The organism is Novosphingobium profundi (assembly GCF_018491765.1).
GTDB classification, from domain to species: Bacteria; Pseudomonadota; Alphaproteobacteria; order Sphingomonadales; family Sphingomonadaceae; genus Novosphingobium; species Novosphingobium profundi.
In genome coordinates, this window is record NZ_JABWCU010000013.1 from 1 (window position 1) to 55289 (window position 55289).

The window sequence follows — 55289 nt, forward strand, 5'->3', positions numbered from 1 at the left end:
CACAGACTCGCGCCTAACATCCTTGCTGCCAAGTGCAAAATGATGGCGGCCGGGGCCCTGTGGGCTCCGGCCGCGCGCATATCACCATCCCTTGCGTTCCTGACGGCGCAGAGAACTGGCGATCATTTCGATTGCATGGGCCAGATGGGTCTCGGCCTGCGCGTTCGAGATACCAAGTTCGGCCGCGATCCGGGGCACGTTCAAGCCTTCGATGCGGGCCAGACGAAAGGCCGCGTGCTCGGCATCGGGAAGCGAGGCCATCGCGCGCATATAGCGCCGGTGCCGGGGATCGGAGACTTCCGTAAAGGCGCCCTTGAGGAACGCCTCCCGGATGCGCTGGACGAGGAAAGCAAGAGGCCGGATCATGCTCCATCCTCCCCGAAGGCAAGGAGGTAATCGGCGGCCTTGCTGGCGGCACTGGCCGCACGAAAGATCGCCTTTTCGTCCTCGCGCAATACGGTGAGCCACGCCCCGATATAGTCGGAATGCCGCACGCTTGGCGCGATCCCCAAGGAGGCGCAAACAAAGGCGCTGGTCATCTCGGCAACCAGTTCCTCCCGGCCATACTTCGCGGAACGATAACGCCCCGACTGGTCCCGGTTGAGGCGGGTGGGATGCCCGGTCCAATGCCCCAGTTCGTGCAGCGCCGTGCGGTACCAGTTGATCGGATCGGGGAAAGCAACCTGTGGCGGCACCATCACGAAGTCTTCGCCCGGGGCATAGTAGGCCTCGCGCCCACCAATCCGAACGTCCGCGCCCGACAGTGCGATGATCCGGTCGGCCTCGATCCGCGTCATGACCGGATCAGGTACGCTCGCGGCCACCCCGGCCTCGATGGGAAGACCTTCGCACTGGTCGAGATTGAAGACCGTGAACCTCTTAAGGAACGCCACGGTGCGCGCGTCACGCTCCTCGCTCCGGGCCTTCTGCGCCTCGTCCTTGGGCGTGAAACGATCCGCGTAACAAATGACCGTTCCCTTCTCCCCGCGCTTGACGTTGCCGCCTGCCTTCTCGGCCTGCTTGTAGGTAAGCCAGCGCTGCGAGGAATAGCCGCCCCCGATCCCGGCTGCCCACAAGATCAGCACGTTTATGCCACTGTAGATGCGCCCGGTTACCCCGTTGTGCGGCATCGTCACCGGGCACCGCGCGGCGTCCCACGGCTGCACCCACGGCACGCGGCCTTCTTCCAGATCGGCAATGATCCGGTTCGTGACTTCTCCATAGAGGCTCTGACGGTTCTCCTTGGCCATGCTCCTTCACTCCTTCCTTCAACCGCCATTGACCGGCGCCAGGGTGGCGGGGGGCGGCAGGAGCGAACCAGCAGCCCCGCCGGCAAAAGGCGGGGCGCACCTGGCAAGGCCGTAACAACGTGAAGGACCCGGGAGCGAAGCGGACGGGTTGCGTCCCGTCGAGGCGGGGCTATCGGGCAGCGACGCCCCCCGTCACCTTGGAGCCGACAAAGGCCAACGCCGCCGCGCGGGTCTGCGCGGCGACCGTTGAAGGGATGCAAGCCGCATCCCGACCCGCCGAAGGCGGCCCGGAACGCATCAAGCGATCGTTTTGGCCGTGTCACCGAGATGCTAAAGAGCGGCTCGACCGGCGCGCGAGTGGAGGAAGCGCCCGACGAGGCTAAAAGCCTGGCACGCCCTTAGCGGCTTATCCGTGATGAGGTGCAAAAAGACGCCCAATCGTTCATCATGATCCGACGCTTCTCCAGCAAGTTGCCGCGCCGATAGGCCGCCTCGGTCTTGTCCTTGACGGCATGGGCGAGGGCCGCCTCGGCAACGTCGCCGGAGTGATTGGTCGTCTCGCTCACCCAATCGCGAAAGGCCGAGCGAAAGCCGTGAGCGGTGTAGGGCTCTTTCATTTCCTTGAGGAGCTTGGTCAGAGTCATATCGGACAAAGGCGCATTGCGGCGTGCCCCCGGAAAAATCAGCGGGCAATTGGCTATACGAAGTTCAAGGCAACGTTCGAGGATACAAAGGGCAGGGCGCGTGAGTGGCACGACATGCTCGCGCTGGGCCTTCATTCGCTCTTTCGGAAGTGTCCAAAGTCCAACTTTCAAGTCGATCTCGTCCCAGGTCGCGTGCCGCACTTCGCCAGAACGTGCCGCTGTCAGGATCGCAAATTGAAGGGCCAGACGACTGAACGATTCGCGCTCTCGCAGACGAAAAACGAACGCGGGCACCTTGTCATAGGGCATGGCCGCGAAATGGCCGTCCTTCTTGGGTTGGCGCGGCAGACCGCGCGTAACCGCACGCATGGGCGCCTCTGACTCGCGGTAGCCCGACGCGTAGGCCCAGTCGAGTATCGTTCCGATCCGTTGGCGGACCCGCCGCGCGGTCTCGGGCTTGGAAAGCCAGATCTCGGCGAGCAAACCACGAATCATGGGTCCCGTGATGTCATTGACTTGAAGATGCCCGATATGGGGGAAGGCATATGCCTCAAGCGTACTCGACCATTGGGCTTCGTGCTTCTCGTTGCGCCAGGTCTTGCGATGCGCGGCCAGAACCTTGGCTGCGGCTTCGCGAAAAGTCGGGATCCCCTGCGCCTTTCGCCGCTCGAAGATCGGATCGAGCCCAAGTTCAACCCAACTTCGGATCTCCCGGGCTCGTTCGCGCGCATCGGCAAGCGATACCTTCGCGGCGCTGCCGAGCCCGAAGTCGCGGCGCATTCCATGCTTCTGTACCCGGCACACCCAGCTTTTCGAACCAGTAGGCTGGACGACGAGGTAGAGGCCGTCACCATCGCCCAACCGGCCCGGACGCCGGGCTGCCTTCACAGCCGTTGCGGAGAGCTTTCCCATGGCCAAAATTCTCCCACATTCTTTCCCACATTTCCAATCGGTCACCGGTGGATGGGGCTGGATGCAGAAGGACGCGAATCACCAACCAAGCCAAGGAAACCCTTGGACTTTTCAGTGTTCGGCTGGATGTAGAAAGAGTGGCTAATGGCGGAGAGGGTGGGATTCGAACCCACGGTACGGTTGCCCGTACACCGCATTTCGAGTGCGGCGCATTCGACCTCTCTGCCACCTCTCCGCTAGAAGTGCCGCTGCAGGATGAACCTGCGAGGTCAGGAAGAAGCGCGCCGATAATCCACTTGGGCGAGCTTGCCAAGCCCAAAAATCATAAAAAGGCGCATCAATTTTCAGCCTTGCTTGCTCTGACCTCGTGCGAGGCCTATATTGAAGGGATGAACAGAGCGTCCTTTTTCTCGCCACAGGCCGGACGCGTGATCGATGCACCGCGCCAGATGCGTGCGCGCTTCGCCATCGGGGACATCGTCCGACACCGCGAGCATGATTTTCGCGGGGTTGTCTTCGACATCGATCCGGTCTTCGCGAACAGTGAAGAGTGGTACGAATCGATCCCGGCCGAGATTCGGCCCGGACGCGAGCAACCCTATTACCACCTCCTCGCCGAAACCGACGATTCGAGCTACGTGGCCTACGTCAGCCAGCAGAACCTTGTGGCCGACAGTGAAGGCGGCCCGGTCGAGCACCCCTCGCTGTCGCAGATCTTCGAAGATTACCGCAACGGGCACTACCAGCTGCGACGCGGCCTCGCGCACTAGGCGGGACCCGAGGCGACGATACCTCGGGCGATGCCCCAAGCTCCCCTGGCGCTGCCGGCCCCGGCCTCAGATCGCCCAGTCGCCGTTCTCGGCGCGTGCCAGGGCGCGGGTCGCGGTCACCGCGCCGGTTGCGACGAGGTATTCGAGGTCGCCGGCCGGGATCGGGCGCGAGAAGGCGAAGCCCTGCAGTTCGTGGCATCCCAGTTCGCGCAGGAAGCGCATCTGGCCTTCGGTCTCGACACCCTCCGCCGTCACCTGCAACCCGTTCACCTTGGCAAGGTTGACGATCGCCTCGACGATCGCCGCACCGCGCGGCGTCTCGATCGCCTGCACGAACGAGCGATCGACCTTGATGCGATCGACCGCCATGTCGCGGATGTGACTGAGCGAGGAATAGCCGGTTCCGAAATCGTCCAGCGCACAGGCCACCCCCATCTGGCGCAAGCTGGCGATAGTCCGGGCCACGTCGCTCGACGAACCCATCAGCACGGTTTCAGTCAGCTCGAGCTCGAGGCGATGGCCCGAAACGCCCGCTTCCTCGAGCAGCACGCGCACTGTCTCGGCGAAACTCGGCTCCTGCATCTGCGAGGGTGACACGTTGACGCTGATGCGCAAGTCCGGCCAGGTTCGCGCGTCGCGCAGGGCCTGGCGCAGGACGAGCTCGCCCAGCGGCTCGATCAGCCCCGATTCCTCGGCCTGGTCGATGAACTCGCCCGGCCCCACCAACCCGCGCTCGGGATGCTCCCAGCGCACCAGCGCCTCGACCGCGGTCATCATCCCGCTCGCGCTGGAGTAGATCGGCTGGTAATGTACGCGAAACTGCTCGGGCGCCTCGTGAAGCGCGACCCGCAGCGCCTGGACGACGCCCTCGCGCTCGCGAATATCCTCGTCCATCTCGCTAGAGAAGAACACGTAACGGCCACGACCGCCCGCCTTGGCCGCGTAGAGAGAAATGTCCACCCGGCGGCTGAGCTCGGTGCGCAGCACACAATCCTGGGGCGACAACACCACGCCCAGGCTGGCGCCGATGAAGGCCTTGGCCCCCGCCAGCGCGAAAGGTCGTGCCAGGTCCTCGACGATGCGCGTGGAGATCGCCTCGACCGCCGCGCGATCCTGCGGATCGTTGATGACGACGGCGAACTCGTCGCCGCCCATCCGCGCCACGATGTCGGTCTCGCGCACTTGCGCGCGCAAGCGCTGGGCGACCTGCCGAATGAGTTCATCGCCCGCGGGGTGGCCGAGCGTGTCGTTGATCTGCTTGAAACGGTCGAGATCGATGCACAGCAGGGCAAGCGAGGCCTTGCCGTCACGGCACCGATCGAGCGCCTGGTCGAGCTGCGCTTCGAACAGGATCCGATTGGCAAGCCCGGTCAGGGGATCGTGGAGCGCCTGGTATTGCGCCTCGGTGCGGCTCTCCTCGAGATCGCGCGTGCGCCGCACCAATCGGCTGGCGAGGACGTAGACGATCGAGGCGGCCAGGAGGACGACCACCAGCGCCACCGGAGCGAGCGCGGAAAGAACCCGTGTCCCCGGATCGAAGGCATTCCAGGCGAGATAGCCGATCGTCGTGCCCGAACGCGCGCGCAGCGGCACCGAGGTCTCGGGCGAAGTCCGCGAGGGAATCGACTGGAAATGCATTCCCGAAAGGCTGAAATTGCGCGCCAGGGCATCGAAGAGCGCGCCATCGAGGAAGGTCACCCCCACGACGAACGCGCCCCCGGCGTCCGCACGCCCCTCGCCGCCGTTTGCGCCCGGCACCGGCTGCACCACCAGAAGCGCCGGGCGGCCACGCAGGATGCGGATATCGGCAAGCGGCGGCCGGCGGGCCGGCATCTTCGCCGCGCTCGCGGGTTCCGCGGCAAGCCGCGAGCGAGCCAGAGCGACCAGCGCATCGGCGTGGTCCTCGACCGCGATATAGGTGGGCGCGACCGCCCGGCGTCCTTCACGCAGGGCATAGACGCAGTCGCCACGTCCGTTCAGCAGGTAGGTCTCGTCAAGCCCCGCGTAGCCGGAGAACCAGCGCCGGGTATAGGCGTCGAGCCAGTCGGTGTCGGGACGCCCCGCATTGATCGCCACACGCAAGCGGCGCGAGGTTGCGCCAACCGCGATACTGCGGTCGACTTGCGCCGTGCTTTGCGCCAGCACCGAAAGGGCCGTGACCCGGTCGCGCTCGCGTGCCATGCCATCGACTTGCCGCGCGGACCATTGCAACAAGACGACAAGCAGCGAGCCCAGAACCAGGATGGCCAGGGACAGGATCAGCGCGAAGGCCGAGAATCGCGATTCCCGTTTCGCCCGCGGAAGGGCACGTCTCTCTCTCACTCGCGCGACAGTGCCTACATAACTGCGTAAAATTCGTTAAGGACTTTTGGCAGGACGACACTAACTGCCGCATCTCTTGCACGCTGCGCCGGATCCGGCCCCGCCGGACCGGAACCCGGGCTCAGCCCTTGAGCTTCCAGCCCGAGCGCAGGACCAGGTACACGAGGACCGCGAGTGCGAGGTCGACGAGCGTCATCCCCAGCGCGCTGTGCAGCACGGCGAGGTTCGTGTCGCCGATGTCGCTTTCGCCCAGGAACCCGAAGCGGAAGCCCGAAATCACGTAGAAGAACGGATTGACCCGGCTGACCGCCTGGAACGCCGGCGCGAGGTTGTCGATCACGTAGAACGTGCCCGAAAGCAGCGAAAGTGGCGCGATGACGAAATTCGTGACGGCCGCGTTGTGGTCGAACTTCTCGGCCCAGATCGACGAGAGCAGCCCCAGCAGCGCCAGGAAGACCGAGCCGATCAGGCCGAACCACACGACGGCCCAGGGATGCGCCATCGAGAGGTCGACGCCCGGCCACAGCAGCATTGCCGCCGTGAGCGCGAGGCCGACGAGGAGCGCGCGGGTCACGGCCGCGCCAACCATGGCGGCCATCAGTTCGGCCTCGCTGAGCGGAGGCATCAGGTAGTCGATGATGGTGCCCTGCACCTTGCCCGCCAGGAACGAGAAGCTCGAATTGGCGAAAGCGTTCTGCATCATGCCCATGACGATGAGCCCGGGCGCGACGAACGTCGCGAAGTTGACACCCAGCACCATGCGGTCCCCGCGCCCCATCGCCAGCGTGAAGATCACGAGGAAGAGCAGCGTGGTGATCGCCGGTGCCCAGATCGTCTGCGTCTGGACCTTGAAGAAGCGGCGCACCTCCTTCATATAAAGGGTAGCGAGCCCGACCCAGTTCACCGTGTGGATGATGGGCTCGCCCTTTGCCGGAAAACGACGGGGCTCGATGGTCCTGTCCGTGGGCAGGAGTGCGGTCGAATTCGTTTGATCGTCCATGCCCCGGCGACTATCGGCTGATGTTTGGCATGGCAAGCGCCAGCTTTTGAATTTCGGATGGTCCCTTCGGGGCTGTCCTGTGAGGAACGGAACAGGAATGAGCTGGACGGACGAGCGCATCGAGAAGCTGACCAAGATGTGGGAAGGCGGGGCAACCGCCAGCCAGATCGCGGAAGAACTCGGAGGCGTCAGCCGCAATGCGGTCATCGGCAAGGCCCATCGCCTTGGCCTCAAGGCACGCCCTTCACCGGTGAAGGCCAACGAGAAGCCGGCGCGTCCGGCAACGCCCAAGAAGGCCAAGCCGGCCCCCGAAGCCCCCGCCGCGGCCCCGGTCGCGAGCGAATCGAAGCCCGTCGCGCCGGCCTCGCCAGCGCGCGCGCCGCTGACCGCCCGCCCGCAGGCCCCGGCTCCCGCCGCGCCCGCCGAAGCCTCGGGCGAAGCCTCGGAAAAGCCCGCTGCGGACCAGCCGCGAATCGTCTCGGTCGGCCCCGGCGGCTTCCTGCGCCAGGGCCCCGGCGACCAGCAGCCGCCGATTCCGCCCGCACCGCCGCGCCGCCTCGTGCCGGCCAAGCCGAGCGCCGAGGTCGCCGACAAGACCAGCCTGCTCGACCTCAACGACCGCATCTGCCGCTGGCCGATGGGTCACCCGGGCGAGCCGGACTTCCATTTCTGCGGCGAGAAGGTCAATCCGGGCTTCCCGTATTGCGTCGACCACTGCGGCCGCGCGTACCAGGCCCAGCTTCCGCGCGGTTCGCGCCGTCCGCCCCCGCCGCTGCCCTTCGGCGGCCCACGCGTGCGCTGACCTGACGGCGGGAATGGGCCTATTCGCCCTTCCCGCCTCCCTGCCCTCGGGCACCCTGCCAGATCGGGAGACCGGCCCCGTGATTCGCTTGCTTCGCCTCCGCTCCGGAACCGTGCATCTGGCGGCCGCCGCGCTGAGCCTGGCGGCACTGGCGGCCGCACCGGCCACCTTGCGGGCGCAGGAAGCCCCCGCCGGCACGCCACCGGCAGCGCAGGCCCAAGCGCCCGCGCCCGAACCGATCGCCTATGCCTACGTCGCGCTCAAGACCGCGCAGGGCACGATAACCCTCGCGCTCGACACCACGCACGCGCCCAAGACCTCCGCCAATTTCCTGAAGTACGTCGACGCGAAAAATCTCGACGGCGCGCAGTTCTACCGCGCAATGCATCTCGCCTATGCGCAGGACGACGATCAGGGCCTGCTCCAGGGCGGCGTGCGCAATGCGGCCAAGCTGCTCCCTCCGGTTGCTCACGAAAGCACCAACCAGACCGGTATCCTGCACAAGGCCGGGACGATCTCGATGGCCCGCTTCGCACCGGGCACGGCCACCGCCGACTTCATGATCCTGCTCTCCGACATGCCCGCGCTCGACGCCGAGAAGGGCAACACCGGCCAGGATCCCGGCGCGGGCTTCGCGGCCTTCGGCCACGTCGTAGCGGGCATGGACGTCGTCAGGGCGATCTGGTCGCAGCCGCGCTCGGCAACCAAGGGCGAAGGCGTCATGAAGGGCGACATCCTCGAGAACGAGGTCACCATCCTCAGCGCGCGCCGCGTGGCGTCGCCACCGGCAACCCCGGCCACCACCCCTCGCGAGACCCCGCCTACCCTGTAATTCCTCGGAGGGGCAGGAAAACCAAGCACCAACCCTGTCCGTCCTAGACTGAAGCCTCTCTCCAACAGCACCCTGGCCCCGCGCCATTCGGTGGAGTGCACGCTTTGGCAGGTGGCAACACGCATGGTGACGATCGCGCCTGGAATGCACGGTGCGGGGGCGCATCCCTCCCGCAATTCAACGACTCCGACCGGTCGGGAAGGTTGCGATGAACGCGTCTGATCAAGGCACGGCGCGCGGCGGCCTGGCGCGCTGGTTCGGTCTGGGCGGTACGCGCGCCGCCGCCGAAGCGCCCCACGCGAACGGCGATCCCGCGCACGAGGAGACCCCCGCCGAACGCCGCCGTCGCCACGTCCTCGACGACATCTGCCGGTTCCTCCACAGCCACCACCTTCCGGTCAGCGGCCAGACGCTGACCCTCGCGCACGACATCGTGACCGGCGCCAATCCCGCGCTGATGCGTCAGGTGAGCGACCACATCGCCTCGGGCGCCCCGCTCACGATCGAGTGGCTCGAGGAGGCGGTCCAGCTCGATCGCGAGGAAGGCGGCGCGCAGCAAATCCACACGCTCGTACGCAAGCTCGAAGTGGCGATTGCCGAATTCGCCTCAACCGCCACCGAAGCCCGCACCGCAACCAGTGGCTACAACGAGGCCCTGGCCGAGCAGGTCGACGCGCTCGACGACGAGTGCCGGGGCTGTACGACCCACGGCGCGATCCGTGCGCTGACCGCCGCCGCGCGCGAGATGCTGCGCCGAACGCGCGACATCGAACGGGTGATGACCCGCTCCGAACGCGAGACGCTGGCGCTCCAGCAAAGCCTCGAGGACGCCCGCCGCGAAGCCGAGATCGACCACCTTACCGGGTTGCCCAACCGGCGCGCCTTCGAGGCGGTCTACCAGGAGGAGTTCGACGCCGCCCACCACGCGGGCGAGACGCTGTGCGTCGCCTTCTGCGACATCGACCGCTTCAAGCGCATCAACGACACCCATGGCCACGAGGCCGGCGACCGGGTGTTGCGCACGGTCGCCCGCGCGCTCGCCGAGCTCTCCGACGACAAATGCCACGTGGCCCGCCACGGCGGTGAGGAATTCGTCGTGCTGCTGCGCGGGACCGAATTGCGCGAGGCTTGCGCCGTACTCGACACCGCGCGCGAATCGATCGCCGCGCGCCGCCTCGTCAACCGGGCCACCGACACCCCCTTCGGCCGGATCAGCTTTTCGGCAGGCGTTGCCGATACGAGCGTTTACACCAATCGCCGCGAGGCGCTGCGCGCCGCCGACGAAGCGCTGTTCCGGGCCAAGTTGGCCGGACGCAACCGCGTGATCGCGGCCGGACTCGACGACTGGACCGGCTTTCGCGTGATCCCTCCCCCGCCCTTCGGCCAGGAATCCTGAACCTGTAACGAGAAAAGGCCGCGATCGCTCGCGGCCTTTTCCTTGTCTTTTCGGTTGAAGACCGATGATCAGCCCCGCCGATCAGTCTTCCTTGAGGAAAGCGGGCATGTGACCGGGATCACCGCCCTCGGCGCCGCCACGCGGACCACGCTCGCGGCCGCCGCCGCCGCTACGACGCGGACCACGACGGTCACCGCCGCGATCGCCGCCACGGCCACCTTCACGGTCGCCGCGCGGTTCGCGGGGCGCCTTGGGCGGACGGGTGTCTTCGAGCTCCTCGCCGGTTTCCTGGTCGACGACGCGCATCGAGAGGCGGACCTTGCCACGGTTGTCGATCTCGAGGACCTTGACCTTGACCTCCTGGCCTTCCTTGACGACGTCGGTCGGCTTTTCGACGCGCTCGTTCTTCATTTCCGACACGTGGACGAGACCGTCCTTGCCGCCCATGAAGTTCACGAAGGCGCCGAAGTCGACGATGTTGACGACCTTGCCGTTGTAGATCTTGCCGACTTCAGCTTCCTCGACGATGCCCAGGATCCAGGCCTTGGCGGCTTCGATCTGGTTGATGTCCGAGGACGAGATCTTGATCACGCCTTCGTCGTCGATGTCGACCTTGGCGCCGGTCTCGGCGACGATCTCGCGGATGACCTTGCCGCCGGTGCCGATGACGTCGCGGATCTTCGACTTGTCGATCTGGATCGTCTCGATGCGCGGCGCGTGGGCCGAGAGCTCGGTGCGGGCCGAACCCAGCGCCTTGTTCATCTCACCCAGGATGTGCGCGCGGCCGGCCTTGGCCTGCTCGAGCGCCTTGCCCATGATTTCCTTGGTGATGCCGGCGATCTTGATGTCCATCTGCATCGTGGTGATGCCGTTCTCGGTGCCTGCCACCTTGAAGTCCATGTCGCCGAGGTGATCCTCGTCGCCCAGGATGTCCGAGAGAACCGCGAAGTCGTCGCCTTCGAGGATCAGACCCATGGCGATGCCCGAAACCGGACGCGCAAGCGGAACGCCCGCGTCCATCATCGAGAGGCAGCCACCGCAGATCGTCGCCATCGAGGACGAACCGTTCGACTCGGTGATGTCCGAGAGGATGCGGATGGTGTAGGGGAAGTCTTCCTTGGCGGGCAGCACGGGGTGCAGCGCGCGCCAGGCGAGCTTGCCGTGGCCGATCTCGCGGCGACCGGGCGCACCGAAGCGGCCCACTTCACCGACCGAGTAGGGCGGGAAGTTGTAGTGCAGCATGAACGACGAGTACGACAGGCCTTCGAGGCCGTCGATCATCTGCTCGGCGTCCTTGGTGCCCAGCGTGGTGGTGCAGATCGCCTGCGTTTCACCGCGGGTGAACAGCGCCGAACCGTGCGTGCGCGGCAGGAAGCCGACCATCGATTCGATCGGGCGGACCTGGTCGAGCTTGCGGCCGTCGATACGGGTGCCGTCCTTGAGGATGGCGCCGCGAACGATCTCGGCTTCCAGCTTCTTCATGGTCTTGATCGCGACCATCTGGGTCTGCGGGGTCTCGTCCGAGAAGGCTTCCTTGGCCTTGGCGCGCGCCGCGTTGAGCGCGTTCGAGCGGGCCGACTTGTCGGTCAGCTTGTAGGCGGCGGTGACGTCCTTGCCGACGGCCTTCTTGAGCTTGGCCTTGATGTCCGCGGTGTTGTCCGAGAGATCGATCTCCCAGGGTTCCTTGGCGGCCTGCTCGGCGAGGTCGATGATGAGGTTCACGACCTTGCGGCATTCGTCATGCGCGAACATGACGGCGCCCAGCATCTCGTCCTCGGTCAGCTCCTTGGCTTCCGATTCGACCATCATCACGGCCTGGCCGGTGGCGGCGACGACGAGGTCGAGGCGGCCATTTTCGAGGGCTGCGGTCTGCTTGGGGTTGAGCGTGTATTCGCCATCCTCGAAGCCGACGCGGCAGGCGCCGATCGGGCCCATGAAGGGCACGCCCGAGATGGTGAGCGCGGCCGAAGCGGCAATCATCGCGACGATGTCGGCCTCGGTCTCGCCGTCATAGCTCAGGACCTGGGCGATGACGTTGATCTCGTTGTAGAAACCTTCGGGGAACAGCGGACGGACCGGACGGTCGATCAGGCGGCTGGTGAGCGTTTCCTTTTCGGTCGCACCGCGCTCGCGCTTGAAGAAGCCGCCGGGGATGCGGCCCGCCGACGAGAACTTTTCCTGATAGTGCACGGTCAGCGGGAAGAAGTCCTGGCCTTCCTTCACCGACTTGGCGGCGGTCACCGCGCAAAGCACAACGGTTTCGCCATAGGTGGCGAGGACGGCACCGTCCGCCTGGCGGGCGATGCGGCCGGTTTCGAGAGTGAGGGTCTTGCCGCCCCACTCCATCGATACGGTCTTGACGTCGAACATGTCTATTTCCTCAGCCCGTCGGCCCTATTGCCGGACGGGATCTACTGCCGGGGATGCCGTCCCGGTCCGGATCGGGGCCTTGCGTGCCCCGAGGCCCCTCGCCGAATTGCGAGGATACCTGTCTGTTTCGATCCGCCCCGTGGAGCCGGAACACTCCGGCCCTCGCGGCGTCGCCACCCTTAGCACAGCACGCGGCCGACAGGGATGGCGGAATATGAAACGGCCCGCCAGAGGCGGGCCGAAACATCTTGGTTACTTACGCAGACCCAGCTTCTGGATCAGATCGTTGTAACGCTTCACGTCCTTCTTCTTGAGGTAGGCCAGCAGCGAACGACGCTTGTTGACCATGGCGAGAAGACCGCGACGCGAGTGGTTGTCCTTGTGGTGAGCCTTGAAGTGCTCGGTCAGGTTGCGGATACGCTCGGTGAGGATCGCGACCTGAACTTCCGGAGATCCGGTATCGCCCGACTGGCGCGCGTTGTCCGTGATGATTTCCGTCTTCTTTTCGGCAGTAACCGTCATTTCATTCACTCCGCGACATCGATGAGATTGAACCCCCGGACCACGCGGACTTCTCCGTGTGAAAGCTCCACCAGCGCAACCGGAACCGATTCCAGCCGTGCCCAGTGCAGCCCGTCGTCCTGGGGCATTCCGGTCAGAACGCGGCCCTGTCGGACCGCCCTTGCCTGCTCCGGGGTGAGGTCGATGGCCGGGATGTCGTCCAGCCCCGCCTCCAGCGGCAAGAGTATCTGTTCAAGAGGCGCGCCCTTACCGATTTCGTTCAATTTGTCCAGCGAAATCGCCTGCGCGAGCGCGAACGGACCGGCCTTGATGCGGCGAAGCATGGTCACCGTACCGCGCGAACCGAGGGCATGCGCGATGTCGCGCGCCAGGCTTCGGATATAGGTCCCCTTGGTCACGCTGGCCAGCAGCGTGACCCCGTCCGAGGCATCGAAGCCATGGATCTCAAGCGCATGGATCGTCACATCGCGCGACTTGAGCGTGACCTCTTCGCCCGCGCGGGCGAGATCATAGGCGCGCTTTCCGTCAACCTTGAGCGCCGAATAAGCGGGCGGCACCTGGGTGATCGGCCCGGTGAAGCGGGGCAGGATCGCGGCGACGTCCTCGCGGGCGGGAATCACCTCGCTCGTCGCGATGACCTTGCCCTCGGCGTCGAGTGTGTCGGTCTCCTCGCCGAAGCGCAGCGTGAAGAGGTACGTCTTGTCCGCATCGAGCATCCGACCGGTCAACTTGGTCGCCTCACCCAGCGCGATCGGCAGGACGCCCGAGGCGAGCGGGTCGAGCGTGCCCCCATGGCCCACCTTCACACCGCCCTTCAACTTCATGTTGAAGCCCGCCTCGCGCAAGTTGCGCTTGACCGCCGCGACGGCCTGGGTCGAGCCCAGCTCCAAAGGCTTGTCGAGGATGATCCAGCCATGCGGCATCAGCGGGCACCCCGCGCGAGGAAGGCAGCGTCGAACGTCATGCCCGCCCCAAGACGCACCGGCGCCCGCTTGTCAACTCGCAGCCGCCGCCGCGCCGCCTTCACCGCGTCTTGTGCGCCTTCTTCGCGGGCGGCCCGTCGACGGCCTGGAACGCGCTGAACATGTAGCGCTGCCCCTTGACCAGGACCCCGCCGAAGCGGTCGAGCGCGCCGCCCGGACCGCTGATGATGCCGATGTTCTCGACAAAGGGCAGGTCGGTCGCGGTCCCGATCAGGTCCGCGCGGTACCATTGCCGATGGTTGTCCTTGAAATAGACTGCACGCGTGCCATCGGCGCGCCAGTCCTGCACGCCGCCGTGGTTGGCAAAGGGGATCGAGGCCGCGCGACCCTTTTGCCCGCCGCTCTGCGCGGCTGGCTGGGCCGAGGCCGATGCCGCCATCGCGGGAGCGCAAAGCGTCGGGGCGAGGGCCATCAGGCCGGCGGACAAAAACAGCGTTCTCAAGCGCATGGTGAACTCCTTGCTTGCGTGGTTCGCACCATTTGCCCCTCACCTTCGAGATGGGCGCGGTCGTCCCTGCGCGCAAGGCCTCGATACACAGTCTTACACGCGCGCCGTTCAGCCCCCTGCCACCAACTGGGCGAGGTCGAGGAACCGGTCGAAGACCCACTGGAAGGGGGGCACGACGAACCGATCGACGATGCCCCATTGCGGAAACAGCGTGGGCAGGATCACCAGCAGCAGGACCATGAACACCAGACCGAGCCGGCGCGTGCGCGCGTAGTGGCGCGCCGCGCCGCGCGGCAGCAGGCCCTCGACGATGTGCGAGCCGTCGAACGGGGGCACCGGGAGGAGATTGAACAGCGCCAGGAAAAGGTTGAACTGGATGAACGCGGAAAGCGAGAAGGTGACGAACTCCCAGACCTGTCCCGGACTGTCCGGCGCGAAACGGTAGGCGAGCCCGAACAGGACCGCACCCAGTCCGGCAAGGATCACGTTGCTCGCCGGTCCCGCCACGGCCACGAACATCATGTCGCGGCGCGGATTGCGCAGGCGATTGCGGTTGACCGGCACGGGCTTGGCCCAGCCGAAGACCGGCGCGTGCGCCAGCGCGAGCGCGCCGGGCACGAGCACCGTCCCCACCGGGTCGACATGGCGCAAGGGGTTGAGCGACAGGCGTCGCGCATCGTGTGCGGTGGTGTCGCCCAGCAGGCGGGCCACCAGGCCATGCGCGACTTCGTGGCAGACGATCGCAAGGATCAGCGGCAGGGGGATCGCCGCCATCTGCAGCGTGGTGAGTTCCATGCCGCCCATCTAGGCTTTCGCCACGAAACCCGCAATGAACAGGCCTTGCCGCACGCCGTCAGCGCCCGAGTGCCTCGCTGAAATGGCGGCGGCACAGCGCGACGTAGCGCTCGTTCCCCCCGATCTCGGTCTGCGCGCCCTCGCTTACCGCCGCACCGGTGCCATCGACGCGCACGTTCATCGAGGCCTTGCGGCCGCAGTGGCATACGCCCTTGAGCTCGACCAGACTGTCGGCAATTCCCAGCAGCACGGCCGACCCTGGGAACAGCTGCCCCTGGAAATCGGTGCGCAAGCCGTAGCAGAGCACCGGGATATTGGCCTTGTCGGCGAGATGCGCGCACTGCCAGACCTGTTCGGGCGCCAGGAACTGCGCCTCGTCGATCAGGATGCACGACAAGGGGCCGGCCGCGTGCGCGGCGGTGACCCGTTCGTAGAGATCGGTATCGGCGGTGAAGCGGTGCGCCCCGGCGTGAAGGCCGATGCGGCTCTCGATGGCGTGGGCATCGACCTGTCGCGCGTCGCGCTCTCCATCGTGCCCCCCGTCTCTCCCGGAGCCCCGGTCGTCGAGCGCGGCGGTCCACAGCATGGTGCGCATGCCACGTTCGTTGTAGTTGAAGTTCGCCTGCAGCAGGGTCGCCGACTTTCCGGCGTTCATGCTGGCATAGTAAAAATAGAGTTTTGCCATCGCCACTGGGGATAACAAGCCTTGCGCGGCTGTCCACGCACTTGCCCTGCGTTCTCCCCGGCGGGAATGATCCGCGCGGACGTGCGTCGCAACGCAATTGGGCCCCCGCCCCCGACGCGCGCGGCTTTTAGTACGCAACGCCTGTGGAGCACGCCATGAAACGAATGATCGCCGCCTTCGCATTGATGGCCCTGGCGATAGCCATTGCGATCTACATCGCGATGGCGCCAATGGCCTCCCCCACCGCCACGGGCGCGCTCAATTCGCTGCTCACCACCTTCGATGGCGGTGTCGACCGGATCGAGGCGAGCCTGGGCCGCAGCACCGGCGCGCTCGTCGCCATCGGCATCGGCCTGCTGCTCTCGCTGCTGGTGGGGCTGGCTCCGTCGCGCCGGCGCCCCCGCACCGACGAGGATTCGATCTTCGTACCCCACGACGGGCTCGACGACGCGCTCGAACTCGAGCCCTTCCAGGAAGCGACCGAGGACGACCCGAGCCTCGTCGCACCCGGCGCGCACGACGCCGCCGAGGTGCCCGAGCATGCCGCTCCCCGCTACGTCGAGCCTCGCTACACCCCCGAGCCCGTCGCCGCGCCCGAGACGGCGCGCGTCCACGAGGCCGAGCCCGCCCCGCTCTTCACGCAGGCCCCGCTGCCGCTCGCACCCGAACCCGCCCCGGAACCTGAAGCCGCCCCCGCACTGGCGACCGCCCCGGTCCACCTCGTGCGCAAGGCGCGCGCGGCGAACCGCGACTGGTTCGGCGATGCGAGCTGGTTCGGCGGACTGCCGCGTCTGGGCGCCGCATCCTGGCCGCGCGACACCAACGGACAGGCCCTGCCCTTCCTCGCGCAAGTCGACCTTGGCGAAGTCGCCGCCGTCCTTCCCGGCGCCACACTTCCCACGGCCGGTTCACTCGCCTTCTTCCTTGGCGATGGCGGCGTCGTGCCGGTTCCGGCCGCCGCACCGGGCGAGACCCTCGACTTCTCCGAACCCCCGCAGGACCTCCACCCGGCCTTCGACGAGGGCGGTGACCTCTTCCCGCAGCGCACCGCGCGCATGACGCGCTGGCTGTTTCCGTTCTGGCCGATCACTCCCGCCCGCGAACAGGACGACGATGGCGCAAGCCCGCGCGACCACCCCTTCTACGCCTATGGGGTGGGCGAAAGGGTCGATGCGCTCTCGTGGCATTCGGCGCTGCACTTCGCCGATCGCCTGCGCGATGCGCTCGAGCAGGCCGACACTCCCATCGGCGCGCACCGCGAACGGCTGCGCGAAATGCGTGAGATGCTCACCCGCATCGAGAACGACCCCGACGCCGATCCGTACGAACGCGACGACGCGCGCGACGACATCGAGGGGCTCGAGGCCGAACTCGCGCAGATCGAGGAACAGCGTCGGTCGCTTCCCGAGATGCTGGCGGCAATGGAGAGCTTCCTCCAGGGCCGAGAACCCTGGACACCGATGACCGCGGAGGAATGCGAAATCCTGCGCGATCTCCTGCCCGAGACCCACGAGCGCTATGGCGAACTGATCGGCGGATCGATACCCGCCTCGCTCGGCGAGATCGCGACGATCTCGTTGCGCACCGCGATCTCGGGTCCGGCCGAGGCCGTCGCGTCGATCCCGCCCGCCACGCTCGCGCGGATCAACGGCGAATACCGCCTGCCCCCCGAAGGGCGCCACATGCTGTTCACGCACGCGCACGACAGCGACGAAATGGTGCTCGTCGATCTGGCCTGGGACGACATGCTCGAATGGCGCTGGCCCGGTGAAAGCCGTTTCCAGCTGCGGATCGATCCGCGGGACGCGGCGGAAGGCCACTGGCACCTCGCGCGCGCGTTGTTCGTACAGGACTGAACCGGATCCACGCCGAGGCCAGCGCGGCCCCGGCGAACACCGGCGCAGACACCAACGGGGCCAGAAGCCTCGTCGCGGGTCAATCCTCCTGCGCGTCTCCGTCTTCGCCCTCGGAGGCGATGTCGCGCTGGACGCGCGGGTCGCTCAGCAGCGCATCGATGCGGCTTGCCTCGTCGAAGGTCTCATCCGCGCGGAAGCGGATCTTGGCCGCGAAACGCAGCTTGAGGCGCTGCGCGACTTCCTTCTGGAAATAGGCGGTGTTGGTGCGCAGGGCCTTGAGCACGGCCTCTTCGTCCTCGCCCAGAAGCGGTTTCACGAAAACCGTCGCAAGGCGCAGATCGGGGCTCATGCGGACCTCGGTGACCGAGACCGAATGGCCGCTCAGCGTGGCGTCGTGGACCTGCTGGCGGGTGAGGATCTCGGAGATGACGTGGCGCACCTGCTCACCCACCTTGAGAAGGCGGACGGAGTGCTGCTCGGGAGTCGTTTGCTGTCGAACCATGGTTGCATCCCATGTGGGCCAGCGGCGACAATTTGCAACAATTGATTACGCCACCTTTGGAGCGCTTGGCCGTTATGAGGGTATCAGGTTCACACTAAGGAGCATTTAAATGAACAAGTTCACCGCCACGCTGATGGCTGCCTCGCTCGCCCTTCCCGCCTTCGCCGCGCCCGCGATGGCCGCGCCCCAGCAGCACGGCCAACCCAACCACGGCCAGCAGGTGAGCCAGGCCGCCCACAAGGACAACGGCTACAAGTCCTTCAAGAAGGGCGACAAGTTCGACCGCAACCACGCGCGCAACTACCAGGTCGTCGACTACAAGCACTTCAAGAAGCTGCCCGCTCCCAAGCGCGGCTACCGCTACGTGCGCTCGGGCAGCGACGTCCTGCTGATCGGCACGTCGAGCCTCAAGGTCTACGCCGTCTACGGTGGTCTCTTCCGCTAAGCCTAAAGGGCTGAAAGCGACATCATCGTCACCGAGTAAGTGGAGGCGGCGTGCTTGGCGGGGCACGTCGCCTCTTTTCACATCTTGGCGAGAATGCGCCCCAGCGAGCGGGCGTTGCGCGCGGTCGTGCGACGTCCGAGGCGTCGTTCGATGAAGGCGTTGGTGAGCCGGCTCTGCCCAACCCCGTGGACGTAGTCGACGAAAAGGCAGCGCTGGCCCAGCGCCAGTTTCTCCTCGCCCCGCCCGGTATAGGCGGCGACGAGCGCCTCGAAATTGGCCGGTTCGGCCTCACCGTCGAGGAACAGGGTGTGGACCTGCGCGTCCTCGCCGAAACCGACGAAGGGATTGTCCTCGAGCGCGGCGCGCACTTCGTCCTTGCTGCGGATCGCCACGAAGCTGTCGATGTCGAAGCGCTCGGCCATGATGTAGGCGAAAAGCTCCTCGAGCCCTTGCGTGGGCCGCTCGTCGTAGTCGAACAGCACGTTGCCCGAAGCGATCACGGTCTCGACGTTGTCGATCTCCTCGCGCCGCAGCGCATGGCGCAAGTCCTCCATCGTCAGGCGGTTTCCACCTACGTTGAGCGAGGAGAAAAAGGCGCAGTAACGGGGCATTCGTGACAACTCCGGTCGACAGGACAGCTTGGCGGGGACCTTTCCCGCACCTCTAGCAAAGAGGCTCCCGTTCCGACAGCCACCCACGCGAAAAGGGGCGGACACTCCCGTGAGTGCCCGCCCCTTTTTCCTGTCCGCGGCCGGAGCGATCCGAGGGCGCCCGCAGCGCCCCGGAATTGCCCCGCCGTCAGGCTCAGCCCAGCGTACGTTCGCGGTGGCTGACCTCGAAGACTTCGAGCTGGTCGCCCGCGCGGATGTCGTTCGTGTCGGCCAGCACCACACCGCACTCGAGACCGGTGCGCACTTCGTCGACGTCGTCCTTGAAGCGACGCAGCGAGGCGATGGTGGTTGCCGAAACGATGACGTCGTTGCGGGTAAGACGTGCGTGAAGGCCCTTGCGGATGACGCCTTCCTCGACGAGCAGACCGGCGGCCTTGTCCTTCTTGCCGGCCGGGAAGACCTGCTTGACCTGCGCACGACCGACGACGGTTTCGATACGTTCCGGCCCCCAGATACCCGCCATCTGCTTGGCGACTTCCTCGGTCAGCTCGTAGATCACGTCATAGTACATCATCGAGGTCTTCGACTTCTCGATCTGCTCGCGCGCCTTGGCGTTCGGACGGACGTTGAAGCCGATGATCGGCGCGCCCGAGGCCGAAGCCAGCGACACGTCGGTCTCGGTGATGGCGCCGACACCCGAGTGCAGCACGCGCACCTTGATCTCGTCGTTCGAGAGGTTGTGGAGGGCAGCCGCGATGGCTTCCACCGAACCCTGCACGTCGGCCTTGATGACGACCGGGTACTCGATGACGTCCTGCTTGGCCTTGAGCGCCGAGAACATCGTGTCGAGCGAAGTCGGAGCGGTGGCGGTGCGCTTGGCGGTCGCCTGCTCCTGGCGCCACGAGGAGACCTCGCGGGCACGCTGTTCGCTGTCGACGACGGTCAGGGTGTCGCCCGCCATCGGCACGCCGCCAAGGCCCAGGACCTCGATCGGCATCGAGGGACCAGCGTCCTTGAGCTGCTTGCCCTTGTCGTCGTGCATCGCACGCACGCGGCCGCTTTCGGTGCCGACGACGAAGATGTCACCGCGCTTGAGCGTACCGCGACGGACCAGCACGGTCGCCACGGGGCCCTTGCCCTTGTCGAGCTTGGCTTCGATCACGGTTGCCTCGGCCTCGCGGTCGGGGTTGGCCTTGAGCTCCATGAACTCGGCCTGGAGCAGGATCTTCTCGATCAGTTCGTCGAGACCCGCGCCGGTCTTGGCCGAGACTTCCACGTCCTGCACGTCACCCGACATCGCCTCGACGACGATCTCGTGCTCGAGCAGGCGCTCGCGCACCTTCTGCGGGTTGGCCTCGTGCTTGTCGCACTTGTTGATCGCGACGATCATCGGAACGCCCGCGGCCTTAGTGTGGTTGATGGCCTCGATCGTCTGCGGCATGATGCCGTCGTCGGCGGCCACCACCAGGATGACAATGTCGGTGACGTTGGCACCGCGCATGCGCATCTGGGTGAAGGCGGCGTGACCGGGCGTATCGAGGAAGGTGATCTTGTCGCCGCCCTTGGTCTTGATCTGGTAGGCGCCCATGTGCTGGGTGATGCCACCGGCCTCGCCGCGCACCACGTCGGTACCGCGCAGCGCATCGAGCAGCGAGGTCTTGCCGTGGTCGACGTGACCCATGATGGTCACCACCGGTGCACGCGGCTTCAGCGTCTCGGGCGCATCGACGTCCTGATCGTTGTTGATGTCCACGTCGCTCGCCGAGACGCGCTCGATGTTGTGGCCGAATTCCTCGACCAGCAGCTCGGCGGTGTCCTGGTCGATCGTCTGGTTGACGGTGACCATCATGCCCATGTTGAACAGCGCCTTCACCAGGTCGGCGCCCTTCTCGGCCATGCGGTTGGCGAGTTCCTGGACCGTGATCGCCTCGGGCACGACAACGTCGCGAACCTGCTTCTCGCGCGGCTGCGAACGGCCCGAGAACTGCGCACGGCGTTCCTTTTCACGCGCACGCTTGAGCGCGGCGAGCGAACGGGCGCGCGCGCCCTCGTCGTCGTTGAGCGCACGGTTGACCGTGAGCTTGCCCGACTGGCGACGGTCGTTCTTGCGCTCGGCGCCGCGCACCGGTGCCGCGCCCTTCTTGACCGCATCGGGCTTCTTGCCACCGGCAGCACCGGCCGCTTCGGGCTTGCGCACCGCAGGTTCGGGGCGCTTGACCGGGGTGAAGCGACGCGGGGCCGGCGCTGCGGCCGTGCCGCCCGCTTCGGCCGCAGGTGCGGCTTCTTCAGCGGCCGGAGCCGCGGCGACGGGAGCCGCATCCTGTTCCTGCTTGGCACGGGCCTGCGCCTCGGCGGCGACCTTGGCGTCCGCCGCAGCCTTGACGGCGGCTTCTTCCTCGGCGCGACGATTGTCCTCGGCGCGGCGCTTTTCGTCCTCGATCGCCTGAAGCTTTTCCTCCTCCTCGCGGCGGCGGTTTTCTTCGGCCATGCGCAGGCGATCTTCCTCGGCCTCGCGCTGGAGGCGCGCGACGCGCTCCTGCGGGGTTTCGCCCGGAGGACCCTTGCGCGGGGGCATCGGCTTCTTCTTGGCGACCGGAGCGGGCGCAGGGGCCGGACGCGGCGCAGGAGCCGCCGGACGCGCGACCGGAGCCGGCGCGGGGGCAGGCTCGGGAGTCGGTGCGGGCGTCGCCACCGGCGCGGGGGCCGGGGTCGGTTCGGGTGCGGCCGGAGCCTTGGCCTCGGGAGCCGCAGCCGGAGCCGGAACCGGCGCCGGGGTCGGTGCAGGCTGCGGCGCAGGCGCGCTCTGCGGCGCAGGCGCCTCGGCCTTGGCCTCGCTCGCGGTGTCCGCGCCGGGCTTGCCGATCACCTTGCGACGCTTCACTTCCACCACGACCTTGTTGGTGCGGCCGTGGCTGAAGGTCTGCTTGACCTCACCGGCTTCCACGGAACGCTTCAGCCCAAGCGGCTTGCGGCCCAGGGTCGGTTTGTTATCGGTCTCGCTCATAAGTCTCGTCTTGCCCTTCAAATCTCTATTGCTTGTGCCCGACCCAGATCGGGTTTCGTCACGGGCACAGCATCGCGGGCCGGCCCTTCGCCATCTTGTCTATCGGCATCCCCCGTGTCCGGTGGATCCTGCCCCTGGAACTGCAGGAGGCGCTTCAGCAGCACGTCGACCCTCTGGGCCGCGCCGCGATCGTTGAGCGCCAGGTGCACCACGTTGTCGCGGCCCAATGCCACAGACAGCGCGTCGCGGTCCAGTGGCAAGCGCGTTCCCTGCAGACCCGACCCCTCTTCCTCGCGCCCCACGCGCCAGGCCTGGTCGAGCTTGCGCGAACCGTCCGCGCTGGCGTCGGCCGCATGGGCGAGCCAGGCGACCTTGCCCTCGCGGGCGTTCTGCGCGATTCGGTCCGAGCCCATCAGCAGGCGCCCGGATTTCAGTTCGAGGCCGAAGCGGTCGGTCAGCGCCCGGGAAAGAGCCTGTTCGATGCGTTCGGCCAGGTCCTCGGGGATCGACAGCGGCGCGCCCTTGTAGGCGCGCGCCAGCGCTCCCTTTAATTTGCCCTTCGCGACCGCATTTTCAAGAGCGCTGCGCGAAACGCCGATCCACGCCCCGCGCCCGGGGGCACGTGCGTGGATATCGGGAAGGACCAGGCCATCGGGCGAGATCGCCAGACGGATGAAGTCCTCGCGCGCACCTTTCCGGCCGGAGAGGATGCATGTCCTCTCCGCCCCGGTGCTATCGATGTCGGAGCTTACGCGCTCATTGCGAGGATTCCGCATCGGCGGCCTCCTCGGTTACGGGCTCGGCAGCCGGCTCAGCCGCGTCGTCCTCGTCGAACCAGTGCGCGCGGGCCGCCATGATGATCTCGTTGCCCTGCTCTTCGCTGAGGCCGTATTCACCCAGCACGCCGCCCTTGTCCTCGTCGCGGGCGCGACGGTTGACCGAACCGTCGCGGCGACGCTGCTCGGTGCGCTTCTTGGCGATGAGCTCGTCGGTGGCGAGATCGGCGAGGTCGTCGAGCGTCTTGATGCCCGCCTTGCCGAGCACGACCAGCATGCCCTCATTGAGGTGCGGCAGCTCGGCCAGCGCGTCCTCGACACCCAGCGCGCGGCGTTCCTCGCGGAACGCGTCCTCGCGGCGCTCGAGCGCTTCGTGCGCGCGGTTCTGGAGTTCCTCTGCAAGTTCCTCGTCGAGGCCCTCGATCGAGGCGAGCTCGCTCATGTCGATGTAGGCGACTTCCTCCAACTCGGTGAAGCCTTCGGCCACCAGCAGCTGCGAGAGGGTCTCGTCGAGATCGAGTTCGGTCTCGAACATCGAGGAACGCTCGGTGAATTCCTTCTGGCGCTTCTCCGAAGCCTCGGCCTCGGTCATGATGTCGATCTGCGAGCCGGTGAGCTGCGAGGCAAGACGCACGTTCTGGCCACGACGGCCGATGGCGAGCGAAAGCTGGTCATCGGGCACGACGACCTCGATGCGGCTCTCTTCCTCGTCGATGACGACGCGGCTGACGGTCGCGGGCTGGAGCGCGTTGACGACGAAAGTCGCGGTGTCCTCGCTCCAGGGAATGATGTCGATCTTCTCGCCCTGCATTTCCTGGACGACCGCCTGGACGCGGCTGCCCTTCATGCCGACGCAGGCGCCGACCGGGTCGATCGAGTGGTCGTGGCTGATCACGCCGATCTTGGCGCGCGAACCCGGGTCGCGGGCGGCGGCCTTGATCTCGATGATGCCGTCGTAGATTTCGGGCACTTCCTGCGCGAACAGCTTCTTCATGAAGTCGGGGTGCGCGCGGCTGAGGAAGATCTGCGGACCACGGTTCTGGCGCTCGACGCGCAGCACGATGGCGCGGATGCGCTCGCCGACGCGGGCCGCCTCGCGCGGGATCTGCTGGTCGCGGCGGATGACGCCCTCGGCGCGGCCGAGGTTGACGATCACGTGGCCGAACTCGACCGACTTGATCACGCCGGTGATGATCTCGCCGGCGCGGTCCTTGAATTCCTCGTACTGGCGATCACGTTCGGCGTCGCGGACCTTCTGGAAGATCACCTGCTTGGCCGACTGCGCGTCGATGCGGCCGAGGTCGACCGGGGGCAGCGGATCGACGATGAAGTCGCCCAGGTTCGCGTTCTTGTCGAGCTTCTGGGCCTGCTTGAGGTCGACCTGCTTGAAGTAGTCGTCGACTTCCTCGACCACCTCGACGACGCGCCACAAGCGCAAGTCGCCGGTGCGCGGATCAAGCTTGGCGCGGATGTCGTTCTCGGCGCCGTAGCGGTTGCGGGCCGACTTCTGGATGGCTTCTTCCATCGCCTCGATGACGATCGCCTTGTCGATCATCTTCTCCGAGGCGACCGCGTTGGCGATCGCGAGCAGCTCGGCGCGGTTGGCGGAAATCGCACTGGCCATGGCTTAGTCTTCCTGTTCCTCAAGAATGTCGTCCGCACCGCTGGTATCCAGCGGACGGGTGGCTGCGATCAGGCGGTCGGTAAGGACGAGCCTGGCGGAATGAATGTCGCCGAGCGGGAACGAGACCCGGCCCGACTTCTTGTCCTCGAGCGTGACGGTCTCGGCGCCCGCGTCCCCCTCGATGCCCACGAGATCGCCGTGAAGCGCCTTGCGGTTGCCCTCGACAGCCACGTTCAGGTTGACGCGCGCCTCGTGCCCGGCCCACTTGGCGTAGTCCTTCGGGCGGGTCAGCGGACGATCGATGCCCGGCGAGCTGACCTCGAGACGGTAGGCTTCCTCGATCAGCACGTCGCCGGCTTCCTCGAGCGCGTCCATGCGATCGGAGATACGGTGCGAGAGCGCCACGCAGTCGTCGAGCACGAGTTGCCCGGTCGCGGGGTTCTCGGCCATGATCTGCAGCGCGATCTCGTCGTCACCGACCTCGCTCTTGCCGAACAGGCGCACGCGCACGAGATCGAATCCGAGGGCCTTGACCTCGGGTTCGATGACTTCGGTGATGCGCGCGATATCGGCCAAACGGAACTCCGGTAAAAAAATCGGGCGAATCACCGACCGGCGATTCGCGGTAAAGACGCATCGGGAAACGCGGTTTCGCGCCGGCCCCTGTCCGGCGCCAGCCCGATCCATGTTTCACCAATGTCGGGATGAGGTGCAAATAAGCGCAATTGGCGAAAGATGCAAGGGCAACCTCCCGAAGAGCTCGCGGATGCCCCGCAAGCCGGGCCTCGGCATAGCCCTGGGGCACGATGGCAGCACCGCCCGGGCTCGCCGCCGGAGAAAAAGGGCGACGGGGTGCACGAAGCTCCCCGTCGCCACGAAGCGTGACCTGCCGCCCACCGGCCGAAGCCGCGGAACGGCAGGTCATCACTCCCCCATGAGCTCCACCAGGCCCGTGCGTCTGAAGTCCGGGCCTGGCGAAGGTCGCAATTCGTTCAGGCGGCCCTGCGCCGCCGCTCCACTCCCCCGGGAAGCCTGTCAACCACGCGGCGCCATGCAGGCACCTCGACGAGGCCGGCCGCGCGCAGGCTCGTCACTTCCCCACCGCCGACCACGAGATGGTCGACAAGTTCGGTGTCGAGTGCGCGCGCCAGCGCCGCGAGGGCGCGTGTCGCGCGGATGTCGGCGCGACTCGCACGCGGATCCCCCGAGGGGTGGTTGTGCGCCAGCAGGAAGCCATGCGCGCCCAGCCGCAAGGCCGGCTCGAGAACCGTGCGGTAGCGCCCGCCGATCCAGTCGCCCCCGCCGCTGTCCAGCACAATATCCCCCAAGGCATGGCCGCCCTCGTCGACATAGACAGCGACGAGCACCTCGTGGCGCAAGCGCCCCAGGCACCGCGCGAGCGCGGGCGGAAAGGCCCGGCTCAGCGGTCGGATGCCGGCGAGCTCGTCCCCCAGGTCTGCCAGGCGGAGTCCTCGCCCTTGCGACGCATCCGCACGATGTGCCCGACCGTCCCTGCCAGCAACGCAACCATCGCAAAGAACGTGGGCCCATCCCGCATCAGGGCATAGACGATGCTCGGGATGGCGAGATCTGCCCAACGTGCAAAATGCGCACTCAGACTGAGCAATTGCAGTGCGGCTGCCCATAATGGCCAGACCCTCCTTGCATTAACGGCGATGATACTAAAGCCGATCGTTCCGACGAGGTCGCACAGGAACGCGACCGGATCGACCACCGTGTACCGGCTGGGCAGCATGAAAGCCCCAACCGACTGCACCGCCCACATCCCCAGGATGATAAGGCCACCCCAGCGCTCCGGCTCCCCGCCCTTGAAGGCCGCAAGCCCCGGGCTGACGACCAGAAGCACGAAGAAGAGTGGAAGAAAGATGTGCGCGAAGGTCAGAATGCCCCCCGCGCCGCATCACGCACTCGCATCACGCAAGGCATGTCAGGGCTTCGTCCCGGTCCGCGCCGGCGTCGAGACTGGCCGATTCGGGGCAACCCTCGACCGGGATCCCCATCGATTCGGCGAGATTCGACAGGTCGGCGTGGGCACGCAGAAGCTCCGAGCGCGCCGAGATGAGGTTGCGCTGCATCGCCGCCACGCGCATCATCGGGCGATGCCCCGCGTGCGCCGCCTCGCCGGTCTCGACGCGGGCGCGGGCCATTTCGGCAAGGAGGTCGCCCGAACGGGCAAGCAATTCGTCCATCGCGTCCTCGACCGACTTCACGGAACGACCGATACGCAGGCTGGCAACTTCAGGGGTCATGGTCATGTCGTCGTCTCCGGTCACCGCCCCATCGAGGTGGCGGCGCTCTCCGACCGGCCCGCAGCCTGCCGGAATGTCACCACGAAGGCCCAGGAGCCGGCCCGCGCCGGATCGAGCGACATCAGATCAGGCGTCCCAGCGCACTGGCGATCGCCAGCGAAGTCGCCAGCGTCATCGCCATCATCAGCGCCAGGACGAAGATCGCGCCGATACGGCCGATCCGTCCGAACCTGCGGTCGAAAGCCTCCAGGCCCACCGGAAACGAAGCCCCGCGATCATCCTCGATCCACTCCGGAATGCCTGCCAGGGGGCGCGCGTCGGAGAGAACGAAGTCGGGCGTATCCGGCAAGTCCTGGAAGAGACTTTCGTCCTCGACGGCCCGATCGTCGACACCCGGAAAATCACATGTGGTTTTTCCACATAGGTCACGCAACCGCGCGTAATGGCGCGCGGTTTCCTTGCGGTTGGCCGTCCCCCACTTCTCGCGCACCCCGGCGAGGCGCTGGTCGACGGTGTTGGGGGCGATCGCCAGCTCGCGCGCGATCTCCTTCGTCGTGCGGTGCAGGACGAGGCGGTCGAGCACTTCCACCTGCTTGTCGGTCAGTGCCTCCAGCAGTGCGCGCGCGTGGATTGGATCCAGTTCAACGGCCATGGCTCATGCAGCATTCGATCATCGGGACGGGGACACCTGTAGCAAAATCGCAACGACACCGGAATTACCCTTAGCTCGATTGCAGAATAGCGACATCCTGAACAGGTGGTTTCGACCCGCGATCGGCCAAGGATCATCCCGCACCGACGGACGTCATGCCAGCGCCCCGCCGCCACGCGTCAGTCCGGCATCCGGCCCGCTTCAAGCGCCAGCCCATGGCGCTTCATGCAATGGCGCAACTGGTCGTAGCTCAGTCCGACCGCCCCGGCCGTGCGTCGCTGGTTCCAGCGGTTGGCCTCGAGCGCGGCGCGCAACAGATCGCGCTCGTAAGCCTCTACCGCGGCGCGCAAGTCGCCTGCGTGCCCGGGACCCAGCCGCGGGGCCGGATCCTGCGCGGTCGTGCAGGCCAGACCACCTTCGGACGAAGGCTCGCGCACGAGCCCGCCCGCCGCGCCGGGTGCCTGGTCCCGTCCCTCCCCCCAGGGGCTGAGGAAAGGGTCGAAGACCACCACCGCGATCGGCTCTGCGGGCAATTCCCAACGGTAAACCGCGCGTTCGACCACGTTGCGCAGTTCGCGCACATTGCCGGGCCAGCCATAAGCCTCGAGTTCGCCGAGCGCCTCGGACGTGAATCCGGGCCAACCCTCCCAGGCCAGTTCGGCCGCCATGCGCCGCCCATAGTAATCCGCCAGCTCGAAGACATCGCCTTCGCGCGCGCGCAACGGTGGCAGCGTGATCACCTCGAAGCTCAACCGGTCGAGCAGGTCCGAGCGGAACGTTCCGGCCTGCGCCATACGCGGCAGGTCGGCGTTGGTCGCCGCGACGATGCGCACGTCGACCAGGACCGGACGCGAGGAGCCGATCCGCGTGACTTCGCCATATTCGATCGCGCGCAGGAGTCGCTCCTGCGCCGCCATCGACAGATTGCCCAATTCGTCGAGGAACAGCGTGCCACCGTCAGCCTCCTCGAAGCGACCTGCCCGCGCGCGCGTCGCGCCGGTAAAGGCACCGGCCTCGTGGCCGAACAGCTCGGCCTCGATCAGGGTCTCGGGCAGCGCGGCGCAATTGAGCGTGACCAGCGGTTCGCCCCAGCGCGACGAGAGGTGGTGCAGGCGCTGGGCGATCAGCTCCTTGCCCGTGCCGCGCTCGCCAATGACCAGCACCGGCCGACCGATCCCGGCGGCACGGCTGGCGCGCTCGACCGCGTCGAGAAAAGCCACCGACTGGCCGATGAACTGCACATCACGATCCATTGCCAACTCTTAGCAAATTTCACCATTCATTGGCAATTCAGCAATTAGCCTGGCGACGCACGTCAATTAGCAAAGCTTGCAATTGAGCCATTCGTGCGAATTGGCACGCCTCCTGCAATGCACTCGCCATAGTGGAAACACGCCAATCAACGGGGAACAAAGTCATGCCGCTGCGCCACGCCAGCCCTGAACGGACCGGAGCCGACTATGCCGCCCCCAAGCGGCCTTCGACCCTCGCCCGCACCAAGCTCGACTGGGCGATCATCGCCAGCCTGCTCGCCATGGGCGCGCTCAACCTGGTCGCGATGGCCGATCACATCGGCCCCGCCAAGGCCTATGCCGCGCCGGTCTGCGGAGCGCCGCTGGCATGAGCCGTCTCGACGCCGAAATCGAAATTCTTCACACGCGCCAAAGTGCGTGCGAAGATGGCGTCAAGCCCCGCAGGCGCACGTCCTGGCACGCCGCCAACGACAGCCACGCCGCCTTTACGCACGACGCCGCCCCGCACACCTTCCGCCACCCGAGCCAGACACAACAAGGAATCGCCAGCATGGGTATCTTCTCGCGCACCCGCGACATCATCGCCGCCAACTTCAACGACATGCTCGACAAGGCGGAAGACCCGGCCAAGATGATCCGGCTCATCATCCTCGAGATGGAGGAAACGCTCGTCGAGGTGCGCACCAGCTCGGCGCGCACGATCGCCGATCAGAAGGAACTGCGCCGCCACGTCGACAAGCTCGACCGGCTCCAGGCCGACTGGGCCGAGAAGGCCCAGCTCGCGCTCAGCAAGGATCGCGAAGACCTCGCCCGTGCAGCGCTGCTCGAGAAGAAGAAGGCGGCCGACATGGCCGACCAGCTGCGCGGCGAGATCGCCATTCTCGACGATTCGCTGCGCGCCTACGAGCAGGACATCGAGAAGCTGCAGAACCGCCTGCGCGAGGCCCGCAGCCGCCAGAGCGCGATCGCCGCGCGGCTCAAGAGCGCCGAGAACCGCGTGCGCCTGCGCACGCTGCTGTCCAACGAGCGCGTCGACGAGGCACTGGCGCGCTTCGACCAGCTCGAACGCCGCGTCGACTATGCCGAAGGGCGCGCCGAAGCGATGTCGCTCGGCGACGATCGCCGTCAGCCGACGCTCGCCGATGAAATCGCGGCGCTGGCCGATGGGGACTCGATCGAGGCCGAGCTCGCCCAGATGAAGAAGTCGATGGGTTCGGGCAGCTCGGAAGGCTCGGGCACGCTCGAATCCTAAGTCTCGTCGAACAGGGCCCGCCCGCGCACACCCGGATACGCGCGCGAGGCCCGTCATGAAATCCCCGCCTCGGCACGACTCGGCATGAGGAGGGGAAAGGTCCGGGGGCAGCAGGAACTCGCATCCTGCCTGGACGATCCTAGGGAAGGGACAACAACAGTGTCACGCGGTCATTTCTATCTCGACAAGTCACACGCCAAGCTCGCCGGCGTGTGCGCCGGTATCGCCAACTACACCGACATCGATGCGCTGTGGATCCGGCTTGGCGCCGTGCTCCTGCTGCTCTTCGGCTTTCCGGTGGTGATCGCGATCTACATCGCGGTCGCGCTGATCGCCGACAAGCGGCCGATGGGCGACTACAGCGCGCACGAGGAAGAGCGCCTGTTGCGCCGCATGGAACGCCGCCGCGCGCGCAAGGCGGGCCTTGGCCGCACCGACCGCCTGCGCGGGGAACTGAGCGACATCGACCGCCGCATCGCCGAGATGGAGCAGCACTACGCGGGCAGCAACGCTCGCCTTGCCGCCGAAATCGACAGCCTGCGCTGAAGCCGGCCCTCTTTTCAGGACAACCCGACCATGGCCATTGCCGAACTCATTCCCATCGTCGCACTCTCGATCCCGATCGTCGTGATCTGGACCCGCCACCAGCGCAAGATGGCCGAGATCCAGGTCGATACCACCGCCGAGAAGGCCGCGCTCTACGCCAACAACAACGCCCAGCTCGAAGAGCGGGTGCGGGTGCTCGAACGGATCATCACCGACGGCGGCTACGACACCGCGCTGCAGATCGAGGCCCTGCGCGACCAGCGCCACGTCGAGCAGCAGCGCGCCCCCGACACCGACCCCACGGTCAACTGAAAGGAGCGGCCATGAGCCTCGACCCGGGCCTCCTTATGGACCTGACCCCCATCATCGCGATCTGCACGGCGATCGGCACGGGTGGCTGGATCTTCAACAACTGGCTGCGCATGCGCCATGGATATCCGCTCGAGAATTCCTGGGGCAAGAGCATCTACCCCAGGGATAACGGCGAAGCGCAGGCGCGCGTCCAGCTGCTCACCCAGGAGAACGCCGAATTGCGCGCCGAGATGAGCGCCGCAAAGGACCGCCTCGCCGCGCTCGAACGCATCGTCACCGACCAGGGCTACGACGTCGCCCGCCAGATCGAATCTCTGCGCGAGGCCCGCACCCTCGCGACACTCGAGAAGGAAACCCGCCAGTGAGCTTCGGGGACTTCATGGGCCTTGCCGCCGTGATGACAATGATCATCGCGGTCTTCGCCATCCTGGCCAGCGCCTACAAGCAGCGGCTGCGCTTCCTCGAACGCAAGCTGGAGCTTGCCGCCGGCACCCTGCCGATGCGCCAGAGCGAGAGCGAGCTTGAAAAGCGCGTGCGTGTGCTCGAAAGAATAGCCACGCAGGGCGAGAGCGCCGACACGATCGCGCGGCAGATCGAGGCGCTGCGGACCGGCGAGCTTACGGAGGTGACGACCCAATGAGTTTCTGGACTGCCGTTGTCATCATGTTCGTGATCGGCTGCGTGACGTGGCTGCGCGCGCGCAAGATGCAACTGCCCTCGTATGGCAATGAGCGCGGCGAAGAGCGCGGCCGGGGCCGAGCCCTGGGCCGCCGCGATCCCCACGAGCAGGAACTCGAGGACGAGATCGCAAGGCTGCGCGAGCGCATCAACGTGCTCGAACGCATCGCCACTGACGAGCGACGCGGCAAGGACCTCGCGCAGGAAATCGAGAAGCTGCGCGACTAAGGCAAAGAAATTCAAGGGATTTACCATCCCATGACCCTGTATCCTGTGCCGCAGTGCGTACCCGACATCTCGGGCACACACTGCGGCAGACGATTCCGGAAGCCCGAGGGCAATGGCCCTCGGATCGCTCTTACCTTCAATCCTGCGGCACGTTGGCCTCGAGTTCGGCCAGCCACACGTCCGCCCGGGCGTCGGACGGCGCGCGCCAGTCCCCCCGCGGGCTGAGCGCACCGCCCGAGGAAACCTTGGGGCCGTTCGGGATCGCCGAGCGCTTGAACTGGCTGAAGGCGAAGAAGCGGCGCAGGAACTTCTCCAGCCATGCGCGGATGACCGCAAGGTCGTACGCGACGCGCCGGTCGGCGGGGTACCCGTCGGGCCACTGGCCAGCCCCGGCATCGTGCCAGGCGTGCCAGGCGAGGAAAGCGACCTTCGAGGGCTTCTGCCCGAAGCGCATCACATGGTGCAGGAAGAAGTCGTTGAGCGCGTAAGGACCGATCTTCTCCTCGGTGCTCTGGATCGCGCCGTCGGCGCCCGCCGGCACCAGTTCGGGCGAAATTTCCGTATCGAGGATCGCGTGGAGCACCTCGCCCGCCTCGGCGCTGAAATCGGCGCCGTCGGCGCACCAGCGGATAAGGTACTGGATCAAGGTCTTGGGCACGCCCGCGTTGACCGCGTAGTGGCTCATCTGGTCGCCCACGCCATAGGTGCACCAACCCAGCGCCAGTTCGGACAGATCGCCCGTCCCGACCACGAAGCCGTCGTGCTGGCTGGCGAGGCGGAACAGGTAATCGGTGCGAAGCCCGGCCTGGACGTTCTCGAACGTCACGTCGTAGACCGGCTCTCCCTCGGCAAAGGCGTGGCCAATGTCCTCGAGCATGCGCGTCGCGGCGGGGCGGATGTCGATTTCCGCCGCCGCGATGCCGAGCGCGGTCATCAGCTTCCACGCGTTCGACTTCGTCCCCTCGCTGGTGGCGAAGCCGGGCATCGTGTAGCCGCGGATGAAGCTACGCGGCAGGCCAAGCCGGTCGCAGGCGCGCGCGGCGACGATCAGAGCATGGGTCGAATCGAGGCCGCCCGAGATTCCGATCACCATCGACTTCGCGCCCGTCGATTCGATCCGGCGCATCAGGCCATCGACCTGGATGTTGAAGGCCTCGTAGCAGTCCGCGTCGAGCTTCTCGGGCCGGTTGGGCACGAAGGGGAAGCGCCGCAGGGGCCGCACCAGGCCGATGTCGCCGCGCGCCGGGGCATGGCGGAAGGACACGGTACGGAAAGACTCCGAAGGGTTGCCCGCCAGCTCGGCGGCGTCGGCGAAAGTCGGCAGGCGCAGGCGGTCGCCCACGATCCGCGCGCAATCGACGTCGGCCACGCACAGTTCGGGTTCGAGCGAGAAACGGGTCGATTGCGCAAGGCATTCGCCCAGTTCGTAGACGATGCCCTGTCCGTCCCAGGCGAGGTCGGTCGTGCTCTCGCCGTGCCCCGCCGCGCAGTAGACATAGGCCGCAGAAGTCCGCGCGGACTGCGATCGGCACAACGCGTGGCGCTCGTCCGACTTGCCGATGACGATGTTCGAGGCGGAGAGATTGCACAGGATCGTCGCCCCCGCGAGCGCGCCGAGCGTGCTGGGCGGCGTAGGCGCCCAGACGTCCTCGCAAATCTCGACGAAGAAACGGAAATCCTTGAGCACTTCCGAGGCGAAAACGAGGTCGACGCCGAACGGCACCTCCTGCCCTGCGACCACGATCGAGGCCCCGCGCACCGCCTTGCCGCTCGCGAACCAACGCTTCTCGTAGAATTCGCGGTAGTTGGGCAGGAACGACTTGGGCACGACGCCGAGCAGCCGCCCGTGCGCGATCACCACCGCGCAATTGTAGAGCGAAGAGCCGTGCACCAGCGCCGCGCCGACCAGCAAGACCGGCGAGAGCGCGGCGCTGGCCGCGACGATCTCCGCCAGCGCGGCCTCGACCGCCGCGATCAGCGCGCCCTGCAAATGCAGGTCGTCGATCGCGTAGGCGGACAGGCACAGCTCGGGAAAGACCAGGAGATCGACGTGGGCCTCGTGCGCCCGGCGCGCCTCGGCCAGGATCGCATCGCGGTTGAAGGCGACGTCGGCGGGCCGCACGTGCGGCGTCGAGGTCGCCACGCGCACGAAGCCGTGCTCGTGAAGGGCAAAGAACGGGTGGCTGCGATCGGAACCGGTCATGCCGGTTTCCCTGACACAGAAGCGGGCTTGGGTGCAACAAGGACAAGAAGGGGATTCAAGGGGTTTACCACCCCTTGACCCCGCAGACCGTCCAATTAGGTGCCGGGCACGAGGCGGCCGGCCAGAACCGACCTCGACCGTATTGGGAGCTCGCGGGGCCATGCCGCTCGAAAGCATCCTTCGGCTTCTTCTGGAATCTACTCCTGCCGACCCGGGGCCTGGCTTCTAACCCCTTGCCCTGCGCCGCCACGCGCCTAAATGGCTATGCATGCGCAGCCTCGACGATATCCGCGAAGAATATGAATTCCTTGATGGCGACGAACGCTACCGGCTCCTGATCGAGCTCGGCCGCGAACTCGATCCCATGCCCGACGCGCTCAAGACCGACGCCACCAAGGTGCGCGGCTGTTCAGCCTCGGTCTGGGTCTACCCGATGGCGCAGGACGACGGCACGCTGCACTTCCTGGCCGACAGCAACGCGGCGATCACCAAGGGCATCGTCGCGCTGGTCATCGCGGGTGTCCAGGACCAGGCGGCCAAGATCGTCGCCGAGACCGACATCGTCGCCGCGCTCGCGCCCTTCGACCTCAAGAACCAGCTCTCGTCCAACCGCACCCAGGGCGTTCCCAACATGATCGCGCTGATCCGCGAGACCGCCGCGCGCTACGCCGCGGGATAACGATGAAACAGGTCAAGCGCTCGGTCTGGCTGGTCGCGGGCGTCCTGTTCGTCGCGCTCGGCACGATCGGCATCTTCCTGCCGGTGATGCCCACGGTCGTGTTCTACCTGCTGGCGGCCTGGTGCTTTTCCAAGAGCCACCCCGAATGGGCCGAGCGGCTCTACAACCATCCCAAGCATGGCCACCATCTCGTCGCCTGGCGCGACCGCCGCGCGATCAGCCGCAAGGGCAAGATCTCCGCGATCCTGGCGATGAGCGCGAGCATTCCCTTCACCTGGGCTGTCGCCGGATTTCCGATCGCCTTCATCCCGGTGGGCGTGCTCCTGGTGATCGGCCCCTGGATCTGGACGCGGGCCGAATAGCCGCCCGCCGGGCGGGTCAGGGGCCCTCGCGCTCGGCGAGACGCGCCGCCTCGTCCTCAGTAGTCGTCCGCCCCAGCGCCGCGTTGCGATAGGGAAAGCGACCGAAGCGCGCTATGTCGGCCTCGTGCGAGCGCGCGAAGGCCAGCACCTCCTCGACGAAATCACGCAAGCCTTCGAACGCCGCAACGCTTTCTCGCTGCAGGTCCGGGTCCTCGGCGTGCATCAGGGGCAGGTAGAGAAAATGGCGCTGCGAGAGCGCGAGTTGCCCGTCGATCCCGAGCGCGATCGCCTCAAGGGCGAGCGCCTGCGCCTTGGCGTCGGCGGCGAAGGCCTGCGCGGTGCCGCGGTGGATGTGGCGCGAGAACTGGTCGAGCACGAGGACGAGCGCCAACCGCCCGTGCGCGGTCCGCGCCCAATCGTCGAGATCGCCCGCGACGGCCCGCTCGTGGAGGACGCCGAAGCGTGCGGTCACGAGCGGATCGAGTGTCTCGCCTTCACCGAACCAGTCGGCCGGGGTCAGCTCGCGAAACCAGAAGTCGAGGACCCGGGCGATTTCCACCTCGCGCGGCGCGGGCATGCTGGTCATGATCTTCTCCTGCGCGTCGAGAGTTCAGATTTCGGCGTGGATCTGGCCATAGGCCAGCATCGCGAAGAGGCCGGTGCCTCCGATCACGTTGCCCACGAACGTGGGGATGAGATAGCCGGTGAAGGCGTCGAGGGCGCTCATCCGGCCATCGATCACCAGCATGAACATCTCGGTCGAACCGGCAATGACGTGGGTGAACCCGCCGGCCGCGATCAGCGAGGTGAAAAGCAGCACCATCCAGATCTCGAATCCCTTGGAGCTGGGCAGCATCCACACCAGCGCGGCGATGAAGAAGCCGGCCGGAATACCTTTCACCAGCGCGGTCCAGCCGTGCGAGCGGGCGGCGTGCTCGGCAACCTCGAACATCGCCGCTACGTTGCCGTCGCCCTGCGGGTCGCCGTTGCCTGACATCACGATGACGAAGAAGGCGGTCAGGAACGTGCCGATGAAATTGGCGCTGAGCACGGTCGCCCAGAGCCGCGCGGAGAGGCCCAGCTTGCCCCAGCTCGGCTCGGACAGCATCGGCAGGACGACGCTCAGCGTATTCTCGGTGAATAGCTGGAGACGCGCGAGGATCACGAGAATGAAGCCCACCGCGTAGCCAAGGCTCGAGATCAACCAGCGGTTGGGGCTGCCCTCGAGCGCCTCGTAGAGCAGAGCCTGCGCGAAGACCGAGGTCGAAATGCCGATCCCGGCCGCGATCCCCGACCACCACAGCGACGAGGTGGGGCGGCGCAGCTCCTCCTCGCCCTCGCTGCGGATGATCGAGAACACGGTCAGCGCCGAAAGCCGACTATGGGCCGAGACCCGGCGCCGCTCGCGCCGCGTCAGGGTGGAATTGCCGCTCTCGATCTCGCGCTCGGTGTTCTCACGCTCGGCCTTCTGCTCGGCCCGGCGCTGTTCCTCGGCACGCTCCTCTTCGGTCAGTTCCTCGATCTCGGCCTCGCTCGGAGGGCCGTCCATCGAACCGGCGATGTCGCTCACGATCCATGTCTCCTGAAGGAAAGGACACCTTGAAACGCGCCATCTCGTCCGCGGTTGCCGCAGGAGAGGATCCGCCCTCAGTCGTCGAGCGCCTCGCGCACGACCGCGATCCCGCGCTGGCGCTGGTCCTTGAGGTCCTGCTTGAGACGGGCCGGGTCGCGCGCGAGCACGAAACCGAAGCTGACCCCGCCCTCCTTGCCGATCGTCGCGTGGTGCAGCTTGTGCGCCTGGACCAGCCGCTTGGCATAGCCGCGCCGCGGCACCCAGCGGAAATAGCGCTGGTGGACGAGGCCATCGTGGACGAGAGTATAGACCAGGCCGTAGACGAGGATCCCGAGACCGATCCAGGTCGCGGGCCACCAGGCGCCCTGCCCCATCACCAGCGGCGAGCCGAGCGCGAACATCGAGATGCTCATTGCGGCGCCGACGAGCGCGAAGAGATCGTTCTTCTCGAGCAGATTGTCGTGCGGTTCGTGATGGTCGCGGTGCCAGGCCCAGCCGAAGCCATGCATGATGTACTTGTGGCTCGACCAGGCGACGAATTCCATCGCCGCAGCCGAAGCGAGCACGATCAGAATGGGGTAGAGAACGTTCACCCCCCTTACTTAGCGCGCCGGGCTTCGCCTGTCAGCGCCCCTGCGCAGGCACCGGACGGAATTTCCGCGACAAGATGTTACAAACCGAGACGCGCCTGCGACGCGCGATTTCACTGGCGTTCATCTGCCCGGGCCTAGTTCCCAGGTTACGGCACGGGGCCTCGCCCCAGTCCGAAAAGCACCCATTCACAGGTAGATGACATGAAGACCCTCGCCCGCATTCTCGCTCCCGCGCTCGCCCTTTCGCTCGGCCTCGGCGCTGCCCTGCCCGCGATGGCCGCCACTTCGGCCCCGCACCCGACGGCCAGCCACACGACGCCCGCCAAGAAGACCACGCACACGCCTGCCAAGAAGACGACGTCGCACACGCCGGCCAAGAAGACGACGGCCAAGACGACGACCGCGACGAAGAAGGCTCCGGCAAAGAAGGCCTCCTCGGCCAAGCCCACGCCCAAGCCGACCGCGCACAAACGCTGAAGGCAGCCCGGTAGCGGTACAGGACACGGAAAATTCGTACGACCTCCCCCTGCCGGATAAAATCTAACGCGAAGGCGCGCTCGTTCGGCTTGAATTGCAAAGCTTGCGCGCCTAATCGCGTCACATCATGACCACACAGCCGCGCACTCTCTACCAGAAGATCTGGGACGCCCACGTTGTCGACACCCGCGACGACGGTACCTGCCTCATCTACATCGACCGCCACATCGTGCACGAAGTGACGAGTCCGCAGGCCTTCGCGGCGCTACGCGCGTCGGGTCGCAAGGTGCGTCGCCCCGATCTTCACATCGCGGTCCCCGATCACAACCTGCCCACGACCGCACGCCGCGACGCGAGCGGTAACCGCGTGCCGATCGCCGATCCGCAGAGCGCGCAGCAGCTCGACCTGCTCGAGAAGAACGCGCCCGAATTCGGCATCCGCTACATCGGCGATGCCGACATCGAACAAGGCATCGTCCACGTGGTGGGACCCGAACAGGGCTTCTCGCTGCCCGGCGCGACGATCGTGTGCGGCGACAGCCACACCGCCTGCAACGGTGGCCTCGGCGCCCTCGCCTTCGGCATCGGCACCAGCGAGGTCGAGCACGTCATGGCGACGCAGACCCTGCTGCTCAAGCAGTCCAAGACCTTCCAGGTCAACGTCGAGGGCAAGCTTGGCGCGGGCGTCTCGCCCAAGGACGTGATCCTGCACATCATCGGCCTGGTCGGCACCGCCGGCGGCACCGGCTACGTCATCGAGTACACCGGCAACGTGTTCCGCGAAATGTCGATCGAGGGCCGCCTGACGGTCTCGAACATGTCGATCGAAGCGGGCGCGCGCGCGGGCCTGATCGCGCCCGACGAGACCACCTTCGCCTACGTCAAGGGCCGCCCTTATGCGCCCGTCGGCGCCGAATGGGACAAGGCCGTCGCCTGGTGGAAGAGCCTCGCGACCGATCCCGGCGCGACCTACGACAAGTCGATCCACATCCGCGCCGAGGACATCGAGCCGACCGTGACCTGGGGCACCAGCCCCGAGGACACCGCGCCCATCGGCGGCGTGGTTCCCGCGCCCGAAGACTTCGAGGACGCCTCCAAGCGTGACGCGGTCAAGCACAGCCTGGAATACATGGGCCTGACGCCGGGCACCAAGCTCACCGACATCGCGGTCGAGAACGTCTTCATCGGCTCGTGCACCAACAGCCGTATCGAGGACATCCGTGCCGCCGCGGCGATCCTCAAGGGCCGCAAGAAGGCGGACAACGTCAAGTGGGCGATCGTCGTGCCCGGCTCGGGCCTCGTCAAGGCGCAGGCCGAAGCCGAGGGTCTCGACAAGATCATCCTCGAGGCGGGCCTCGAATGGCGCGAACCGGGTTGTTCGGCGTGTCTTGCGATGAACCCCGACAAGGTGCCCGCGGGCGAGCGCTGCGCGTCCACTAGCAACCGTAACTTCACCGGCCGTCAGGGCCCGGGTGCGCGCACCCACCTGGTCAGCCCGGCGATGGCCGCCGCGGCCGCCGTCACCGGCCACCTCGCGGACGTGCGCGAACTGACCGAGCAAGCCTGAAGGGAGCTTCGAACATGGCAGACGACACCGAAAACACGCTCGCCGGACGCGCCGCCATCGCGGCAGGCGCCGCCATCGGCTCGGCCGCGATCGCGGCCGCCCTGCTCTTCGTGAAGCGTCGCAAGTCGCGCGCCGAGAAGCTGGCACCGCCGCATCCCGACAAGGCCCACGAGACCGACTGAGAAGAAGACCAGAAGATGACCCCGATTTCGCAGGTTTCCGGCCGCGCCTACCCGTTCGGCCGCAAGAACGTCGACACCGACGTGATCATTCCCGCCCAGTGGCTCAAGACCGTCACGCGCGAGGGGCTCGGCCAGGGCTGCCTCGAATCGGTCAAGGCTGAACCGGGCAACGTCTTCACCGATCCCGAATACGCCGGATCGCCGCTGCTCATCGCGGGCGACAACTTCGGCTGCGGCTCGAGCCGCGAGCACGCCGCCTGGGCCCTGCTCGACATGGGCGTGACCTGCGTGATCGCGCCGAGCTTCTCGGACATCTTCTCGGGCAACGCCTTCAAGAACGGCATCCTTACCGTGGTCCTGCCCCAGGAGGCGATCGACCGGCTGATGGAGGTCGCCAAGACCGATCCGATCAGCGTGGACCTTGAGAACCAGTCGGTCACGACCCCGTTCCAGGACCGCTTCCTGTTCGAGATCGACCCGTTCCGCAAGCACTGCCTGCTGGGCGGTCTCGACGAGGTGGGCCTGACGCTGGCGCAGGACCGCGAAATCAGCGCTTACGAAGGCAAGGCGCGCGAAGCGCTCCCGTTCCTCGCCAGCCCGGTGCTGCACGCGGCCTGAATACCGCCCCTTTTCGCCTCGCCCGAATCGCGGGCATCGTGAATCGGGATTGAACCGGAGGCCCACCGGCCCTATCGGCATAAGGACACGACGTCCGCTGCCGTCCAGGACTGGTGGCCGACCTGTATTTTTCCGGGACCCTCGCGATGAAGAGCTTCAGCAACCGTGTACCCACCTCCCCCGCCGCCGAGGGCGAGAGGTCGCAGCTTGAACAGGAAGCGGAAATCCAGTTCCGCATCCAGGCCCGCCGCAACCGCCTCGTGGGCGAATGGGCGGCCGCCCGCATGGGGCTTTCCGATGCGGAGACCGAAGCCTATGCCAAGTCGGTCGTCCAGGCCGATTTCGAGGAAGCGGGCGACGAGGACGTGATCCGCAAGCTTCTCGGCGACATCACCGCCGCGGGCGTCGATACCACGGAAGGCGAAGTGCGTGCCGCGCTCGACGCCAAGCAGGTCGAGGCGCGTCGCGCCTTCCTCGGCGCGGCCTGAACGGCCCCGCTCCAACCACCCTACCGGGCCAGCCCCCGCTTTCACGGCCCCGCAAAGGAGAACCACCATGGCGATGCCCGCCAGCGAGATCGAGCGCCTGATCAAGGACGCCCTGCCCGGCTGCGAAGTCACCATCACCGATCTGGCCGGCGACGGCGATCACTACGCCGCGCACGTCGTGGCCCCCCAATTCGCGGGAAAGATGCGCGTCGCCCAGCACAAGATGGTCTACGAAGCGCTCGGCGGACGCATGGGCGGGGAACTCCACGCCTTGCAACTCACCACCGCCGTTCCCAACTGACGCTGATACGCTTTTGAGGATTTGAATCTGATGTCCGACGTTAACGCCCGTATCGGCGACCTCGTGAAGGCCAACGACGTTGTCCTGTTCATGAAGGGTACGCCGCTTTTCCCGCAGTGCGGGTTCTCCAGCCGCGCCGTGGCCATTCTCGATCACCTCGGCGTTCCCTTCGAAACGGTCGACGTCCTGCAGGACCAGGAAATCCGCCAGGGCATCAAGGCCTACTCGGACTGGCCGACGATCCCCCAGCTCTACGTGAAGGGCGAATTCGTCGGCGGCAGCGACATCATGATGGAGATGTACGAGGCCGGCGAACTCCAGCAGCTCGTCACCGAAGCCGGAATTGCCCCCCAGGCCTGATTCGCGCATTCGCAAGGATAGCCAGAAGAGCCCGAGGGACCTTGCGTCCCTCGGGCTCTTCTGCGTCAGGACAAGCGCACGCAACCCGCAGTGCCGGTCGAGACAATCATCATGATGGGGGATTTGGGCGCCACGCCAAGCTCGGGGAGGCAGGGCCCGGAGACTGCTGGGCCCTGCCTCGTACGAGACTACTTGGGTACGCAAATATTAAAGCACAAATCGTGCCAAATTCTGTAAATCCCGCAATTTCGAGCTTCGCCGTTCGCGGGTGTCCGCTTTTCCGACAGCCGGTGTAAAAATCCCCGACAATGCCATCGTTTGCCGCAATCGCTGCATTTCTGCGCCTCGTGCGCCGCTGCGGGCCTTCGGATTGACCGGCCGGACGGACCATTCGCGCTTGCCCGGAATGCGCATTCGCGCGACAGCGCTCGTCATGGACCTGAAGCTTCCCCCCAGCGACCAGCCGATGCCGCCCTCCGCCGGCAATTTCGTGCCGGCCGCGACGCTCGTGATCTTCCGCCAGAACCCGCAGGTCGGCCAGCCACCGCAACTGCTGATGGTCGAGCGCTCGCCCAGGATGCGCTTCGCCGCGGGCGCATCGGTCTTTCCCGGCGGCCGGGTCGACCCGGCCGACCGCGAACTCGCCCGGGCGCTCGAGCCCGAGGCCCCTCTCGAAATGGCCAGCGCCCGCATCGCCGCGATTCGCGAAACGCTGGAAGAGACCGGCCTGCTCGTCGGCTGCCTGGACCCGGTCACCCCCGAAGCGGCGCGCGAGGGGCGAGCCCTGCTCGCCCGCGAAGGCGCACTCGCTCCGGTGCTCGCGCGGATGGGCTGGACGCTTGCGCCCGATCGCCTCGCCTTCTTCGCGCACTGGTGCCCCAATCTCGAACGCGCGTTCGACACCCGCTTCTTCCTCGCCGACCTGGGAAGCGGGGAAGTCGAGATCGCAGTCGACGAAACCGAGAATTCGCGGCTGTTCTGGGCCAGCGCCGCGCAGACACTGGAAATGGCCGAAAACGGCGCGACACGCCTCATCTTCCCGACGCTGCGCAACCTCGAGCGGCTGGCCCGCTTCGGCTCCTACGCAGAGGCGCTGGCCGATGTCGAACGGCATCCCCCACGCCGCATCCAGCCGCGCTCCGAAACACGCTGCGACGGCCAATGGCTGGCGATCCCGGACGACCTTGGCTATCCGGTCTGCGCGCAGCGCCTCGAAAGCGTGCGACGCGGTTAGAAGTCAGGTGGAATCACCTGACGTTTCAAAAGATGCGTAAAAACAGAAGTCCAGAGCGGTCGATCTGATGCAATCTGGTCGAAACCGGCTCTAAGTCAGCCGCGCAACTGCCCCTGGGCCGCGTGCTGGATGGCAAGGTGGTCGACCACCGGACCGTACATCGGCCGGTCGAATTCGATCCCCGCGAAATCGCCGCAAATCCAACGCACACTGCCGCCGAAAGCCTCGAGACCGCTTGGCCGCAGGATCAGGCGCGCCCCGACCCGGACGAACAGTCCGCCCATCCGCAAGCGGCAGCCTTCCGCCGATATGTCGAAGATTTCCCCGCTGTCGCGAAGCCCGCTCTGCGTCCGGCACTGGACGGCCATGCTGACGGGCTTGCGGGCCGAACGGCGAGGAATGATCGGGCGGTTCATGGACTCCTGCCTAGCGCGCAATCCTTGAACTTCGATTAACCTCGCCAAGCCGCGGCGACGGGGCCGTACAGCCCCGCCACCGTCACCTCGTCCGATGGCTCAGGCCGGGCGTCTTGCGTAGAGGCCGAAGCCGGCGATGACCGCGTAGCACAGCGCCGGAATGGCGAAGGCGATCGAGAGATTGCCCCCCGTCGCGTCGGCCAGCGCGCCGGTCAGCACCGGCACGATCGCGCCGCCGCAGATGGCTACGTTGATGATACCCGAACCGTCGGCCGCACGGGCGCCCAGCTTTTCGCAGGCAAGGCTGAAGATGGTGGGGAACATGATCGAATTCATGAGCCCGACGGCGATCAGGCTGTAGCCTGCGACTGCGCCGGTACCGGTGGTCGAAACCGCGATCAGCACGATCGCCACGCAGGCGTTGAAGGCCAGCACCTTGCCCGGATTGACGAGGCGCAGCACCGCTGAACCGATGAAGCGACCGACCATCGCGCCGCCCCAGTAGAGCCCGAGGAGCTTGCCCGCACTGGCTTCCGGCAGCGCCAGCACGTGCGACTGCATGAGGTAATTCACCAGGAGCGAGCCGATCGTCACTTCCGCGCCGACATAGAGGAAAATGCAAAGCGTGCCGTAACCAAAGCGCAGCCGCGAGAGCAGGTCGAGGCCGAGGCGTTCGAGCAGCCCATGGTCCCCACGGGTCTCGTGCTTCTCAGCGGGAAGGCGATTGCGGAACAGCCAGACCGCAGCCGCAACGAGCGCGAGCGCAACCGCGACACCGAGGTAGCCGTGGACGATCGCCTGCGTCTCCTGCCGACGGTAGCCGTCGAGCGCGGCGCCGGTCAGTTCGTCGGCCGAGACGTGCGCGAGGCTGCCCAGGATCAGGATCGAGCCGCCGATGGGAAAGAGTGTGGTGCCCAGCGAATTGAAGGCCTGCGCGAACGTCAGGCGCGAACTCGTCGTCGTGCGGGGGCCAAGCAGGCTGATCAGCGGGTTCGAGACCACCTGCACGATCACCACGCCCGCCGCGAGCACGAAGTAGGCGGCGAGGAACAGCGGATAGTAGGCGGTTTGCGAGGCCGGAATGAAGGCGAGGCAGCCCGCGATCATGACCAGCAGGCCGAAGGCCGCCCCCCGCATGTAGCCCAGCTTACGCACCAACATCGCGCCGGGAATGCCGATCACCGCATAGGCGGTGAAGAAGCAGAACTGCACCAGCATCGCCTCGGTGAAGCTGAGCGTGAACAGCTCCTTGAGCTTGGGGATGATGACGTCGTTGAGGCTGGTGATGCCCCCGAAGATGAAGAACAGCGCGAACACGAAGTAGCGCAGTTCGGGCGCATCGACGTAGCCGCCGGGGACTTCTTCCTCGGCAGAGCCAGGCTCGGCGCTGCTGGTATTCATGATCGCGGCCACGTTGATCCTCTCATCCGAATGTTGCCCTTGAATGTGGCAACGATCTGATTTGTTTCGGACAGAAGAGCAAGGAACAACGCGAATTTTTCGACCGTCAGGTGAAAATGGTGCGCCTGACGGCCTGGTGCCAGCCCGCGATCAGGCTGCTGCGCTGCGCTGCGCCCATGCGCGGCTCGAACAGATCACCTTGCGTCCAGGTACGCGAGAGCGCGCCGAGGTCGCTCCAAACCCCTGTCGCGAGCCCGGCGTGAAAAGCCGCGCCGAGCGCGGTCGTCTCGAGATGAACCGGACGCTCGACCGGGGCCTGGAGCATGTCGGCCAGGAACTGGCAGAGCCAGTCGTTCGCGGCCATGCCGCCATCGACACGCAGCCGCTCGGGCGCGCGTCCGCCGTCGGCCACCATCGCCTCGGACAAGTCCATGGTCTGGTAGGCGACCGCCTCGAGCGCCGCGCGGGCCAGATGGGCCTGCGTCGCGCCCAGCGTCAGGCCATAGATCGCGCCGCGCGCGTCGGGGTCCCAGTGCGGCGCGCCCAGCCCGACGAAGGCCGGGACCATGTAGACGCCGTGGTTGTCGGGCACTTGCGTCGCCATGTCGTTGGTCTCGCGCGCGTGGGTGATCACGCCGATGCCATCGCGCAGCCACTTGACCGCCGCGCCCGCGACGAAGATCGAGCCTTCGAGCGCGTAGGTCATCTGACCATCGAGGCGGTAGGCAGGGGTCGTCAGCAGGCGGTTGTCCGACGCGAGCGCCTCGCCGCCGGTGTTGAGCAGCATGAAGCAGCCGGTGCCATAGGTCGACTTGGCCATGCCGGCCTCGAAGCAGGCCTGCCCGAACAGCGCCGCCTGCTGGTCGCCAGCCAGCCCCGCGATCGGGATCTCGGCGCCGAACAGGTCGGCTTGGGCATGGCCGAAGACATGCGCGTTGTCGTGAACTTCGGGCAGGATCTGGCGCGGCACGCGAAACAGGCGGCACAGCTCCTCGTCCCAATCCTGCGTGCGGATGTTGTAGAGCAGGGTGCGGCCCGCGTTGGTGACGTCGGTCGCGTGGACCGTCCCGCCGGTGAGGCGCCAGAGCAGGAACGCGTCGATCGTCCCGAAGGCAAGTTCGCCGCGCTCGGCCGCCGCGCGTGCGCCCTCCACGTTGTCGAGGATCCAGGCGAGCTTGGTCGCCGAGAAGTAGGGGTCGACGAGCAGGCCGGTGCGCGCGCGCACGTCGGCCTCGACGCCATCGGCCTTGAGATCGGCGCACAGGCGCGCGGTGCGCCGGTCCTGCCACACGATCGCCTTGTGGATCGGCTTGCCGCTCGCCCGCTCCCACACCACCACGGTCTCGCGCTGGTTGGTGATGCCGATGCCCGCGATATCACGCGGCGCAAGGCCGCTCTTGCCGATCGCCTCGCGGGCGGTCGCCACCACGTCGCGCCAGATGTCCTCGGCATCGTGCTCGACCCAGCCGAGGTCGGGATAGTGCTGTTCGAACTCGCATTGCGCGGTGGCAAGGGGCCTTGCGGCCGAATCGAAGACGATCGATCGGGTCGAGGTCGTCCCCTGGTCGATGGCGAGAACGTGGCCGGGCTGGGACATGGGGAAACTCTCCGTCAGATTATGCTATGCGTCGTGGTGTCTTAGTCGGCCTCGGGCCTGCGCCCCGACGGCAAGTAGGGCCGGATGGCGAAGTGATAAAGCCCTGCCCCGACCAGCCCGCCGACGAGCGGTCCGGCGATCGGCACCCACATGTAGAAGCCGGGACCCGGCAACGCCGAGGAACCCCATCCCGCCAGCGAAGCGAACAGCCGCGGCCCGAAATCGCGCGCAGGATTGATCGGCCATGCCTCGAGGTAGCCGCCCGAGGCGCCGATCGCGGCAACCAGCAGCCCGATCATCAGCGCCCCGGAATTCGCACGGGGCGCCATCTCGTTGTATTCGTCGGTGATCGCGAAGATGCCCAGCAGCAGGAAGGCGGTGAGGATCACCTCGTCCCAGAACGCGTGCATCGGAGCAATGTGCTCGCCGGGATGCGTGAAGAACACGCCCGCCGCGCCGCCGGTGGCCCGGGTCAGGCCGTGGGCGGCGTTGTAGGCGTCGATCACCGGATGCCACAGCTGCAGCACGAGCGCCGCACCGATCACCCCGCCCACCACTTGCGCGGCGACGTAGGGAAGCACCTTGCGCCTGGGGAAACCGCGAAAGACCGCGAGCGCCAGCGTCACCGCCGGATTGGCGTGGGTGCCCGAAACCGAACCGGTGACGTAGATCGCCAGCGTCACGGCCAGGCCCCAGGCGATGCACACGCCCCAATAGGCCTGCGCATAAGGGCTGGGATCGTAGAGCGTGATCATGGCCGCGGCCGAATCGCCCAATGTGACGATGATCATCACCGCAATCGCCTCGGCGATCAGTTCGCCGCGCAGCGCACGGCGCGCGGCAACGCCTGGCGCCGCATCCGGGGCATTCTCGTCGGCTAGCTTGGCTGACACGATCAGTCTCTCCCGCTTTCGCTCTTTCCCTTGTTCGCGCTCATCCCTGCACATAGGTTCGAACGAACGTCAAGACTTTCATTTGAATTTTCGTTATAGCGCTCATATACTGGAAACGAAATTCGAAGCGATGCGTTCCCGATGCAGGCGCAGCTTCCCAGGGAGACCGACATGCCATCCGCCGCCGCGATCGACACCACTACCGCCACCCGCGAGCCCGTTTACGACCTGCTGGTCGTGGGCGGCGGCATCAACGGAGCGGGAATCGCACGCGATGCCGCCGGGCGCGAGCTTTCGGTGCTGCTGGTCGAACAGGACGATCTCGCCAGCTACACGTCCTCGTCCTCGACCAAGCTGATCCACGGCGGCTTGCGCTATCTCGAGTATTACGAATTCCGGCTGGTCCGCGAGGCGCTGATCGAACGCGAGCGCCTGCTTGGCATGGCCCCGCACATCATCTGGCCGCTGCGCTTCGTGCTGCCCCAGTCGCAATCGCCGCGTGCCGCCTGGATGGTGCGCCTTGGCCTGTTCCTTTACGACCACCTCGGGGGCCGCAAGCAGCTTCCCGGTACGCAGACGATCGACCTCGACCGGGCGCCGCAGGGCAAGGGCCTCAGGGCCACCGGCTCGAAGGGCAAAGGCACGGACGGAAAGGGCACGAACGGAAAAGGCAGGGCCTTCGTCTATTCGGACTGCTGGGTCGAGGACAGCCGCCTCGTCGTCCTCAACGCGATGGACGCGGCCGCGCGCGGCGCGCGGATCGAAACCCGCACACGGCTGACCGGCGCCGAAACCCGCGACGGCATCTGGCACGCCACCCTCGAAGGGCCGGAGGGCACGCGCGAGGTGCGCGCGAAGATGCTGGTCAACGCCGCCGGCCCCTGGGTCGACACGGTCCTGCGCAAGCTGGGACGTGCCCGGAACGATCGCGGCGTGCGCCTCGTCAAAGGCAGCCACATCGTGGTCCCCCGGCTCTACGAGGGCGACCACGCCTTCATGCTCCAGAACCCGGACCGCCGCATCGTCTTCGCGATCCCCTACGAGCGCGAATTCACGCTGATCGGCACCACCGACGAGCCCTGGACCGAGGCGCCGGGAAAGGCCGAGATCAGCGCGGCCGAGACCGACTACTTGTGCGAGACCGCCAACCGCTATTTCGAAACCGCGATCACGCCCGCCGACGTTGTCTGGAGCTACGCCGGGATCCGGCCGCTCTACGACGACCACGCCGCGAATGCCTCGGCGGTGACGCGCGACTACGTCCTCGATTTCGACCGTCCTGACGAGGGCGCCCCGATGCTCAGCATCTTCGGTGGAAAGATCACCACGTTCCGCAAGCTTGCCGAGCACGCCCTCCAGCACATCGCCGAAGTTTTCCCAGAGGCCGGGCAGGCCTGGACCGGAGGCGCCGTCCTGCCCGGCGGCGACCTGCCCGGCGGCGATTTCGCGGCTTATTGTGCGGATTTGCAGACGCGCTATCCGCAGTTTCCCACCCCGCACCTCGCGCGCCTCGCCCGCGCCTACGGGACGCGCGCCGGGACGATCCTTGGCGGGGCGACGCGCATCGAGGACCTTGGCGAGGACTTCGGCGCCGGGCTCACCGCGCGCGAGGTCGACTATCTGGTAGAGCACGAATGGGCGCGCACGCCCGAGGACATCCTCTACCGCCGCTCGAAGCTCGGCCTGCACGTGCCCCAGGGCGCCGCACAGGCGCTCGCGCGCTATCTCGCGAAGGCGCCTGCGGGCAACTGACCGGCGAGTGCTTTGCAGCGGCGGCCGGCCCCGCTAGGCTGGCCGCCATGATCCGAACCCTGCACGCCCGATGACCCCCGAGACCTCCGAAGCGAGCGGCACCGAGCCCAATGCCGACATCGTCACCCGGCGGCGTGCGCGCATCCTCGAGATCGCGCGCAGCGCCGGACGAGTGGAAGTCGACGATCTCGCCGCGCGGCTCGACGTCACCCCGCAGACCATTCGCAAGGACCTCAATGTCCTCGCCCAGCAGGCGCTGCTCTCGCGCGTCCACGGCGGTGCGGTGGTGACCTCGGGCGTGATCAACCTCGAATACGACACGCGCCGCGCCGTCGCCTCCGACGCCAAGGCGCGGATCGGCGCGGCCGCGGCCTCGCTCATCCCGGACGGCGCCTCGCTGTTCATCAACATCGGCACCACCACCGAAGCGGTCGCGGCCAACTTCGCGCACCACCGCAACCTGATGGTGATCTCGAACAACCTCAACGTCGTCGACACGCTGAGCGCGCATCCGGCGCTGGATCTGGTCTGCGTGGGCGGCAAGGTGCGCACGGGCGACCGCGCCATCGTCGGTGCGCTCGCGATGCGCTTCATCGAGAACTTCCGGGTGGACTACGCGCTGATCGGCATTTCCGCGCTCGCCCCCGATGGCAGCCTGCTCGATTTCGCGATCGACGAGGTCGAAGTCTCGCAGACGATCATCCGCAACGCGCGCAAGGTGATCCTCGTCGCCGACAGTTCGAAAGTCGGGCGTTCCGCGCCCGTGCGCGTGTGCGGCATGGAAGCCATCGACTTCTTCGTGTCCGACACGATCAGCGACCCGGACTTGCGCCACGCCTGCGAGCGCGGCGGCGTCACCGTGATTGAAACGTCACCCCCAGCCTGAGCCTCACGCCTGAGCCTCCCACCCCGGCATTGCCGCCATGCGAATGCCAGATCGTTGCAAATAACCCGAATCCGTAGCGCGAAAGAGACCACGCCCGGTTCACCAAGGCCATGGTTGGCCTGTTCGCTTGGAGACTGACGCCCCAGCAGGTGGTCGCGCGGCCCAACCTCGCCCTACACGCGGACACGTTCAACGCCGACCCACGCCGCGAAAAAGCCCGGCATCGCAACCGCGCGATGCCGGGCTTTTATCATGTCCGCCGAGCGAAGCTCAGGCCGCTCAGTTCGCGGGCGCCGTCCGCAGGTTGTTGGCGCGATCCTTGTCGGGAAGCGCGTGATCGGGATCGACCTCGGCGCTGACCACGCGCTTGCCCGCCGGCACGGTGACCACCGTCGCGGCGTTGCGGATCCAGCTTTCTGCGGGAAGCCGGATGTCCTCATGCGTGCCGCCCGCATAAGTCACGCGCAGTGTGGCGGGCATGACCAGCTTGTCGTGCACGCCGACCGTGATCGCGGTGCCCTTGGCCGGGTCCTTTTCGTCCACAGGGCCGATCGCGTCGATAGCCAGGTCCATCGTCCAGTTGTGCGCGTACCAGCCGTTCCAGAAGTACGACAGATCCTCGCCGCCCTCGCTTTCCATCGCGCGGAAGAAGTCCGAAGGCTGCGGGTGCTTGAACGCCCAGGCCGCAATGAAGCGGCGGAACGCGGGGTCGAAGCGGTCGGGCCCGAGGATCTCCTCGCGCAGCAGCCGCAGCCCCAGCGCCGACTTGAAGTAGCTCATCGGATGGCGGTATTTCTCGAGCACCGTGTCCGAGCGCGAGAGCAGGATCGGCGCCTTGGGATCGGCGAGCAGTTCCTGGATCTCGTCGACCGGGTTGCCACCGCCCGGCGCGTATTCGCCGTCGCGCTTGGGCCCATATTCGCCGTGGTTGAAGTCATCGGATTCGTAGGTGTCGATGAAGGTGTTGAAGCCCTCGTCCATCCAGGCGTGACGGCGCTCGTCGAAGCCCACGATCATCGGGAACCAGCCGTGGCCGATCTCGTGCGCGGTGATCCAGAACAGCTCCTTGCCCTTGTCCTCGATGCCGTCGAAGACGATGCCCGGGTATTCCATGCCGCTTGCCGGTCCCGCGACGTTGATCGCGGCGGGCCAGGGATAGGGGTACCAACGCTTGGAGAAGTTCTCGACCGCGTTCTTGAGGTATTCGGTCGAGCGCCCCCAGGCCTCCTTGCCCTGGCTCTCGAGCGGATAGACCGACATCGCCAGCGAGGTCTTGCCCCCGGGCAGGTTGATGCGCGCGGCATCCCAGGCGAACCAGGCCGAGGCGGTGAAGGCGACGTCGCGCGTGTCGTTCATGTGATAGTGCCAGGTGCGCGTGCCGCTGGCCTTGCCCGGGCCCTTGGCGACTTCGGCAGGGCTGCGGATCATCACCGTGGCATCGCTCGTACGCGCCTTGGCAAGGCGTGCCTGCTGCTCCTTGGTGAGGACCTCCTCGGCGTTGACGAGCTCGCCCGAGCCGAACACCAGCATGTCGGCGGGCACGGTCACGTAATAGTCGAAGTTGCCGTATTCGAGATAGAATTCCTGCGCGAGGTAGGGTGCGGTGTCCCAGCCGCGCACGTCGTCGTAGACCGCCATGCGCGGGTACCACTGCGCGAGGTCGTAGATCGGGCCCTTCTTCGACTGGCCCCAGGCCATGCGCCCGCCCCATTCGCCGGGAATTTCGAAGTGCCAGGCCACACGCAGCTTGAGCGCCCCGCCCTTGCCCTTGAGCGCCTCGGGCAGGGTGACGCGCATGCGCGTGTCGCTGACGAGGAAGGGCACGTCAACGAAACCGCCAGCGGTCTCCACCTCGACCTTGTCGAGCACGGCGCCCTGGGTCGAGGCCGGACGCGGCCGCCCGCCGGCAAAAGTACCGCGGCTGTCGGCCTTGTAGCTGTTCTGGTCGAGCTGGAGCCACAGCACGTCGAGCGCATCGGGGCTGTTGTTGGTGTAGCTGATCACTTCCGAGCCCGAAAGCGAGGGCGCCTTGGGATTGGGGTTCAGCCTGGCGTGGATCTCGTAGTCGGCCTGGTTCTGCCAGTAGTCGGGCCCCGGCAAGCCGTTCGAGGAGCGGTAGGAATTGACCGGCATCGGCATCGTGAAGGGCGCGAAGCTCTCGAGCGGGTCGTACTGCGCCGCAGCGGCACCCGGAGCGAGCGTTGCGAGGGCGGCGAGTGCGATCGCCGACGAAGCCGCCGCCGCGCGCGGCGAGCCGATTTTCATCCAGTCTTTCATAGTTGTGCGCGTGGCGTCCCGATTCGGTTTGCAGATGCGAAGAGGGGTACCCGCCGAGGGCGCCCGGCGGCAATGCCCGCCAGGTATCTTTTTGGTATTATTTTCGCGAAACGGCGCGGTGTAAGGCGCTCAGTTGCGCGGCGCGCGCGCCAGCATCGCGCGCACTTCGGCCTTGGGCAGCGCCTTGACGGTGCCGCGAAAGCCGCTGACGTCGTGCGCGGCGAAGAGCGCGTTGTAGACGCTTTCTTCGCTCGCCTCGGCCACCGCCTGGAACAGCGGCGTCATCGCGTCGTTGGCGAGATCGGATATCGACGCGAGCGCTTCGCGGCGTTGCGGCGTGCGGCGGACCGAGGCCGCGCTGGAAAAGGCCACCGCGTAGTCGCCCGAGCCGTTCGAGAAAGCCGAGCCCGTGCGCGAAATTCCCACGAAGGCGCGCTGCGCAAGACGGCGCAAGTTGCGGTCCGACAGCGGCGCGTCGGTCGCGATCACCAGCACCACCGAACCGTCGGCCGAAGTCTCGGGCAGCTTGTCCTTGTAGAGATACTGGCCAAGGCGCTGGCCGACCGGCACGCCCGCGACGCTCAGCACGCCGCCATAGTTGGTCTGCGCAAGCACCCCCACGGTCCAGCCGCCCAGGCTTTCCGGCAACTTGCGCGAGGCCGTGCCGATCCCGCCCTTCCAGCCGAACGTGACCGTACCGGCTCCCGCGCCCACGACGCCTTCCGCCACCGGCCCGCCACGCGCCGCCTCGATCGCGCGGCGCGCGTCGGCGATGGTGACGTGGCGGCCGCGAATGTCGTTGAGGAAGCCGTCGTTGGTCTCGCCCACCACCGCGTTGACCGAGCGCACTTGCGCGTTGCCGGGCTGGTCGAGCGTCCATTCCACGCTCGCGGCCATCGCCTCGGGCACCGAGAGCGTGTTGGTGAGGAGGATCGGCGTCTCGATTTCGCCGAGATCCTCGATCTGGGTGGAACCGGCGAACTTGCCGTAGCCGTTGGCCGCGTAGAAGCCCGCCGGAACCTTGTCCTGCCACAAGTTGCCGCCATGCGGGAGCACGGCCGTCACCCCGGTGTGGACGCGCGTGCCTTGCTCGAGCGTGACCTGCCCGACGAGGACCCCGGCAACGTCGGTGATCGCATCGAGCGGCCCTGCCGGCAGGATCCCGACCGGGACGCCCGCCCCGCGCAGCGCCCCGGGCGCCTTGGCGCCAAGCGGCAGACCCGCCGCGACGAGGGCAAGCACCCCCACCCCCGCAATGGCGAGTTGGCGATTGCGTCCACGCAACGAGGCCGCGCGCACACTCAGGGCTCGAGCCGCGCGCGTGGGAAATCGGCGTGGTCGTAGGCCGGGTGGTTGGTGAGGATGGTGTGCCACTCGGCCTTGGTCAGCGGCAGCAGCGGGTAGACCGTGCCATAGTAGTCCGCGAGATCGCCGCTGAAGGGGAAGTCCGAGCCGGGCACGAAATGTTCGGGGCCGATGCGGCGGATCAGCGCGACGAGGGCCGCGCGGTCGGCTTCGGGCGTGTCCGCCTTCCAGACCATCGCCAGATCGAAGGTGAGATGGCGCGCGATCGAAGGGTCCGCCTCGATCGCGTCGGCGAAGGCGCCGAGCGCGGAGAGCGTCTGCACGTCAATCCCGCCCCAGCCCGCCGCGTGCGCGATCTGGACCGGGGTATCGCCCGCCGCCGGAAGCACGTCGCGCAGGAACACGCGCACGTCGCGCGCGCCGTAGTCGGTCGCGCGCGTGCGCATGTGGATCATGATCGCAAGGTGAGTGCGCTCCGCCAGCCGGAACACATCGGCAAGCTTGGCCACCTGCTCGGGGTCGCGCAAGTCGACACCCGAATTGGTAAGGTGCAGCTTGATCCCCGTGACATCGGGATTGCTACCCCAATGCGCAATCTCGGGCAGCGCGGTGGCGGTCACCGGATTGACGCCGATGTAGATGCCGAAACGGCCGGGAAAGCGCCGGGCGAGGTCGACCGACCAGGCGTTCGCCGCGCGCAGGATGCGCGGCGCATCGGGGCGCGGCGGCTGCATCATCGGGCTCTCGGCGAGGTAGGCGCTCGACATGATGAGGCCGCGCGCGATGCCCGACTTGTCCATCTGCGCGATCAGATCCTCGGGACTGTAGGCCTTGGTGAACTCGACCGGGCAGGAACCGATCCGTCCCTCGCTCGAACAGTATCCGGGCAGGAATTCGAGGATGGCGGGCGAATGGACGTGCATGTGGTGGTCCACTTCGCCCGCGACGCCCGGCGGTGACGCCGGGGCCACGGGCGAAGACTCGGGGCCAGCTTGCGCAAGGGCCGCCGCGCTCGCCAGCAGCGCGGCTCCCGCGAGCACGGCGGCGAGGACGGAGGAGCGAAACGACCCTGCGCGCATCTTACTTCCCGTCGGCCAGCAGCGTCTGCTTCCAGAACGCGACGCTCGCCTCGAAGTAGTATTCCTCGTTTTCCTTCTTGTGGAATCCGTGGCCTTCGTTGGTGGCGTTGAGGAACCAGGCGGGCTGGCCATTGGCGTGCATCGCCTTGGTGATCTGCTCGCCTTCCGAGGGGGGAACGCGCGGGTCGTTGCCGCCCACCGCCACGAAAAGCGGGATCTTGATCTTGTCGAGGTGGTTGAGCGGCGAGATCTCCTCAAGCTTCTTGCGCTGCTCGGGGATTGATTCGTTGCCGTATTCGGGACGACGCAGGTCACGGCGGTAGGACTGCGTGTTCTCAAGGAAGGTCACGAAATTGGTGATGCCCACGTAGCAGCTCGCGCTCCTCAGCTTGTCCGAGAAGTGCACCGCCGCCGCGTAGCACATGTAGCCGCCATAGCTCATGCCGTAGAGCGAGAAGCGGCTGGCATCGAGCGTGGGATCGGCCGCGAAGTGATCGAGGAAGGCACCCAGGTCCTTGACCGAATCCTCGCGCTTCCACGGGCCGTTGTCGAGGTTGACGAAGCGCTTGCCGAAGCCGTCCGAGCCGCGCACGTTGGGGAAGAACAGCGCAATCCCCAGCTCGTTGAGATAGTAGTTCTCCGAGCCGAGGAAGTCCGGGCGCGACTGGCCTTCGGGGCCGCCGTGGACGTCGAACAGCAAGGGGCGCTTGCCGGGGAACTTGGCGGGGTCGGGGCGGTAGAGGAAGCCGGTCACGTTCTCGCCATCGAAGCTCTTGATCGTGACAAGCTGCGCCTGCGCGTTGCGCGCGGCATCAAGGCCACCGGTCTCGCTCAGCGTCCAGCGGGTAACCTTGAGCGTCTTGGGATCGACCGAGAAGGCATCACCCGGAACGCTTGCGGAGGAAAGCGAGAAGCCGATCTCGCCCCACGGCGCGATCTGGATGGCGGGGCCGATCGCCCAGGGGATCACGCCCTGGGGCAGCGCGGAGACCTTGCGCACCGTGCCCGAGGGCAGATCCATGACGTGCAGGACGCTGACGCCCGCTTCGTTGGTGGCATAGGCAAGGAACGAGCCGTCGGGTGCAAGCGCGTAGTCGCTCACGCTCCAGGCTTCCTTGGTGCGGGGGGTAAACGTGCCGGTCCTGGGGTCGAGCGTGCCCAGCTGCATGAAATCGCTGCCGCCCGCATCGCTCACGATCCAGATGGTGCCGTCGGCGGCCACGTTGGGATCGACCCACGAGGTGTCCGCCTTGGGGTCGGTCAGCGCCTTCATCGCGCCACTGGCAAGGTCGACGGTGTAGACGAT

59 protein-coding genes and 1 tRNA gene (1 of these 60 running past the window's edge) are annotated in these 55289 nt (G+C 66.8%); 25 read left to right on the top strand and 35 right to left on the bottom strand.

Going from position 1 to position 55289, the window contains the following annotated elements; all coding sequences use genetic code 11:
• Nucleotides 1-81: 81 nt before the first annotated feature.
• The 4 genes from HT136_RS15470 to HT136_RS15485 all read right to left on the bottom strand — a co-directional run bounded on the left by HT136_RS15470 (nt 82) and on the right by HT136_RS15485 (nt 3041).
• Nucleotides 82-366, bottom strand: a complete 285-nt coding sequence (locus HT136_RS15470) for an RNA polymerase sigma factor (protein ID WP_214200710.1) — start codon at nt 364-366, stop codon at nt 82-84.
• Nucleotides 363-1250 (bottom strand): ArdC family protein, encoded by an 888-nt coding sequence (locus HT136_RS15475; protein WP_214200711.1) that lies wholly within the window; start codon nt 1248-1250, stop codon nt 363-365. The genes HT136_RS15470 and HT136_RS15475 overlap by 4 nt, the downstream gene beginning before the upstream one ends.
• Before the next feature lie 398 nt (nt 1251-1648).
• Entirely contained in the window at nt 1649-2806 is a 1158-nt protein-coding gene (locus HT136_RS15480) for a tyrosine-type recombinase/integrase (protein WP_214200712.1), read from the bottom strand.
• Nucleotides 2807-2951: 145 nt separating this feature from the next.
• Nucleotides 2952-3041 (bottom strand) — tRNA-Ser (locus HT136_RS15485).
• A gap of 154 nt (nt 3042-3195) precedes the next feature.
• On the opposite strand from HT136_RS15485, the gene hspQ reads away from it, so the two are divergent.
• Entirely contained in the window at nt 3196-3576 is a 381-nt protein-coding gene (gene hspQ, locus HT136_RS15490) for a heat shock protein HspQ (RefSeq protein ID WP_214200713.1), read from the top strand.
• Between the two features lie 66 nt (nt 3577-3642).
• On the opposite strand, the gene HT136_RS15495 is transcribed toward hspQ, so the two are convergent.
• Together HT136_RS15495 and HT136_RS15500 are read right to left on the bottom strand one after the other, a co-directional pair.
• Nucleotides 3643-5757, bottom strand: a complete 2115-nt coding sequence (locus tag HT136_RS15495) for a putative bifunctional diguanylate cyclase/phosphodiesterase (RefSeq protein ID WP_214200714.1) — start codon at nt 5755-5757, stop codon at nt 3643-3645.
• Nucleotides 5758-6019: 262 nt separating this feature from the next.
• Nucleotides 6020-6898 (bottom strand): ABC transporter permease, encoded by an 879-nt coding sequence (locus tag HT136_RS15500; protein WP_214200715.1) that lies wholly within the window; start codon nt 6896-6898, stop codon nt 6020-6022.
• Between the two features lie 97 nt (nt 6899-6995).
• On the opposite strand from HT136_RS15500, the gene HT136_RS15505 reads away from it, so the two are divergent.
• The 3 genes from HT136_RS15505 to HT136_RS15515 all read left to right on the top strand — a co-directional run bounded on the left by HT136_RS15505 (nt 6996) and on the right by HT136_RS15515 (nt 9928).
• Entirely contained in the window at nt 6996-7700 is a 705-nt protein-coding gene (locus tag HT136_RS15505; RefSeq protein ID WP_214200716.1) for a GcrA family cell cycle regulator, read from the top strand.
• Nucleotides 7701-7779: 79 nt separating this feature from the next.
• On the top strand, nt 7780-8532 hold the full coding sequence (locus HT136_RS15510) for a peptidylprolyl isomerase (protein WP_343222207.1): 753 nt from the start codon (nt 7780-7782) through the stop codon (nt 8530-8532).
• A gap of 208 nt (nt 8533-8740) precedes the next feature.
• Complete coding sequence (locus HT136_RS15515) at nt 8741-9928, top strand: GGDEF domain-containing protein (protein WP_214200718.1); 1188 nt, start codon at nt 8741-8743, stop codon at nt 9926-9928.
• Between the two features lie 81 nt (nt 9929-10009).
• Here the strand turns inward: HT136_RS15515 and pnp are convergent, their stop codons facing one another.
• The 6 genes from pnp to HT136_RS15545 all read right to left on the bottom strand — a co-directional run bounded on the left by pnp (nt 10010) and on the right by HT136_RS15545 (nt 15731).
• On the bottom strand, nt 10010-12298 hold the full coding sequence (gene pnp / locus HT136_RS15520; protein ID WP_214200719.1) for a polyribonucleotide nucleotidyltransferase: 2289 nt from the start codon (nt 12296-12298) through the stop codon (nt 10010-10012).
• A gap of 252 nt (nt 12299-12550) precedes the next feature.
• Nucleotides 12551-12820 carry a 30S ribosomal protein S15 gene (gene rpsO, locus HT136_RS15525; protein ID WP_214200720.1) on the bottom strand — a complete coding sequence of 90 codons (270 nt, stop codon included), beginning with the start codon at nt 12818-12820 and terminating at the stop codon, nt 12551-12553.
• A 5-nt stretch (nt 12821-12825) separates the two neighbouring features.
• Entirely contained in the window at nt 12826-13743 is a 918-nt protein-coding gene (gene truB / locus HT136_RS15530; protein ID WP_214200721.1) for a tRNA pseudouridine(55) synthase TruB, read from the bottom strand.
• 100 nt (nt 13744-13843) lie between these two features.
• Nucleotides 13844-14251: a DUF6491 family protein gene (locus HT136_RS15535; protein WP_214200722.1), complete on the bottom strand. Its 408-nt coding sequence runs from the start codon at nt 14249-14251 to the stop codon at nt 13844-13846.
• A gap of 108 nt (nt 14252-14359) precedes the next feature.
• Nucleotides 14360-15046, bottom strand: coding sequence for a site-2 protease family protein (locus tag HT136_RS15540; RefSeq protein WP_246543767.1), 687 nt, complete (start codon nt 15044-15046; stop codon nt 14360-14362).
• 58 nt (nt 15047-15104) lie between these two features.
• Nucleotides 15105-15731 (bottom strand): thymidine kinase, encoded by a 627-nt coding sequence (locus HT136_RS15545; protein ID WP_214200896.1) that lies wholly within the window; start codon nt 15729-15731, stop codon nt 15105-15107.
• Nucleotides 15732-15886: 155 nt separating this feature from the next.
• Here HT136_RS15545 and HT136_RS15550 point away from each other — a divergent pair, with 155 nt between their 5' ends.
• Entirely contained in the window at nt 15887-17587 is a 1701-nt protein-coding gene (locus HT136_RS15550; RefSeq protein ID WP_214200724.1) for a DUF1963 domain-containing protein, read from the top strand.
• Nucleotides 17588-17666: 79 nt separating this feature from the next.
• On the opposite strand, the gene rbfA is transcribed toward HT136_RS15550, so the two are convergent.
• Complete coding sequence (gene rbfA / locus HT136_RS15555) at nt 17667-18089, bottom strand: 30S ribosome-binding factor RbfA (RefSeq protein WP_214200725.1); 423 nt, start codon at nt 18087-18089, stop codon at nt 17667-17669.
• Nucleotides 18090-18198: 109 nt separating this feature from the next.
• Here rbfA and HT136_RS15560 point away from each other — a divergent pair, with 109 nt between their 5' ends.
• Nucleotides 18199-18534: an RcnB family protein gene (locus tag HT136_RS15560; RefSeq protein ID WP_214200726.1), complete on the top strand. Its 336-nt coding sequence runs from the start codon at nt 18199-18201 to the stop codon at nt 18532-18534.
• 77 nt (nt 18535-18611) lie between these two features.
• Here HT136_RS15560 and HT136_RS15565 read toward each other — a convergent pair whose 3' ends face one another.
• The 10 genes from HT136_RS15565 to pspF all read right to left on the bottom strand — a co-directional run bounded on the left by HT136_RS15565 (nt 18612) and on the right by pspF (nt 28724).
• Entirely contained in the window at nt 18612-19145 is a 534-nt protein-coding gene (locus HT136_RS15565; RefSeq protein WP_214200727.1) for a DUF1697 domain-containing protein, read from the bottom strand.
• 193 nt (nt 19146-19338) lie between these two features.
• The gene (infB, locus tag HT136_RS15570) at nt 19339-22149 is read right to left on the bottom strand and encodes a translation initiation factor IF-2 (protein ID WP_214200728.1); all 2811 of its coding nucleotides are present in this window, start codon (nt 22147-22149) and stop codon (nt 19339-19341) included.
• A gap of 17 nt (nt 22150-22166) precedes the next feature.
• The gene (locus tag HT136_RS15575; RefSeq protein ID WP_214200729.1) at nt 22167-22925 is read right to left on the bottom strand and encodes a DUF448 domain-containing protein; all 759 of its coding nucleotides are present in this window, start codon (nt 22923-22925) and stop codon (nt 22167-22169) included.
• On the bottom strand, nt 22906-24549 hold the full coding sequence (nusA, locus tag HT136_RS15580; protein ID WP_214200730.1) for a transcription termination factor NusA: 1644 nt from the start codon (nt 24547-24549) through the stop codon (nt 22906-22908). Before nusA ends, HT136_RS15575 begins: the two co-directional genes overlap by 20 nt.
• A 3-nt stretch (nt 24550-24552) precedes the next feature.
• Nucleotides 24553-25125 (bottom strand): ribosome maturation protein RimP, encoded by a 573-nt coding sequence (gene rimP / locus HT136_RS15585; RefSeq protein ID WP_214200731.1) that lies wholly within the window; start codon nt 25123-25125, stop codon nt 24553-24555.
• Between the two features lie 416 nt (nt 25126-25541).
• Nucleotides 25542-26012, bottom strand: a complete 471-nt coding sequence (locus tag HT136_RS15590) for a JAB domain-containing protein (RefSeq protein ID WP_485020547.1) — start codon at nt 26010-26012, stop codon at nt 25542-25544.
• On the bottom strand, nt 25970-26416 hold the full coding sequence (locus HT136_RS15595; protein ID WP_214200733.1) for a hypothetical protein: 447 nt from the start codon (nt 26414-26416) through the stop codon (nt 25970-25972). Before HT136_RS15595 ends, HT136_RS15590 begins: the two co-directional genes overlap by 43 nt.
• Nucleotides 26417-26483: 67 nt before the next feature.
• Nucleotides 26484-26825 carry a hypothetical protein gene (locus HT136_RS15600; protein WP_246543768.1) on the bottom strand — a complete coding sequence of 114 codons (342 nt, stop codon included), beginning with the start codon at nt 26823-26825 and terminating at the stop codon, nt 26484-26486.
• Between the two features lie 115 nt (nt 26826-26940).
• A complete protein-coding gene (locus HT136_RS15605) occupies nt 26941-27471 on the bottom strand; it encodes a LuxR C-terminal-related transcriptional regulator (RefSeq protein ID WP_214200734.1) in 531 nt (176 codons plus the stop codon).
• Nucleotides 27472-27650: 179 nt separating this feature from the next.
• Complete coding sequence (gene pspF, locus HT136_RS15610) at nt 27651-28724, bottom strand: phage shock protein operon transcriptional activator (protein ID WP_214200735.1); 1074 nt, start codon at nt 28722-28724, stop codon at nt 27651-27653.
• Nucleotides 28725-28888: 164 nt separating this feature from the next.
• On the opposite strand from pspF, the gene HT136_RS15615 reads away from it, so the two are divergent.
• The 7 genes from HT136_RS15615 to HT136_RS15645 all read left to right on the top strand — a co-directional run bounded on the left by HT136_RS15615 (nt 28889) and on the right by HT136_RS15645 (nt 31740).
• Nucleotides 28889-29095, top strand: coding sequence for a hypothetical protein (locus tag HT136_RS15615; RefSeq protein WP_214200736.1), 207 nt, complete (start codon nt 28889-28891; stop codon nt 29093-29095).
• The gene (pspA, locus tag HT136_RS15620) at nt 29092-29976 is read left to right on the top strand and encodes a phage shock protein PspA (protein WP_214200737.1); all 885 of its coding nucleotides are present in this window, start codon (nt 29092-29094) and stop codon (nt 29974-29976) included. The genes HT136_RS15615 and pspA overlap by 4 nt, the downstream gene beginning before the upstream one ends.
• 159 nt (nt 29977-30135) lie before the next feature.
• A complete protein-coding gene (locus HT136_RS15625) occupies nt 30136-30522 on the top strand; it encodes a PspC domain-containing protein (protein ID WP_214200738.1) in 387 nt (128 codons plus the stop codon).
• A gap of 30 nt (nt 30523-30552) precedes the next feature.
• Entirely contained in the window at nt 30553-30834 is a 282-nt protein-coding gene (locus HT136_RS15630) for a hypothetical protein (protein WP_214200739.1), read from the top strand.
• A gap of 11 nt (nt 30835-30845) precedes the next feature.
• The gene (locus HT136_RS15635) at nt 30846-31199 is read left to right on the top strand and encodes a hypothetical protein (protein WP_246543769.1); all 354 of its coding nucleotides are present in this window, start codon (nt 30846-30848) and stop codon (nt 31197-31199) included.
• Nucleotides 31196-31474, top strand: a complete 279-nt coding sequence (locus HT136_RS15640; protein ID WP_214200740.1) for a hypothetical protein — start codon at nt 31196-31198, stop codon at nt 31472-31474. The genes HT136_RS15635 and HT136_RS15640 overlap by 4 nt, the downstream gene beginning before the upstream one ends.
• Nucleotides 31471-31740: a hypothetical protein gene (locus tag HT136_RS15645; RefSeq protein ID WP_214200741.1), complete on the top strand. Its 270-nt coding sequence runs from the start codon at nt 31471-31473 to the stop codon at nt 31738-31740. The genes HT136_RS15640 and HT136_RS15645 overlap by 4 nt, the downstream gene beginning before the upstream one ends.
• 136 nt (nt 31741-31876) lie before the next feature.
• Here the strand turns inward: HT136_RS15645 and HT136_RS15650 are convergent, their stop codons facing one another.
• A complete protein-coding gene (locus tag HT136_RS15650) occupies nt 31877-33943 on the bottom strand; it encodes an NAD(+) synthase (protein WP_214200742.1) in 2067 nt (688 codons plus the stop codon).
• A gap of 268 nt (nt 33944-34211) precedes the next feature.
• Here HT136_RS15650 and HT136_RS15655 point away from each other — a divergent pair, with 268 nt between their 5' ends.
• Nucleotides 34212-34622, top strand: coding sequence for a SufE family protein (locus HT136_RS15655; RefSeq protein ID WP_214200743.1), 411 nt, complete (start codon nt 34212-34214; stop codon nt 34620-34622).
• A gap of 2 nt (nt 34623-34624) precedes the next feature.
• Nucleotides 34625-34984: a YbaN family protein gene (locus HT136_RS15660; protein WP_214200744.1), complete on the top strand. Its 360-nt coding sequence runs from the start codon at nt 34625-34627 to the stop codon at nt 34982-34984.
• Between the two features lie 16 nt (nt 34985-35000).
• Here HT136_RS15660 and HT136_RS15665 read toward each other — a convergent pair whose 3' ends face one another.
• The 3 genes from HT136_RS15665 to HT136_RS15675 all read right to left on the bottom strand — a co-directional run bounded on the left by HT136_RS15665 (nt 35001) and on the right by HT136_RS15675 (nt 37150).
• Nucleotides 35001-35570, bottom strand: a complete 570-nt coding sequence (locus HT136_RS15665; RefSeq protein ID WP_246543770.1) for a DUF924 family protein — start codon at nt 35568-35570, stop codon at nt 35001-35003.
• Between the two features lie 24 nt (nt 35571-35594).
• Nucleotides 35595-36554, bottom strand: a complete 960-nt coding sequence (locus HT136_RS15670; protein WP_343222208.1) for a formate/nitrite transporter family protein — start codon at nt 36552-36554, stop codon at nt 35595-35597.
• A 77-nt stretch (nt 36555-36631) separates the two neighbouring features.
• Nucleotides 36632-37150: a sterol desaturase family protein gene (locus HT136_RS15675; protein WP_343222209.1), complete on the bottom strand. Its 519-nt coding sequence runs from the start codon at nt 37148-37150 to the stop codon at nt 36632-36634.
• A 201-nt stretch (nt 37151-37351) separates the two neighbouring features.
• Here HT136_RS15675 and HT136_RS15680 point away from each other — a divergent pair, with 201 nt between their 5' ends.
• The 8 genes from HT136_RS15680 (at nt 37352) to HT136_RS15715 (ending at nt 42377) form a co-directional block, all read left to right on the top strand.
• Nucleotides 37352-37627 carry a hypothetical protein gene (locus HT136_RS15680; RefSeq protein WP_214200745.1) on the top strand — a complete coding sequence of 92 codons (276 nt, stop codon included), beginning with the start codon at nt 37352-37354 and terminating at the stop codon, nt 37625-37627.
• A 127-nt stretch (nt 37628-37754) separates the two neighbouring features.
• Complete coding sequence (gene leuC / locus HT136_RS15685) at nt 37755-39194, top strand: 3-isopropylmalate dehydratase large subunit (protein ID WP_214200746.1); 1440 nt, start codon at nt 37755-37757, stop codon at nt 39192-39194.
• Between the two features lie 14 nt (nt 39195-39208).
• Nucleotides 39209-39376 carry a hypothetical protein gene (locus HT136_RS15690; protein WP_214200747.1) on the top strand — a complete coding sequence of 56 codons (168 nt, stop codon included), beginning with the start codon at nt 39209-39211 and terminating at the stop codon, nt 39374-39376.
• Nucleotides 39377-39391: 15 nt separating this feature from the next.
• On the top strand, nt 39392-39994 hold the full coding sequence (gene leuD, locus HT136_RS15695; RefSeq protein WP_214200748.1) for a 3-isopropylmalate dehydratase small subunit: 603 nt from the start codon (nt 39392-39394) through the stop codon (nt 39992-39994).
• A 146-nt stretch (nt 39995-40140) separates the two neighbouring features.
• Nucleotides 40141-40482: a DUF1476 domain-containing protein gene (locus HT136_RS15700; RefSeq protein WP_214200749.1), complete on the top strand. Its 342-nt coding sequence runs from the start codon at nt 40141-40143 to the stop codon at nt 40480-40482.
• A 67-nt stretch (nt 40483-40549) separates the two neighbouring features.
• Nucleotides 40550-40783 (top strand): BolA family protein, encoded by a 234-nt coding sequence (locus HT136_RS15705; protein ID WP_214200750.1) that lies wholly within the window; start codon nt 40550-40552, stop codon nt 40781-40783.
• A gap of 30 nt (nt 40784-40813) precedes the next feature.
• On the top strand, nt 40814-41143 hold the full coding sequence (grxD, locus tag HT136_RS15710; protein ID WP_214200751.1) for a Grx4 family monothiol glutaredoxin: 330 nt from the start codon (nt 40814-40816) through the stop codon (nt 41141-41143).
• 406 nt (nt 41144-41549) lie between these two features.
• The gene (locus HT136_RS15715; RefSeq protein WP_246543791.1) at nt 41550-42377 is read left to right on the top strand and encodes an NUDIX hydrolase; all 828 of its coding nucleotides are present in this window, start codon (nt 41550-41552) and stop codon (nt 42375-42377) included.
• A 95-nt stretch (nt 42378-42472) separates the two neighbouring features.
• Here HT136_RS15715 and HT136_RS15720 read toward each other — a convergent pair whose 3' ends face one another.
• The 4 genes from HT136_RS15720 to HT136_RS15735 form a co-directional block, all read right to left on the bottom strand.
• Nucleotides 42473-42793, bottom strand: a complete 321-nt coding sequence (locus HT136_RS15720; RefSeq protein ID WP_246543771.1) for a PilZ domain-containing protein — start codon at nt 42791-42793, stop codon at nt 42473-42475.
• Between the two features lie 99 nt (nt 42794-42892).
• A complete protein-coding gene (locus tag HT136_RS15725) occupies nt 42893-44194 on the bottom strand; it encodes a sugar MFS transporter (protein ID WP_214200752.1) in 1302 nt (433 codons plus the stop codon).
• A 106-nt stretch (nt 44195-44300) separates the two neighbouring features.
• On the bottom strand, nt 44301-45791 hold the full coding sequence (gene glpK / locus HT136_RS15730; RefSeq protein ID WP_214200753.1) for a glycerol kinase GlpK: 1491 nt from the start codon (nt 45789-45791) through the stop codon (nt 44301-44303).
• 41 nt (nt 45792-45832) lie between these two features.
• Complete coding sequence (locus HT136_RS15735; protein WP_343222210.1) at nt 45833-46684, bottom strand: MIP/aquaporin family protein; 852 nt, start codon at nt 46682-46684, stop codon at nt 45833-45835.
• A gap of 171 nt (nt 46685-46855) precedes the next feature.
• Here HT136_RS15735 and glpD point away from each other — a divergent pair, with 171 nt between their 5' ends.
• Nucleotides 46856-48436, top strand: coding sequence for a glycerol-3-phosphate dehydrogenase (gene glpD, locus HT136_RS15740; protein WP_214200755.1), 1581 nt, complete (start codon nt 46856-46858; stop codon nt 48434-48436).
• 70 nt (nt 48437-48506) lie between these two features.
• Nucleotides 48507-49322: a DeoR/GlpR family DNA-binding transcription regulator gene (locus HT136_RS15745; RefSeq protein WP_214200756.1), complete on the top strand. Its 816-nt coding sequence runs from the start codon at nt 48507-48509 to the stop codon at nt 49320-49322.
• 279 nt (nt 49323-49601) lie between these two features.
• On the opposite strand, the gene HT136_RS15750 is transcribed toward HT136_RS15745, so the two are convergent.
• From HT136_RS15750 to HT136_RS15765, 4 genes are all read right to left on the bottom strand, one after another.
• Nucleotides 49602-51587 (bottom strand): M1 family metallopeptidase, encoded by a 1986-nt coding sequence (locus HT136_RS15750; RefSeq protein WP_214200757.1) that lies wholly within the window; start codon nt 51585-51587, stop codon nt 49602-49604.
• A 141-nt stretch (nt 51588-51728) separates the two neighbouring features.
• Nucleotides 51729-52898 carry a DmpA family aminopeptidase gene (locus tag HT136_RS15755; RefSeq protein WP_343222211.1) on the bottom strand — a complete coding sequence of 390 codons (1170 nt, stop codon included), beginning with the start codon at nt 52896-52898 and terminating at the stop codon, nt 51729-51731.
• Between the two features lie 2 nt (nt 52899-52900).
• On the bottom strand, nt 52901-53983 hold the full coding sequence (locus HT136_RS15760) for an amidohydrolase family protein (protein ID WP_214200758.1): 1083 nt from the start codon (nt 53981-53983) through the stop codon (nt 52901-52903).
• 1 nt (nt 53984) lies between these two features.
• Nucleotides 53985-55289: the 3' portion of a S9 family peptidase gene (locus HT136_RS15765; RefSeq protein ID WP_246543772.1), read on the bottom strand. It continues 687 nt past the right edge of the window; 1305 of the gene's 1992 nt are visible here — the last part of the coding sequence; the start codon falls outside the window, past its right edge; the stop codon is at nt 53985-53987.

What these genes read in the sequence shown, in the direction of transcription:
- HT136_RS15470 (WP_214200710.1), bottom strand. Translation starts at nt 366, where the DNA reads ATGATCCGGCCTCTTGCTTTCCTCGTCCAGCGCATCCGGGAGGCGTTC.
- HT136_RS15475 (WP_214200711.1), bottom strand. Translation starts at nt 1,250, where the DNA reads ATGGCCAAGGAGAACCGTCAGAGCCTCTATGGAGAAGTCACGAACCGG.
- HT136_RS15480 (WP_214200712.1), bottom strand. Translation starts at nt 2,806, where the DNA reads ATGGGAAAGCTCTCCGCAACGGCTGTGAAGGCAGCCCGGCGTCCGGGC.
- hspQ (WP_214200713.1), top strand. Translation starts at nt 3,196, where the DNA reads ATGAACAGAGCGTCCTTTTTCTCGCCACAGGCCGGACGCGTGATCGAT.
- HT136_RS15495 (WP_214200714.1), bottom strand. Translation starts at nt 5,757, where the DNA reads ATGGCACGCGAGCGCGACCGGGTCACGGCCCTTTCGGTGCTGGCGCAA.
- HT136_RS15500 (WP_214200715.1), bottom strand. Translation starts at nt 6,898, where the DNA reads ATGGACGATCAAACGAATTCGACCGCACTCCTGCCCACGGACAGGACC.
- HT136_RS15505 (WP_214200716.1), top strand. Translation starts at nt 6,996, where the DNA reads ATGAGCTGGACGGACGAGCGCATCGAGAAGCTGACCAAGATGTGGGAA.
- HT136_RS15515 (WP_214200718.1), top strand. Translation starts at nt 8,741, where the DNA reads ATGAACGCGTCTGATCAAGGCACGGCGCGCGGCGGCCTGGCGCGCTGG.
- pnp (WP_214200719.1), bottom strand. Translation starts at nt 12,298, where the DNA reads ATGTTCGACGTCAAGACCGTATCGATGGAGTGGGGCGGCAAGACCCTC.
- rpsO (WP_214200720.1), bottom strand. Translation starts at nt 12,820, where the DNA reads ATGACGGTTACTGCCGAAAAGAAGACGGAAATCATCACGGACAACGCG.
- truB (WP_214200721.1), bottom strand. Translation starts at nt 13,743, where the DNA reads ATGCCGCATGGCTGGATCATCCTCGACAAGCCTTTGGAGCTGGGCTCG.
- HT136_RS15535 (WP_214200722.1), bottom strand. Translation starts at nt 14,251, where the DNA reads ATGCGCTTGAGAACGCTGTTTTTGTCCGCCGGCCTGATGGCCCTCGCC.
- HT136_RS15540 (WP_246543767.1), bottom strand. Translation starts at nt 15,046, where the DNA reads ATGGAACTCACCACGCTGCAGATGGCGGCGATCCCCCTGCCGCTGATC.
- HT136_RS15545 (WP_214200896.1), bottom strand. Translation starts at nt 15,731, where the DNA reads ATGGCAAAACTCTATTTTTACTATGCCAGCATGAACGCCGGAAAGTCG.
- HT136_RS15550 (WP_214200724.1), top strand. Translation starts at nt 15,887, where the DNA reads ATGAAACGAATGATCGCCGCCTTCGCATTGATGGCCCTGGCGATAGCC.
- rbfA (WP_214200725.1), bottom strand. Translation starts at nt 18,089, where the DNA reads ATGGTTCGACAGCAAACGACTCCCGAGCAGCACTCCGTCCGCCTTCTC.
- HT136_RS15560 (WP_214200726.1), top strand. Translation starts at nt 18,199, where the DNA reads ATGAACAAGTTCACCGCCACGCTGATGGCTGCCTCGCTCGCCCTTCCC.
- HT136_RS15565 (WP_214200727.1), bottom strand. Translation starts at nt 19,145, where the DNA reads ATGCCCCGTTACTGCGCCTTTTTCTCCTCGCTCAACGTAGGTGGAAAC.
- infB (WP_214200728.1), bottom strand. Translation starts at nt 22,149, where the DNA reads ATGAGCGAGACCGATAACAAACCGACCCTGGGCCGCAAGCCGCTTGGG.
- HT136_RS15575 (WP_214200729.1), bottom strand. Translation starts at nt 22,925, where the DNA reads ATGCGGAATCCTCGCAATGAGCGCGTAAGCTCCGACATCGATAGCACC.
- nusA (WP_214200730.1), bottom strand. Translation starts at nt 24,549, where the DNA reads ATGGCCAGTGCGATTTCCGCCAACCGCGCCGAGCTGCTCGCGATCGCC.
- HT136_RS15600 (WP_246543768.1), bottom strand. Translation starts at nt 26,825, where the DNA reads ATGACCATGACCCCTGAAGTTGCCAGCCTGCGTATCGGTCGTTCCGTG.
- HT136_RS15605 (WP_214200734.1), bottom strand. Translation starts at nt 27,471, where the DNA reads ATGGCCGTTGAACTGGATCCAATCCACGCGCGCGCACTGCTGGAGGCA.
- pspF (WP_214200735.1), bottom strand. Translation starts at nt 28,724, where the DNA reads ATGGATCGTGATGTGCAGTTCATCGGCCAGTCGGTGGCTTTTCTCGAC.
- HT136_RS15615 (WP_214200736.1), top strand. Translation starts at nt 28,889, where the DNA reads ATGCCGCTGCGCCACGCCAGCCCTGAACGGACCGGAGCCGACTATGCC.
- pspA (WP_214200737.1), top strand. Translation starts at nt 29,092, where the DNA reads ATGAGCCGTCTCGACGCCGAAATCGAAATTCTTCACACGCGCCAAAGT.
- HT136_RS15630 (WP_214200739.1), top strand. Translation starts at nt 30,553, where the DNA reads ATGGCCATTGCCGAACTCATTCCCATCGTCGCACTCTCGATCCCGATC.
- HT136_RS15635 (WP_246543769.1), top strand. Translation starts at nt 30,846, where the DNA reads ATGAGCCTCGACCCGGGCCTCCTTATGGACCTGACCCCCATCATCGCG.
- HT136_RS15645 (WP_214200741.1), top strand. Translation starts at nt 31,471, where the DNA reads ATGAGTTTCTGGACTGCCGTTGTCATCATGTTCGTGATCGGCTGCGTG.
- HT136_RS15650 (WP_214200742.1), bottom strand. Translation starts at nt 33,943, where the DNA reads ATGACCGGTTCCGATCGCAGCCACCCGTTCTTTGCCCTTCACGAGCAC.
- HT136_RS15655 (WP_214200743.1), top strand. Translation starts at nt 34,212, where the DNA reads ATGCGCAGCCTCGACGATATCCGCGAAGAATATGAATTCCTTGATGGC.
- HT136_RS15660 (WP_214200744.1), top strand. Translation starts at nt 34,625, where the DNA reads ATGAAACAGGTCAAGCGCTCGGTCTGGCTGGTCGCGGGCGTCCTGTTC.
- HT136_RS15665 (WP_246543770.1), bottom strand. Translation starts at nt 35,570, where the DNA reads ATGACCAGCATGCCCGCGCCGCGCGAGGTGGAAATCGCCCGGGTCCTC.
- HT136_RS15680 (WP_214200745.1), top strand. Translation starts at nt 37,352, where the DNA reads ATGAAGACCCTCGCCCGCATTCTCGCTCCCGCGCTCGCCCTTTCGCTC.
- leuC (WP_214200746.1), top strand. Translation starts at nt 37,755, where the DNA reads ATGACCACACAGCCGCGCACTCTCTACCAGAAGATCTGGGACGCCCAC.
- HT136_RS15690 (WP_214200747.1), top strand. Translation starts at nt 39,209, where the DNA reads ATGGCAGACGACACCGAAAACACGCTCGCCGGACGCGCCGCCATCGCG.
- leuD (WP_214200748.1), top strand. Translation starts at nt 39,392, where the DNA reads ATGACCCCGATTTCGCAGGTTTCCGGCCGCGCCTACCCGTTCGGCCGC.
- HT136_RS15700 (WP_214200749.1), top strand. Translation starts at nt 40,141, where the DNA reads ATGAAGAGCTTCAGCAACCGTGTACCCACCTCCCCCGCCGCCGAGGGC.
- HT136_RS15705 (WP_214200750.1), top strand. Translation starts at nt 40,550, where the DNA reads ATGGCGATGCCCGCCAGCGAGATCGAGCGCCTGATCAAGGACGCCCTG.
- grxD (WP_214200751.1), top strand. Translation starts at nt 40,814, where the DNA reads ATGTCCGACGTTAACGCCCGTATCGGCGACCTCGTGAAGGCCAACGAC.
- HT136_RS15715 (WP_246543791.1), top strand. Translation starts at nt 41,550, where the DNA reads ATGCGCATTCGCGCGACAGCGCTCGTCATGGACCTGAAGCTTCCCCCC.
- HT136_RS15720 (WP_246543771.1), bottom strand. Translation starts at nt 42,793, where the DNA reads ATGAACCGCCCGATCATTCCTCGCCGTTCGGCCCGCAAGCCCGTCAGC.
- HT136_RS15725 (WP_214200752.1), bottom strand. Translation starts at nt 44,194, where the DNA reads ATGAATACCAGCAGCGCCGAGCCTGGCTCTGCCGAGGAAGAAGTCCCC.
- glpK (WP_214200753.1), bottom strand. Translation starts at nt 45,791, where the DNA reads ATGTCCCAGCCCGGCCACGTTCTCGCCATCGACCAGGGGACGACCTCG.
- glpD (WP_214200755.1), top strand. Translation starts at nt 46,856, where the DNA reads ATGCCATCCGCCGCCGCGATCGACACCACTACCGCCACCCGCGAGCCC.
- HT136_RS15745 (WP_214200756.1), top strand. Translation starts at nt 48,507, where the DNA reads ATGACCCCCGAGACCTCCGAAGCGAGCGGCACCGAGCCCAATGCCGAC.
- HT136_RS15750 (WP_214200757.1), bottom strand. Translation starts at nt 51,587, where the DNA reads ATGAAAATCGGCTCGCCGCGCGCGGCGGCGGCTTCGTCGGCGATCGCA.
- HT136_RS15760 (WP_214200758.1), bottom strand. Translation starts at nt 53,983, where the DNA reads ATGCGCGCAGGGTCGTTTCGCTCCTCCGTCCTCGCCGCCGTGCTCGCG.